Raw genomic sequence first — 47,331 nt, forward strand, 5'->3', positions numbered from 1 at the left:
AAGCCGCGATCAGGTCCGCCGACACCATCTCACCGCCGACCGCCAGCACCCGCACCGACGCGAAGTCCGCAGGTGCCATCGTCGCCAGCACGCTGGGTGTCAGGAACGCATGCGTCACCCGATGCGCACGAACAAGTGCGGCCAGATCCGGGCCGCCGTACACCTCCGGCGGCGACACGACCAGGCAAGCGCCGGCCGCACACGCCATCAACGCTTCGAGCAGCACCGCGTCGAAGGCGGGCGCCGCCACTTGCAGCACACGCGAGGTGGCGTCCACGCGATAACGCGCACGCTGCTCGGCCGCGAATCCGGCCAATCCCGCATGCGTCACCACGACACCCTTCGGTATCCCGGTCGAACCGGACGTGTAGATCACATACGCCGCATCCTGAATCTGCAGTGCCCGCGCGCGATCCGCATCCGTGACGGCCTGGCTCGGTTGCGCGGCGATCTCGGCGGCCGAATCCAGGTCGTCGAGCACCACCCATCCGACATCTCCCGGAAGCGAGGTGTGCGCGGCCGCGACTGTGATCCCCACGGTGACACCGGAATCGTTCACCATGTGCGCAATCCGCTCCACGGGATATCGCAGATCCACGGGGACGAACGTGGCACCGGTCTTCGCTATCGCCCACATGGCGACGTGGTAGTCGACCGACCTCGGCACGGCCAGCGCCGTGAATACCCCTGGTCCGACCCCTCGGGCGAGTAGGTGCGCGGCGAGCTGGTTGGACCGGCGATCGAGCTCGAGGTAGGTGAGGGTCTCAGTATCCCCGAGCAGGGCCATCGCCGCCGGATCTGTTGCCACGGCCTCGGCCAACAGTTCAGGCAGCAGACACGGCGACGTGGTCGCACCACCACGTGCCGGGACCAGCCGTTGGGCCTCCGCTGCACCGAGCAGATCGATATCGCCCACCGCGCGCCCCGGATCGACGGCGACCGCTTCGAGGACCCGGACGAACCTCTCGGCGAACGACTCCGCTGTCGATGCGACGAAAAGGTCCCTCGCATAGGTGATCTCGCCATCGATGCCAGCCGGCCGCTCACCGTCGACGCGTTCAGTCACCAGCACGGTGAGGTCGGTTTTGGCCTGCGCCAAGCCGGGGTCGAGCAGTTCGACATCGATACCGGGCAGGTCGAACCGGGCAGCGCGCATGTTCTGCAACCCGAACATCACCTGATACAGCGGCGTATACGCCGTGGACCGGGGACGGTCGAGGACATCGACCAGTCGTTCGTAGGGCACATCGGCGTGCGCGAGGGCCTCGAGGTCCACATCGCGCACCTGGGCCAGAAGTTCCCGGAACGACAGGTTCTCGCGGATACGCGTGCGCAACACCACGGTGTTGACGAACATGCCGACCAGATCGTCCAGCACCTGGTTGCCTCGACCGGCGACCGGGGTGCCGACCGTAATGTCCTCGCTGTGCGCGGTGCGCGCCAACAGGATCGCCAATGCCGTGTGCAGCACGACGAACACGGTGACGCCCTCACGGTGTGCCAGCCGCACGATGTCATCGTGCAGCCGCGCCGACATCGCGAAGCGGACGATGCCACCGGCCATCGACATGGTGGCGGGCCGTGGCCGATCGGTCGGCAGGTTGAGCAGTTCCGGGGCGTCACCGAGAACCTCGATCCAGTAGGCGATCTGGCGCGCTATCAGCGACGCCGGATCGTCCTCGGTGCCGAGTATCTCGCGCTGCCATATCGCGTAGTCGGCGTACTGGACTTCCAGTGGTTCCCATTGCGGCGCTTCGTGATTCACACGCGCTTGGTAGGCAGCGAAGACATCACGGGCCAGCGGGGCCATAGATGAGCCGTCGGCGGCGATGTGATGGACCACGACCACGATCACATGCTCGTCGGTGCCGGTGCGATACAGCCTGGCCCGTACGGGCGCCGATTCCGCGACATCGAAACCCGTCCCGACGGCATGCCGAATCCGGTCGGCCAGCTCCGCCTCGTCGGCGACCGACGCCGGCTCCAACACCAGGCCCCTGGCCACAGCCGCAATGTCCTGCACGACCTGGCACGGTTCGCCGTCGACAGCGGGGTACAGCGTGCGCAGGGGCTCGTGCCGGGATACCACATCGAGTAATGCCGCCCGCAATGCATCGACATTCAGCTGGCCTGTCAACCGCGCCGCGAAACAGATGTTGTATGCCGCCGAAGCGGTGTCGAACTGGTTGAGGAACCACATCCGCCGTTGCGCCGCCGCCAACGGGACCGCCGCCGGGCGTGGCCGGGCTGCAAGCGGAACCACCGTGGAACCGGTTCGCCTGCCGAGGCATTGGGCCAATCCGGCGATCGTCGGCTCCTCGAAGACATCGCGGATGCCGACATCGACACCGAGCGCCGCGGCGGCTCGCGCCGCGATGCGGGCAGCGGTAAGCGAGTTGACCCCGATCTCGAAAACGTTCGCCGTCACGCTCACTCGGTCGATATCCGTAAGCGCGGCAACGATTTCGGCGAGGGCCGCTTCGTATTCGGTGCGGGGCGGCACGAATTCCTCGCCATCGTCGAACACTGGCTGCGGCAGGGCAGCTCGATCGAGCTTGCCGTTCGGTGTCAGCGGCATCGCATCGAGCACCTGTACAGCGGCCGGAACCAGGTACGAAGGAAGTGAGCGGTTGAGCTGGTCGCGAATCGCGCGCCCATCGGTCACCGCACCGGATACGAGCGTCACGTATCCGACGATGCGTTCGGCCGTGGCAACGACGACGGCGCGTGCGACATCCGGGAGCGCGGACAGCGCCGCTTCGATATCACCTGGTTCCACCCGCTGACCACGGACCTTGACCTGAAAATCACTGCGGCCCAGGTAATCCAGCTCACCAGCTTTCGTCCACCGGACCAGGTCACCGGTCCGATAGAGCCGCTCACCTGCAGCACCGAACAGGTTCGCTACGAATACACTGCAGGTGAGGTCGGTGCGAGCGTGATAACCGCGCGCCAGCTGGATACCGGAGATGTACAGGTCGCCGACCACACCCACCGGCACCGGCCGCAACCGCGAGTCCAGGACGTAGATCCGCATTCCCGATACCGGCGTACCGATCGGAACCATCGCACGGGTCGTCACACCCGACAAGCAGCGTGCAGCCGTGACGACTTCCGCCTCGGCCGGGCCGTACCAGTTCACCACCTCGGCATTCGTGAACACCCGCGCCGCGGCGTCGACAGTGCGCTGCGCCAGCGCCTCACCGGCGACGAGTACTCGCCGGATCGATGGCAGCTCCGTGACAGCGGTGGTTTCGAGGAGAACGTCGAGCATCGAGGGTACGAAATGCACGGTAGTGACCCGGTGTCGCGCGATGACACCGGCAAGGTACGCCGGGTCGCGGTGCCCGTCGTGTTCGGCGACCACGATCTGCGCACCGGTCTGTAACGGCCAGAACAACTCCCATACCGCGATGTCGAACGTGATCGGTGTCTTGTACAGGATCATGTCGGAGGCGTCGTGCGGCCACTGCTGCTGTGCCCATGCCAACTGGCTCACGGTCGCGGCATGGGTCAGCGCGACGCCCTTGGGAACACCAGTGGAGCCGGAGGTGAACAGGACGTAGGCCACATTGGCTGGCCGCAGCGGCGCGCGGCGCTCCGAATCGGTGATCGGGGCATCGGGAAGACCGGCCACGTCCACTCGATCGATCCGCGCGGTCGCGAATCCATCCGGAAGTTCCTCGCCGTCGGCCGATGTGGTGAGCACCATCAGCGGCCGCGCCGCGTTCAGCACATCAGCGATTCGCGCGCTTGGATGATCCGGATCTAGCGGAAGGAACGCAGCGCCCGCCTTCACCACCGCGTACAGCGCCGTGATTTGCTCAATCGATCGCCGGATGCACACCGCCACAACACTTTCCGTGCCGGCACCGCGCGCGATGAGCCATCGGGCGACACGGTTGACGCGGGTATCGAAATCCCGGTAGGTCAACACGGTGCCGTCGGGGACGCGGATAGCCGGAGCGTCCGGAGTGCGAATGACCTGCTGGTCGAAGGCGTCAACCAGGGTCCGGCCTGCCGCGGCGGGAGCCGCGGTGTCGTTCCATCGCTCCAGCACCAGGTGCCGCTCGGCGGCATCGAGCAGCTCTATCGCGCCGACCGCCGTATCGGTATCGGTCGCGGCCGCGTCGAGTACCCGCACGAATTGTTCGGCGAAACGCCGTACGGAGTCCGCGTCGAAAAGGTCCGTGGCATAGGTCAGGCGCAGCGTCATGCCGGTCGGCTCGTTGTGGGCGCCGTGGCCCTCGGTCATCATCAGCAGCAGGTCGTAGATCGCGGCCCTGTCGCCCGGATCCACGTTCTCGACGGTGAGGCCCGGAAGTTCGACACGCGCCTGCACCATATTCTGGTAGGCGAGCATGACCTGGAACAACGGTGTATGGGCTGTCGACCGCGCGGGATTGACTGCCTCGACCAACTGCTCGAATGGGACGGCGGCATGGTCGAATGCCTCGATATCTGTGCGCCGCACCTGGTTCAGCAGGCTCGAGAACGATTGATCCACCGTGACCCGGGTGCGCATCACCAATGTGTTGACGAACATCCCGACAAGGTTGTCGAGTGATCGGTGACCGCGGCCCGCATATGGCACACCGATGGCGATGTCGTCGCTGCCCGAAAGCCTCGACAGCAATACTGCCAGCGCCGTGTGCACGACCATGAACGTCGTCGCCTCGGCTCGCCGCGCCAGCGCCTCCAATCGGCCCTGCAGCTCACCGGGGATCGTGACATGCTCGACCGCACCACGCTGTGTCTGCACAATCGGCCGCGGCCGATCGGTCGGCAATTCGATCACATCGGGGATACCCGCGAGTTGAGTCTGCCAATAGCCGATATCGCGGGCCACACACGAGTCCGGGTCGTCCGCCGAGCCGAGCACCTCCCGCTGCCAGAGGGCGTAATCGGCGAACTGTACGGCCAGCGGAGCCCAGTCCGGCGGGTTACCACTGGACCGCGCACGGTAGGCCGTCACGATATCGGCAGCCAATGGCGCTACCGAAAAGCCGTCGCAACTGATGTGGTGGATGGCTAACGCAACCACCCATGACTGGTCGGACAGCTGATACAACGCAATACGCAGTGGCGCGCCCTTCGACACGTCGAATCCGGCACCCGAGAACTCGGCCAACCGGTCCGACAGCGCGCGCTCACCGACCGGCTGCGGCGTGAGATCCCAGGTCCCGACAACGTCGGCCGCGTCGAGCACAACCTGCGTTGGCGTGCCATCAACAGCCGGATACACCGTGCGCAGGCTCTCATGCCGCTCGATCACATCACCGACGGCCGCCGTGAGGGCAGCTATGTCGAGCACACCGTCGAGTCGGATCGCCAGCGGCACAACGTATCCGGGTGAATCCGGATCGAACTGGTTGAGGAACCACATCCTTGCCTGTGCCTGCGACAGTGGAACACGGTCCGGACGCGGCTTCGGAGTCGGCTCGGGCAGGTTCGGTACCGCACGCAGCCGCGAGATACGTTCGGCGAGGTCGGCAACGGTGGGCGCCTCGAATATCACCCGCACCGGTACCGCCACGCCGACGACATCGCCTATCCGGCTCAGCGCGCGCGTCGCGATGAGCGAATTTCCGCCCACGGCGAAGAAGTTGTCGTCCGCGCCGATCTCCGGGCGATCGAGCAGCTCGGCGAAGATCCCGGCGACCGCCTGCTCGACGAGTCCCTGCGGCGCGCGATACCCGGCTTCCTGGTTTCTCGGATCCGGCACCGGCAACGCTCGGTAGTCGACCTTGCCGTTGGCCGTGAGCGGGATCGCGTCGATCCGGATCAGCGAGGTTGGCACCATATACGCTGGCAGCCGTTCGAGCAGAAAGCTGCGGACCCGCTTGATATCCAACGCCTCTGTGGCCACCACGTAGGCCACCAAGCGCTGCTCGCCGCGATCGGTGCGCACCTGCACGACGGTCGCGTTCACCTGCTCGTGGGCGATCAGCGCGGCTTCGATATCACCGAGTTCGATCCGCAGACCGCGCATCTTGACCTGGGTGTCGGCGCGGCCGACATAGCGCAGGCTGCCATCCGCGTCCCAGCGGACCAGGTCGCCGGTGCGGTACAGCCGAGAACCACTCGCACCGGAGCAGGGGTCGGCGACGAACGTCGCTGCCGTGAGACCAGGACGTTCGTGGTAACCGCGAGCCAGCTGGATCCCACCCAGGTAAAGCTCACCGGTAACCCCGACCGGAACTGGACGCAACCGCGAATCCAGAACGCGCACAACCACATTCGCCTCGGGGACGCCAATCGGCACTGCGACGCCGTCGAGTGCGTCGATGCGATGGTAGGTGACGCTGACCGCGGCCTCCGTCGGCCCGTACAGGTTGTCGATGCGCGCCGGGCTGAGATCCCGGAAGCGGCGAACGGTGTCAGCCGGCAGCGCCTCGCCGATGCACAGTACCCGCCGCAGGTCTGGGAACTCGCGCCCAGCAGCCTGCTCGAGGAATGCGGAGAGCAGTGACGGCACGAAATCCATAGTCGTGACTCGATAGTCGCCCATCAGTCGGGCCACGGCGTCCGGGTCGAGGTGCGCGTCGGGACCCGCGACAACCACCGCCGCGCCGCAGGTCAATGCGGAAAACAGCTCCCAGACCGACAGGTCGAAGGTGAACGGCGTGCGCAGCAGCATCACGTCGTCGCCGCCGAGCCCATACTGATCCCGCAGCCACCGCAGTTGATTCACCACCGCGGCATGCGTTACCGCCACACCCTTCGGCACGCCCGTCGAACCCGAGGTGTAAATGACATAGGCCAGATCGTCCGGACGCAAAGCACGGGTCCGGTCGGCGTCGGTCACCTTCGACGTATCCACGTGCTCGATACCGAACTGCTCTAACGTCCACACCGGCACGTCATCGGGCAAATTCGCCTCGTCGACCGGCCGAGTGAGGACAGCATTCGGCATCGCGTCGGTGAGGACCGCGCGCACCCGGTCGACTGGGTGTTCCGGATCCAGAGGCAGATAGGCCGCGCCCGCCGCATGGATCGCGTACAGCGTGGTCAGCAGATCAACGGAGCGACGCATCGCGACGGCAACAACGGTTCCCGGGCCAACGCCCCGTCCGATCAGCGCGCGTGCCAGCGAATTCACCCTCGCCGCGAATTGTCGGTAACTGAGTCGGCCGCCTCCCTCTGCATCAACCACCGCGGTGCTGTCCGGGGTCGCCGTCGCCTGCGTGGTGAACAGGTGCGCGATCGTCGCGGACGACGGAGGCGTCGTGTCACCGGTCGACCGCGCGGTCAGCTCGCGCACCTCTCTTGCGGTCAGTAGATCGATATCACCGACAACGCGGGCGGGATCGACGACGATTGCCTGCAGCAGGTGCAGGTAACGGTCGAAGATCGAGGAGATCGTCGCCTCATCGAACAGGTCTGTCGCATAACCGAATTCGACTGCCATATCGTCCGGTTCACCGTCCGGCCCCAGCGCGTCGACGAGATTCAGATGCAGGTCGTACTTGGCTACGCTCGGATCAACCATTCGGGCCGAAACCGTCAGGCCCTCGAACCCCATCGTCGGGATCTCGATGTTCTGGAACGAGAATCCGACTTGGGTCAACGGCGCATGTGCTGTCGTGCGCGGCGGATTCAGCACCTCGACGAGCCGCTCGAACGGGATGTCGGAGTTCTCGAAGGCGGCCAGATCGGTGGCCCGGACTTGATCGAGTACCTGCAGGAAGGACGCGGCAGGCTCGATGCGTGTCCGCAATACCAGCGTATTGACGAACATTCCGACCAGAGCATCGAGTCCAGGCTCGCCGCGGCCGGCGATCGGTGTGCCGACCGCGATGTCACCGGTTCCCGACAGCCGCGCCAGCAGCGCGGCGTAAGCCGCGTGCATCACCATGAAGACCGTCGCGTCGTGGCGGCGGGCCAGCGCGATTACCTCACGATGCAGATCTGCGGGCACCATCATCGACACCGTCGCACCACGGAACGACTGTTTCGCCGGACGCGCGCGATCGGTAGGCAGGTCGAGCACCTCGGGCAAATCGGCGAGAGCCGCACGCCAGTAGTCGATTTGGGCGACGGTCTGGCTGTGCGGGTCGCTCTCGGTGCCGAGCAATTTTCGTTGCCACAGAGCGTAGTCCGCGTATTGCACAGGTAACGGCGCCCACAGCGGTACCTGTTGCCGGATGCGGGCTTTGTATGCGGCCATCAGATCTGCGGCAAGCGGCGCGAGCGATGACCCGTCGAAGCTGATGTGATGGACGACGAGCACCAGGGTGTGGTCGTCAGGTGCGCTGCGCAGCAAGGTGGTCCGGAACGGAACCTCGGCTGTGATATCGAACCCGGCGCTCACCTCCGCGGCAATGCTTGCCTCGACCTCGCTCGCCGCGACCGGCAACGGCGCCAGCCTGGGCAGTGCCGTCTCCACCGAGACGACCACCTGGTGGGGTCCGCTGTCGCTGTCCGGGTAGACGGTGCGCAGGGATTCATGCCGGTCGAGCACATCCGCGATCGCCGCGTGCATGGCGGCCACGTCGAGGTCTCCCGACATGTGGACGACCATCGGAATGTTGTACAGCGCAGAGCTCGTGTCGAACTGATTGAGGAACCACATGCGCGCCTGCGCGGGCGACAGCGGGATTCGGACCGGGCGCTCCTGCGGCGCAAGGGGTTCCCGTCTCGCCGCGTCGCTGGTCCGGAGATTCTCCGCTAAAGCGGCGATGGTCGGCGCATCGAAGATCGCGCGCAACGAAACATCGACACCGAACGCAGCGCTCAGTTGTGCCGCTACCCGTGTAGCCGACAACGAGTTTCCGCCCAGATCGAAGAAACTGTCGAAGACGCCCACGCGCTCGATCCCCAGCACCGCGGCACACACGTCGGCGACGATCTGCTCGGCAGCATCGCGAGGTGCAACGAATTCGATTGTGGTGGCGGCGAATACCGGCTCGGGCAATGCCGCACGGTCGATCTTGCCCACCGACGACAGCGGCAGCGTGTCCAGCACCATCACCACATCCGGGACCATGTGCGACGGCAGGCGTTGGGCAGCGTAGCCCAGCAGCTCCGCGGTATCGACGGTGTCGATCGGCACGACGTAGGCGGCCAGTCTCGACCCGCCGTCGGTCGCGACGCCCACCGTCACCGCTACCGCCACGTCGGGGTGCGCGGCGAGGACGGCCTCGATTTCGCCGAGCTCGATGCGCTGGCCCCGGATCTTGACCTGGAAGTCGGTGCGACCGAGGTATTCCAGAGTTTCCTGCGGTGTCCAGCGGACCAGGTCGCCGGTCCGGTACATACGGGTACCGGGGGGACCGTACGGATTGGCCAAGAAGGTGGTGGCCGTAGCGACCGGCCGGTTGAGATATCCGCGGGCCAGCTGCGCTCCGGACACATAGAGCTGTCCTGTCACGCCGACCGGCACCGGCTGCAGGTCGGCATCCAGTACCACGGCCTCGACACCACGAATCGGGCCACCGATGGTGACGCGGTCTCCGACACCCAACGGGTCGCTGATCGCGACCATGATCGTGGTTTCGGTCGGCCCATACCCATTGAACAACTGCCGACCAGGTGCCCATACCGCGACCGTCTCCGCCGACACCGCCTCCCCACCGGCCACCAGCACCCGCAGCGAATCCAAACCGGCCGGCGACATCGTCGCCAGCACGCTCGGCGTCACGAATGCGTGAGACACCCGCTGCGCCCGAATCAATTCCGCCAAGTCCTGCCCTGCGAAGACTTCCGGCGGCGACACCACCAACGCCGCACCGTTCGCATGAGCCATCAGCAACTCCAGAACAACCGCGTCGAAACCCGGTGCCGCCAACTGCAACACCCGCGAGGAACTGTCGACCCAGTAACGCTCCCGCTGCTCGGCTGCGAAATTCGCCAATCCCTCGTGGGTGACTGCGACACCTTTCGGCGTCCCCGTCGAACCCGAGGTGTACAGCACATACGCCGTGTCCGAGATATGGCAGGACCGCACCCGATCTGCATCGGTCACCGCCGCCGAGGACTGCGAGGCGATGCAGACCGTGGTGTCTGGATCGTCGAGCACTAACTGCCGGACAGAATCCGGAAGCAGGTCTCGGGCGGCCTCGACGGTGATTCCCACCCGGACATCGGCATCGGCCACCATGAGCGCGACCCGATCGGCCGGATTTCTCGGATCAACCGGCACGAACGCCGCGCCCGCCTTGGTCACCGCCCATATCCCCACCACGAACTCCACCGACCGCGCCATCGCCAACGCGACCTGATCCCCCGGGCCTACCCCCGACCCGATCAACTGCCGCGCAAGACGGTTCGACCAGGCATCCAACTCCCCATACGACACCGTGCGCTCGCCGAAAACCACTGCCGCCGCGCCCAGGTCCCGTACCGACAACACCTCCGCCAACACCCTCGGTGCCTCGGCATGGCCACCCGACGCGGGCACCAACCCTGCTCGCTCGCCCCTCGAGAGCACATTCACACCACCCAACCGGGCCTGCGGGTTGGACACGACCGCATCAAGTACCCGATTCAGCCGCGCGGCCAGCTCCTCGACCGTCGCCCGATCGAACAGATCCGTGGCGTAATTGATCCGCAGTGCGACATCGCCTCCCGCGGCGGTGTTTTCGGCGACGGTGACGATGATGTCCACCTTGGCCGGCTGCGGCCCAGGATCCAGGACCTCGACTGCGAGGTCGGATAACTCCAGACGCGGGCGGTCCATGTTCTCGAACGCGAGATATACCTGACACAGCGGGGCATGGGCGGTCGACCGCGTGGGATCGATTTCATCCACTACGCGTTCGTAGGGCAGGTCGCTATTGGCAAAGGCATCGACATCGATCTCTTTGACCTGCGCCAGAAACGCGGTGAACGATTTGCCGGAACGTACCTGGGTGCGCAGCGGCACCGTGTTCACGAACATGCCGATGAGCGGTTCCAACGCCCGCTCGCCGCGGCCCGCGACGGGCGTCCCGATGGTGATGTCCTGCGAGCCCGAGAGCCGGGCCAGCACAACCGCCAGGGCGGCATGGACGACCATGAAAGTAGTGACGTTGGCTGTGCGAGCCAACCGCTCGATCCCGGCGAAGGTTTCGGCCGGTATCACGGTGTCGGCGACGTCGCCGCGCATGGACTGGTGAGCAGGGCGCGGACGGTCGGTGGGCAGCTCCAGCAACGGCGGCATCCCCGCCAACTGCGCTGCCCAGAAACGCAACTGACGTGCCGCCAAAGACTCCGGATCGTTCTCGTCACCGAGCAAGCGGCGGTGCCAGATGCTGTAGTCGGCATATTGCACCGTCAGGGGCTGCCAGTCCGGTGTCTTTCCTTCCGACCTCGCTTCATAGGCCGTCACGACATCGGCCGCGAGCGGTCGAAGCGACGATCCGTCGCAGCAGATATGGTGCAAGACGATAACCAGCACATGCCGACGCCGGTCCGCGGACGTGAGAAGCGTGACCTGGATCGGGGGACTCGTACGCACGTCGGACCCGGTCGACGCCAAGTCACGGAGCCGATGCGCGATGTCGGCGGAGTCGATCGGTTCCGGCGACAGATCGAGACCCGCGACAACGTGCTCGACCGGCAGAACGAGCTGTGTCCCTACTCCATTCACGACTGGATAGACGGTGCGCAGGGATTCATGCCGATCGATCACATCCGTCAGGGCCGCGTGCAGCGCAGCGACGTCGAGACGGCCGCTCAGCTGAACCACCACTGGAATGTTGTAGGCCGCCGAGGCGGGATCGACCTGATTGATCAGCCACATTCGGTTCTGCGCCGGCGACAACGGAATCGGCTCGACGCGTGGCTGCGCGCGCAACGCGAGCCGGCCGGGGCGGTGCTCGGCGTCGACGTGCGCGGCGAGTTCGATGACGGTCGGTTTGCCGAACAGATCCCGGACCGACACATCGGATCGGGTCAGCTCGGCGATCCGTACGGCAGCGCTGGTCGCGGTGAGCGAATTGCCACCCAGTTCGAAGAAACTGTCCCGCGCGCCTACCCGCTCCAAACCCAGCACCTCGGCGAAGACATCCGCGATCGTCTCCTCCATAACGGTGCTCGGCGCAACGTAGGCCGCGGCCGAATCGAAGACCGGCTCAGGCAGCGCCCGATAGTCGACCTTGCCGTTGACGGTCAGCGGCAACTCGGACAACTCCACCACGGCGGCTGGGACCATGTATTCCGGCAGCATCGCCGCGACATGCGCGCGCAGGGCGTCGGCCCCAGCGGCAATTTCGCCGGTGAGCACGACATAGGCGACGAGCCGGGCCGCCTCCGTGCCGGGCAGATGCACGATGACGACTGCCGCTGAGACCGCGCTGTGGGTCAGCAGTGCGTTACGGATCTCGTCGAGCTCGATGCGGAACCCGCGCAGCTGCACTTGCCGATCGCCACGGCCGCGGTATTCAAGCTCACCCTTGTGATTCCATCGTGCGATATCGCCGCTGCGATAGAGCCGCTCGCCCGGCTCGCCGAACGGGTTGGCCACGAACCGTCCGGCGGTAAGTGAAGGCCGGTTGAGATAGCCCCGAGCGAGTTGCGTTCCGGCGACGTAAATCTCCCCCCAGGCTCCCAGCGGCGCCGGGCGCAATCGTTCGTCCAGTACATATGTGCGCAGCCCCGGCAGCGCCGGGCCGATCGTGCTCGGCGCCCCCGGCATCGCGATCTGCGGTGTCAGGCCGAGGTAGGTGACGAAGACCGTGGTTTCGGTGATGCCGTAGCTGTTGGCCAGCACAGGAAGCTTCGGGTTGTGCCCGTACCAGTCCGCCAGCCCCGCCGGGTCGAGACGTTCGCCCGAGAGAATGACCAGTCGCACCGAAAGCTCACCGTCGGGCTCACCGGCGTCCGCGTAACGCTGCCGCGCCACGGCGAATTGGTGGAACGCGGATGGCGTCTGGTTGAAGATGGTCACCTTCTCGAGCGCCACCAAGCGCACGACATCGTCCGGTGAGCGTGTGGTGAGGCTGTCCACGACGACCACTCGGCCACCACTGACCAATGCGCCGAAGATCTCCCACACCGAGTAGTCGAACGCAAACGAATGGAACAATGTCCACACATCTTCAGTCCGGACACCGATCTCAGCGCACGCGTTCACCAGGTACGTCGCGACGGCGCGATGGGCGATCGCCACGCCTTTGGGCCGACCTGTCGATCCGGAGGTATAGATGACGTATGCGACGTTGTCGGGGCACAGTTGGCTCGGCCGATCGGCGTCCGTGATCGGCGCTGCTGACTCGTCGCCGACCGCGCCGTCGAATAGCACCACACGTCCGGGGTCACTGGGCAGGTATTCGCGCATACTGCCCGTAGTCACGACGGCGATCGGATCGGCGTCGTTCAGCACATATTCGAGCCGGTCAGCCGGATGCGCGGCGTCCAACGGCAAGTACCCCGCGCCCGACTTCAGGACGGCCAGCGTGACGACGATGAGATCGGCGTCCCGTGGCATCGCGATGGCTACCAGTGATTCCGGCCCGGCCCCGAGAGCGATGAGCGTGCGGGCGAACCGGTTGGATCGCTCGTCCAGCTCGCGATAGGTCAGGGCGGTCTCCCCCGAAGTGACGGCCACTGCCGATGGTGTGGCGGCGGCCTGCCGCGTCAGCAAATCTACGAGCGTCGCTGTGCCTGTTGCGCCGTCACGCCCGGCGAGCTGCCCAACGATGCGCGCCTCTTCGGCGGCGTCCACAATCGGGATCTCGACCAAAGAGGTTGCGATGGGCGAATCCATCAATCGCTGCAAGAAAGCGACGAACCGACCTGCGTGCGCATCGAGTTCATCCTGGCTGTACAAATTCGCATTGCCGTGAAGTTCGATCAGCAGTGGAGCGTCGGCTCCGGAACGGTACAGATTCAGCTGCAGATCATCCAGCGCACCCGACGTCAGTGCCCGATAGCGGCCGAGGGCCGACCCGAGGCGAATCTCCGAGTCGAAGAAGAGGATATTGACAATCGGACCGAACGAGTTCGCCGACGCGTCCAACGCATTCGAATCGCGACGCAGATCTTCGAACCTATAAAGCTGATGCCGCATCGCGGAGACGAGCTCAGATACGGACGCGTGGATTATTTGCTCCACAGTGGTCGTCGCGTCCATAGTGAACCGAATCGGCACCATGTTCGCCAACATCGCGGCAGCATTGCGCAGGCGCTTCGTCACACGAGCGCTTACTGGCATCGACAACACCACATCGTCGGTACCGGTCATCCGGGCGAGGAACGCAGCGAAGGCTGCGATGACCACTTGCGCGGGCGATGCGTGCAGGTTGTCGCAGAAACGGTCGAGCATGTCGGCCAATCGCGACGGAAGCTGCAGGCTCGCAACATTATCGACCTTGCTCCACCGGGCTGTGCGACCGGACAGACTTGTCGGCGTCGGCAGATCGGCAACCTTGTCGAGCCAGTATGCCTTGTCGGTGTCGAACCGCGAGCTAGCTCGATAGGCGCGCTCCGCCTCAATGATGTCGCGCAATCCGGCCGCCTTCAGCGGTACAACCGGCCGGCCTTCGAGCAAGGCGTTGTAGTGCTCGGCTATCCGGGTCACGACGTTGAACGCGGCGTAGCCATCAACGACGAGGTGATGGGCACGCGCGTACCACAGGTACCGATCTTCAGCGAGCTGGATCAGCCGCATCGCGGTGAGCCGGTCACGGCTCAAATCGACAGCCTTGGTGTTGTAGTCGCGCCGCATCCATTCCATTGCCGCTGCGAACGGATCGTCCTCGCCGCTGAGGTCGAGCACGGACTCGTCGTACGTAATGCTGCGGTCGACGAATTGATATGGGACGCCGTTCGATTCAACTACCCGAACACCAAGCGATTCGGTTTCCTGACCGGCGTCGTTCACCGCCTTGGTGAATGCGTCGACGTCGATCGGCCCCTCGATCTCGATGTAGTGTGCGATGTTCACCGCCGGCCTGCCCGAGAGGTTGTCCGCGAGCCACATGCCGTACTGCGCCCGCGATAGCGGAATCAGATCAAGCTGAGGATCAGCAGTTTCGGCTGACTCCAAATCCAGCTGAGGGTCAGCAGTCTCGGCTGACTTCAGATCCATCTAAACCTCTCACTCAGACTCGGAGGCACTGGAACACGGCAGACCACACCCCTACCCGTGCCCGAAATTTCCTGTATCTGCACTTCATCTAGGTCGAAGCAGCGCCCAAATCTCTGATCTGGAGCGCGCCGGTCAGCACAGCGTGCGGCTCTCCAAGTCCGCGCCTGGAATCAACTCGGGCGCCGACGTTCTAGTGCGACGGAACCCCAAAACTCCCATTTGTCGACGTCTCCCAGCATCTCGAAATCTGAAAAGTCGGACACTTCGAACATCTGGCAAAGCAACACAGGCTCACATGCAACAGCTATCTGACAGCTTCCTCGAGCAGTCTACCGACTTCATAGCCATGAGCTATGTCGGAGGTGGTGTTTCGGGCCCGGTTTCCTGGATGACATCCCCGATGGGGTCGCTCACCAGCCATATGCCAACACCAGCCAGCAATGCTAGATACGTTGATGCTCAGTAGAATTCGATCCAGCGCATCACACATCGAGCGCGGCCATTACAGTCCCGGGCATGCTCAGCTCTGAGCTGGAAGCGGCGACGCGTGAAGTTCTCTTTGAGGCAAGGGCAACGCTATACGAACCATCATTGCGCTGCGGGCACACTATAAGCTAATTGCATGTCGCGCAAGCGGTTGCATCCGGTGACGGGTGTGCGGAGGGGTGGCTGGCTCAATGATCGGAGTGTCGTTGTCACCAGCCACGGTGATGGGTTCTGGCGCAAACAGTGTGATCAACTCGGCCGCAGTTGTTCTCCGGCATGGGGTGCATGGGCAGATCCGCTTCGCAAGTCCAGCTTCGCCCTGCCGAAGCACTGGCGCTCGAGGTGCTTTCATTAATTGACGGTGCCGTCAGTTGGACGGTTGCTCCACGGCAGCATCAATCCGACCGTCACGGCCGCGAAGTCGTGTTGGAGGCCGGTGACGAACGAGTGTAGTACTGGGGCATCGGCACGGACTTCTGCGATCCACTCGGAGAGTTGCTCGCCGCGCAGGCCGCGCATCATGACCGTGAACGAGCCGATCTCGCGGCCGGTGGCCTCGAGTTCTCCTATCCGCGTCCGACACCCGTGTTCACTGCTTCGCAACCGACCGCGCTTCCATCGTCCCGCCCTCATGTCGACAGCGATCCGCCGGTGTTCAGGGCTGTCGATCCCCAGCTTCGGCTGCCCGGCAGCACATCCGGAAAAGCGAACCAAAGCGGATCACGAGATGTCTTGCGCCAGTGACGGTTCAGGGGCGTTACTGGATATTGCCGCACCGTGGCAAGAGTCGGCCGACCCCAGCGCAGAGCAACCCGTTGCACACTGCGCACCCTCTTGACCGACACGGAGGCACCATCATGCCTGCTATAACTGCCGTCTCACCGTCCTCGGGTCCGTGGCTCTCACCGGCACCGGATTCTCCGGCGCCACCGCGGTAACCTTCGGCACCACCCCGGCGACCCTGTATCTCGTGCTGTCCGACACGCTGATTCTCGCGGTCACTCCCCCTGGGACCGGCACGGTGCAAGTCACAGTCACCACAACGGTCGGCACAAGGGCCGGGATACCCTTCACCTACGCCTGACCGCACCATTCGGATCCGGCGGAGCCGAGCCTCGATCGTCCTTCCCGGACGTGTGCACGAGACTCGGCTCCGACCCCACATGGTTCCCGGGGCGGTTAGGTCGGTGTGGTAGCTCGACAGCTGGGTCAGCTCGGCGATCAGATCGTCGGCGCACGAACCCTTTTCCTGCCGCGAGCACGCGCTGCAGGTGCAGATCAGCTGATGGGCTGGTGGCTGCGGACGCGCGGACCGGTGTGTGCAGGAAGGTGCTGGTAACCGTGCAGGGTGAATAGCGGCCGCCGCGTAGGCGGATCGGTCAATCGCAGGTCCGGAAACGCCTCGAACAGGGCGCGCAGGGCGTGCGCTGCTTCCATACGGGCCAGACCGGCGCCCAGGCACGCATGGCTACCGTTGCTGAAGGACAGGTGATTCTTGGCGTTGTCCCGGGTGATGTCGAAACGTGCCGGGTCAGTGAACACGGCAGAGTCGCGGTTCGCACCGGCCAGCGACAGCACCACCGTCGACCCCGCGCGCAGCCGGACACCGCCGACCTCCAACGCTGTCCGGGTGGTGCGAGCGGTGGTCTGCACCGGCGGATCGATCCGGAGAATCTCCTCTACCGCATTGGGCCAGAGTTCCGGCTCAGCGCGCAACCGGTCCAGCTGATCGGGGTGGCGAAGCAGCCAGATGATGCCCTTGCCGATCAGGTTGACCGTGGTCTCGAAGCCTGCGGCCATCAGCAGGGTCGCCGACGCGCACAGTTCGTAGGTGGACAGATCGCCTGCGGTGACCAGGCTGCTGAGAATATCGTCGCCGGGTTCGGCGCGCAGGCGCTCGACGTGCTCGACGAGATACTGGTGCACCCGCTCCGAGGATTCCATCGCCCGCTGGTGCGTGCGCCAGGAGATTCCAAGGTCGAGCAACGGACTGATGTCATCGCCCCAGCGCAGAAACATCTCGCGGTCAGAGTCCGGGAAGCCGAGCATCTCGGAGATGATGGCGATGGGCACCTGCGCCGCGTATCGCGCCACCAGATCGGTGGGCCCGTCGTCGGGGAGCGTCGCGAGCAGTTCCTCGGTGACCGTCTCGATCCTGTCGCGCAGCCGAGCGACGGCACGCGGGTTAAAGGCCGCGCTGACCGGTTTGCGCATCCGCGTGTGCTCGGGTCGGTCGATCACCAGCATCGACGGCGGATCGACAGGGGTCGGCGGGAGGGGCCGACGCTCCAGCGCGCGCAGAACAGGCTGCGGTATACCGAACACGGTCGGTATACCGACACCGAAACGGTTGTCGCGCAGTATCTCCCGGACCATATCGTGATCGAAGGTGATCCATACCGGAACCGCACGGTGCAACCCACCCTCCCCGCGCATCTCCTCGATCAGAGCGTACGGATTCTCGATACCCTTCGCGCTGCCGATCAACTGAGCGAACAGATCACCACGGCGGAGCGGTATCTTCTTGAACAGGCGGATCAACCCATGATTGTTCACCCACCGATACACGTAATGCGGTTTCATCGAGCCCCTCGGTCGTCGAATCGCGTCCCTGTGGCCGTAACGAATATCACAGGCATCGCTGGCGGAGTGGGATCTCGAGACCTGCCGTGGCAGAAGAGGTGGCCTTCAGACCGTGCGGATCACCGTTCGGTGGTACGCGTGACAACGACTTTCGACGCACTGTCCGCGCTGATCCGCGCCGCCGCCACGCTATAGCCCGCCGTCCCCACCGCCCTCGCGATCCAGCGCAGCCAGCATCGCCACAGTCGCCAGCATCCGCACCAGCGCCTCGAACCGGTCCGACAGGTGCATCAGCGGATTCGTACTCCACACGGTCGCGCCCGCCACACACGGACCGCGACGGGCGCTCCGCCGATCCATTCCCGGAACCTCGAAACCGTCTGGTCACGCATCGCCGCCGCAGGCACACGCCCGCATCCTGCCTACTCCGCTGGCTTTCCCAGGGCCCCGTGTGTGTTCTGCGCATCTTCTCAGCGGGCTCGTGCGTGCCGCCCAACTCCAGCCGGAACTGGCGGCTCAGTACGCCACGGTCGAGCACAACATCGGCCACCGATTCCGTCTGGATGTGTCCATGGCCGAGGTCATCGCTGAAGCCAATGCCAGCACGACGATACCCGCGATCGCCGATTGGAACCCCTGACCCAGATTGGCCCTGCCCGCTGAAAGGAGTGGCCCAGATGTTCGACGACGTCGATGGGATGAGTGGTCGAGCACTTGCGATCTGGTCGCCGAGCATGTCCTGCCGTTGCTGGCTCAGCGTCGGGTGCGGCTGGTCGCGCGAGCGGGTCCGAGCATCGCGGACGGGATCGTGGTCTTGCAGGACACCCGCACACCGCTACGGCTGCATCCCGACCGGACGAAAACGGCTTCTACCCGCTCAGTGCCGAGCACCGCCGCAACGGTGTCATGCCGACACTGAGTGGGCAGTGCACGTGCTCAGCCAAGGCAAAGGGGCAACCGCTCGATGCTTGGCGCGCAACCCATTTGGGTCACCAACCCTACATCCACGCGGTCGGGTTCAATGTCGAGGAGACTGGGCGGATCGCCCGCGACACCTCGGTCACGATGGGTGGGCGCCGTCACCCGATCTATCCGCTTCACACCGCGAACTGGTCCCGCGCACGGTGTCAGGGCTATTTGTTCGGGTTGTTCGGGGTGTGGTGGCCGAAATCGTGTTGCCGCCAGTGTTGTTTCGTGTCGGTGCCGAGCTGGCCCGACCAGCTCGCCCGCTACCGGGCCGCGCCTGGGGAGGCGTACAAGCATTTGGTCGATGAATTCGTGACCGTCGCGTTGAACCCAGTATTGTTTGGACACGGATTACATAAGCGTTGGCGCCGTGCGGGTTCGGAGGCCAGGGCTACGTGGCGGCGATAGGATCGCCGGCTTGAAAACAAGCCGGTGGTCCGCGCCGACGGCGATCAGGTCGAGTTCCTCATCCAGCATCGTGAACGCCTGCCATGATTCTTGCTCGCCGACTGCTGCCTCACTGCAGGCTCGAGGACGACAAAGCGCACACTCACACACACCCGTGGAGCGGTTGTCCGCCAACCGATCTCGGACACTGCCAGAGCCAGCTCCGGCGACGCAGGCACATGCCGAATTGAGTATGTCCGTGTGGCGCTAGTACGCATCGGTGCTGCCGCCAGACCCCTGCGCACGAGCCCGTACCGGCCTGATATGAGCAGGTACGGGCACGTGCCGTTCAGCCGCAGTGCACTTTGAATACCTGCCACTCGTCATCACCGATGAGGCCGCCCCAGTCGATGCAATCGCCCTTTGCCTCGACCTTCACCGGACCCGCGAACTCGGTGTATTCAGCGTCGTCGACGACTACGGCGCGACTATCCCCTGACCGCCGGAGCCCGGCGCCCATCCGCACAGGTTTCCCCGGCCGGTCCCGGACGGTGACAACGCAATTGTTCTTACCGTTGAAGGTCAGAAAGGCGGTGCCACCGACGATGTCGTGCGAATCGATCACGTCATATCCCTTACCGCACTGACCACCGTAGGTGGCCGCGGATGCCGTCGCGGGGAGGAATACCGCCATCCCGGCAGTGATTCCGATTACGCTCGCACACACGGCAATTGTCTTCTTGGCGTTGATCACGTAGAAACCTCTTCTTCTTGATGTGCAGTCTCGCGTACGCGGGTAGCGCAAGATCTCCGAACAGCGCTCGACGCTATTGACACACCGTCGACGGCTTACCAGAAGAAACGCTGTGCACCACATGATGGTTCACTCTGTTTCGAAATCTTCCCGTTCCCCTCTGGCTGTCCGTGGAAGCATCGGACGACCGCAACCGACTCGCACCGCCCGAGAGTGATTCCATCTGCGTCAGTAGTTTGTCGTCGCGATCTGCGATCCCAGCAGGGATGCTGTCACCATCCGCCGTGCGGGCCGACCGACGATCTGTCTCGGCGCGGATCCGATCAAGGAGGGGCTGGACAGAGTGGGCAGGAGCAGAAGCCCAATACTTTTCGGGCACTGGTGCTACATCAACTGGCCCACGTCCACAACCCGGGAAGTCCTGATCGGATACGGTACGGGCGCCCTGTGGCTGACGTTCGTCATCGGTGTCGCCGTACCCGCCGCCGCAGTGCATGTCTGGTTGTCGACCGGCCTGGTCGCGGCAGGCACCTACTCCCGTTACCGGCCGACCGGGGCCGTGAATCCGTTGCGTGTTGGCTTTTGTCGGATCGCTGATCATGAGCTGCTGACGGTCGCGGTATGTGCCGCATAGGTTTTCGTGTCCTGGTGGTATCGCAGCCGGACGATGACGGCGGTGTGCAGGGCCTGGTTGGCCTGCCTGTCTCGGCCACGGTGGAGGCGGTGCCGGTTGGTCTTCCCCGAAGATGCCGGGATCGGCACGACGCCGCAAAGGCGGGCGAATGATGCCTCGGATTTGAGTCGATCCGGGTTGTCGCCAGTCGAAATAACAAGGGCGGCAGCGGTATCCGGTCCGAGGGCGAAGAGCTGCATGGTGTGGGGAGCTACCCGCTCGAGCAAGTCGCCGAGGTGCTTTTTCAGTTGGTCGGCGTGGACCTGGCAGTCGAGAACGCGTTGCGCGAGCGAGCGCAGGGCCATTTTGGTCGCCTGCACCGGATCGGTGAGGCAGGCAGTCAGGCCGGAACCCGGCGCAGGTCGCGATCAGTTTGGCGCGGGAGAGCGAACGCAATTGGTTACGAAAAATTTCCGGGCTGGTTGTGATCAATGATCGCAGTGTGTTGAGCGCGGCGGTAACGGCCTTGACGGCGTTATTGCGGGCCACGCGCAACGCACGGACGGCTTCGATGGCGCCATCGCGGTTCTTCGGCGGCGTGGCATCGGATCCGTCGAGCAGCCGGCGCGCGGCGGCGTAGGCATCGATCATGTCGATCTTGCCCTGCGTGCGGCGCAGCCGTCTATTCGGCCGCGGCACCTCGGCGACGTCGTAACCCGGTCGGCGAAGATCGCGGGTCAATTCCGCGCCATAGGAGCCGGTGCCCTCGACACCGACGCGAACAACCTCACCGCATGAGCGGAGCCAAGTTTCGATCCCTGCGTAACCGGCTGCGGTCGTGGGGAATTCGCGATCTGTCGGCTTCTTGCCGTGTTCGTCGACGATCGCTACATGATGGGTGTCGGCGTGGGTATCGACCCCCACGAAGATCGTTGCTGTGTGGCCGTCGCCAACTCGTTGCTGTCCTTCCGGTCGTCGACCTGCTCGAAGAGGGGTTGGACAGGCCAGTCAGGGGACGGCGGTATCGGCGCGACATGCTCCTATCAGGTCACAACCCCGTGCAGGCTGGTGGGCGCTGCCGCGGAACGGGCCGCACCACCGGCACGGACGGACCGACGGGTCCTTCGAAAGAAACACGTTGATCTACGCGTGTCGGCGGGGATTGCGATTCCTGTGATCACCCGCATCACGTCTGGAATTACAGCTACAAACCCGATCCGCGCTTCCACGGGAACGGGCCGCTGTATCTGGAGATGGAACTGGGAATCGTTGTCCCCGAATATCACTACCAGCGATGCGTCACACTCGCGGGGACACTCCCGGGGTGAGCCTCTTTCCCATGTCGATCTTGTCGCGAATGGAGACCATGGTGCCGACGGTTGTCTCGACGATGGCATCGTTGTTCTCTTGCCGGCCAACTGATGAATGGTGTCTTCGTCAGCGCGCAGATGCATTCGAACTTCAAGGAATCAGCAGCACAGGCGCGCACGACCGCAGAGGTACTGCTCGATGCCGCATTAGCCGCAGAGGCAAGCGCACACACCCCTTCGGCGTCTGTTGCCTCCTGATCTAGTTCTCCCTGCGGGGTGCAGCCGCACCTGCTACTGGTGTGCCTCGTGCTCGCTCGGGCCGCCGCGTTTTGGTGGGACCGGGATCAGCGATCCATCTGACTATTACTTGATATAGTCAGCATGCTATCGTCGAGCCCGACTTCGTTCCTCAGAAGTTCGAGCAAAGGAACACACCCGTGGTTGCAGAAATCGAGATTCTTGTCGAACGAAGGCGGGAGCGGCGATCGGGCCAGAACATCAGACGCTGGTTCACACTGGCGGTGCTCTGCCTGGGCTCGATGACGGCCTTCGTCAACGTATCCTCGACGATCACCGGCCTAGCCCGGATCCAGGACGAGCTGCACGCGTCACCGACTGAAACTGTATGGATCACAAGTACTTACAGCCTCATCGTCGCAAGCCTGATCCTGGCGGCCGGGACACTGGCCGATATCGTGGGCCGCAGCGTCATCTTCATGGTCGGCGCCGTGCTCTTCACCGGTGGGAGCGTCGTCGCCTTCGCTGCGAACGACACAGCATTGCTGATCGTCGGCCAGGCGATCATCGGTATCGGCGGTGCGGCCATCCTGCCCAGCAGCCTGGCGGTGCTGGCACATACGTTCGCCGACCCACGCGAGCGCACCGAGGCCGTCAGCATCTGGGCGGGCAGCTCGGGCCTCGGCTTAGCCGTCGGGCCGATCGTGACCGGCGTGCTGCTGGAGCACTATTCCTGGCACTCGATCTTTGTCACCAACATGGTGCTCGGAGTTATCGCCTTCCTCGGCGCCGTTCTCTTCGTGCCTGCGAGTCGCCAACCGGACCGCAAGCTCGACCCCGTGGGCCTCATGCTGGGCACGATCGCTGTCGCCTCATTGGCTTTCGCCATTATCGAGGGCAAGACACTCGGCTACTTCTCGACTGCAATCCTTTGCGCCTACACCACTTTCGCGGTCTCGCTGGTCATCTTCGCCTGGTACGAGTCTCGGCACCACGATCCGATGATCGACATCAAGCTCTTCCGATCGGGTTCATTCACCATGGTCATGGCCGTGGCCGCGACCACCATGTTCGGCTTCACCGGCACATCCCTGCTCGTGGTCCTCTACTGCCAGCACGTCCAGGGTGTCACCCCGCTCGGTGCGGGTGTCCGCGCGCTCGCCATGTTCGTGCCGTTCATCCTCATCAGCGCCCTCGCCGGCAAAATCGCGCACAGGATCGGTTTCAAGGTCATATTGACGGTCGGCTTGATCGTCATGGCCGCAGGGATCTTCGCGCTACGCGCGATCGAGGCAGGCCCGGATTCTTCCCGACTGTGGCCGGGTCTCATCATTGTCGGCATCGGGACCGGACTGCTCGTAGCCCCCTCCACCGCAGCCGCGGTCATCAGCGTCCACCGGTCCCAGGCAGGGATGGCCAGCGCGATGGTCAACATGTTCCGGCAACTCGGAAACGTGCTCGGCGCCAGCGTGACCGGAACCATCCTGACCACCAAATTTAGCGACGGACTCGGCGAGCGGCTGACCGAGCACCATCTCCCGCAGCAGACGATCGACTCCGTGGTCGACGCGGCACAGCGCGGCAACCACGATTCCGCCCGTCTCCCAACAGAACTCGCATCACTCGTCGCAGACAGCGCCCGACGGGCCTTCACCGACGCATCCCACCTGAGCGCCCTGGTCACCGCCACCATAATTGCCGCCATCGTGATACCCACCGTGTTGTTCATTCGCCACCGGCCGGCCGAACCAACGAACATTGATACCGCGAAGACTTCCCATCCTGGGACCGGAAAGTCTTTCGCGCCATAGGAGAGAAGCGACCCATGCGAATCCTTATCGTCGGCGTCGGCGCGGTAGGCGGATATTTCGGCGCTGAACTCGTCGCCGCTGGGCGCGACGTAAACTTTCTGGCACGCGGCCAGCGCGTCGCTCAGCTCCGAACGCATGGATTGACTCTCATGCGACCGCAAGGGGCCACGACCACGCGGGTTCGTGCGCTGACAGCCGCTGAACTCACCGAGCCCTACGATCTGGTGCTGCTGGCGGTGAAGGCAGGCGCACTGCTGCCGGCTCTGGACGACATCGCGCACGCCGTGGCGGAGCACACGAGGATCCTTCCGCTGCTCAACGGCATTCGTCACATCGAAACAATTCGCGAGCGCTTCGGTGAACGGGCAGCCCTTGGCGGCGTCGGTATCGTCGCAACTCAACTGGACGCGCGAGGGCGGATTCTGATGCTCGCCCCCGGTGCGCACATCACATACGGCGAGCTCGATGGAAGCCGAACTCCGGTTCTGGACCAGATCGCAGCGGAACTCTCGGCCGCCGAGATCGACTACGCCATCTCGTCGACGATCGAGCAGGACATGTGGGAGAAATGGTTCTTCATGGCCGCCGGCGCAATCACGACCGTCCTGCTCGGCGGACCGGTCGGCCGGATCGTCGCCGAAGACGATGGCTCGGCGGCGATCACCGCGATCATCGACGAAACCGCCGTAGTCTTCGAACGATCCGGCCACCCCGTCCGAGCCGAAGCAATCGCACGCGTGACCACGACGCTGACCACCCCCGGCTCACAATTCACGACCTCCCTCTACCGAGACTTCCTGGACGGGAGAGGCACCGAGGTCGAGACGATCCTCGGCGATCTTCTGACGACCGCTGGCCGGCTGGAGATCGAGACACCGCTCCTTCGTGCGGCGACGGTCAGGCTTCGTGTGCATGCCGCGACCCTGACCCCGAGAACGATAGTCGTAGGCACATAGACTGCCACCATGCCGTAGGAGACCTCGCAGAGCGTGGATGCGGTCGCGAGGCACGGTGCGCCGTGGATAGATCGCTGACTCCGAGAAACCCGGGGAACATCAAAATCTCCGGAAACGCCGGGATGATTCATCCCCCCAATCATTGCCGGCGTTCTCTGCAGCGATCAACTCTGTGGGTGAGCCTCAGAACGCCCCGTCGGAAAGCTCCATCAGATTGGATTGCACCGACGCCACCACTTGTCTGGCCGCGGCGAGGTCTGGGAGGACGGTTGTCGTGAAGAAGTCGGCCACGGCGACCTTGCCCTCATAGAATTCGCGATCAAGGTCGGAGGGTCGGCCGTCCAGGGCCGTGAGGGCTATTTCGGCTTGCTCGAGCAACCGCCACCCGATCAACAGGTCGCCGAACGCCATCAGGAATCGCACCGATGCGAGGCCGATTTTGTAGAGCTCCTCCGGTCGTTCCTGGGCAGCCATCAGGTAAGCGAAAAGGCTTTCGGTCATCGCCTGGACATGTCCGAGTGCCGTCGCCAAGCTGATGCGCAGGCCTGCCAGGCGTGGGTCCGCGCTGTCGGATTCGAGGAAGTCCGAGATCGCGGCCTGCAGATGGGCCAAGGCGACGCCCTGGTCGCGGGCGATCTTGCGGAAGAAGAAGTCCATGGCCTGGATCGCAGTGGTGCCCTCGTAGAGGGAATCGATCTTCGAGTCACGAATGTACTGTTCGATCGGGTAGTCCTGTAGGAACCCGGAACCACCGAAAGTCTGCAACGATTCGGTCAGGTACTGGTAGGCCCGCTCGGAGCCGACCCCCTTCACCACCGGCAGCAGCAGATCATTCACGCGCCGGGCCATGTCCGGTTTCGCGCCGGAAACCTGTGCCGCGCTGACCGGATCCTGGTGCGCGGCGGTGTACATGTACAGCGCGCGCAGTCCTTCGGCGTAGGCCTTCTGCATCATCAGGCTGCGGCGCACGTCGGGGTGTCGAATGATCGCCACTCGTGGCGCGGTCTTGTCGGTCATCCGGGTCAGATCCGGGCCCTGCACGCGGAACTTCGCGTAGTCGAGGGCGTTGAGGTATCCGGTGGACAGTGTCGAGATCGCTTTCGTGCCGACAGACATGCGTGCGTTCTCGATCACCTTGAACATCTGGGCGATTCCACTGTGCACGTCACCGACCAGCCAGCCTTTGGCGGGTATACCGTGAGCGCCGAAGGTCAGCTCGCAGGTCGCCGAAACCTTCAGGCCCATCTTGTGCTCGACGTTGGTGACGAACACCCCGTTACGGTCGCCGAGTTCTCCGGTTGCCGGGTCGAAATGGAACTTCGGCACGAAGAACAAACTCAATCCCTTGGTGCCCGGCCCAGCTCCCTCGGGACGCGCGAGGACCAGATGAAAGATGTTCTCCGCCAAGTCGTCCGACTCGGCGCCGGTGATGAAACGCTTGACACCGTCGATGTGCCAGCTGCCGTCGTCCTGCTGGTACGCCGTCGTGCGGCCGGCGCCGACATCGGAGCCCGCGTCCGGCTCGGTCAGCACCATCGTCCCGCCCCACCGGCGGTCGACCGCGAGCTTCGCCCACCGCTTCTGCTCGTCGTTGCCGACGCGGTAGAGTACATCGGCCATCACCGGCCCCAGCATGTAGAAGAACACGCCGGGATTGGCCCCGAGCAGAAGCTCGTTGAGCGCCCAGGTCACCGGCCACGGCGCCGCAGAACCCCCGAGGTCTTGATGCATTCCGAGCAGGAACCACTCCGAGTCCTGCCAGACCCGCACCGACTTCTTGAAGCTGTCCGGTATAGCGACCGTATGGGTCACCGGGTCGAAGACCGGAGGATGGCGGTCCGCGTCCGAGAACGATTCGGCCACCGGCCCTTCGGCCTGGCGCGCCGCTTCGGCGAGCATGGCGCGAACAGTGTCGGAGTCCAAGCCCGCGAAGTCACCGGATCGCAGGATCGCGTCGAGGCCGAGCACCTCGAACAGATTGAACTCGAGGTCGCGGACATTGCTTTTGTAGTGACCCATGGGAACCTTTCGTGGTGCACTGCGGCACCGAATAACTTTGTGAAACTGCTTGCCGACGGCTCGCGAAGGAGAAGCCTGGCAGCTCGACGGCCGTGCCGAGCGGCTGCGATCAGGTGAGCGAGATCGACGCCCGCCCTCGACTCAGACGTCGGTCGTCTCCTGCAGGAGCGATGCGGTGGCCTCAGCTTTGATGTCGAACTTTTGCCCCATGCGCATTGCCAGCGCCTGCGCCGCCGAGAGCGGACGCACCATCACCATGAAGTCATCGATCTTGCCGTCGTCATCGAAATGCAAGAAGTCGCAACCGGTGATTTGTTTGCCGTCGACGGCGGCCTCGAAAGGCGTGCTCGTGGCCGTCTTCGGACTCGATCTGACGCACGTAGACGAAGTCCTCGAAGACTTCGATCACCGCGCGCAGAATCCCCGCGGTGAGCGTCTTACCGGTACGGCCTGTGAGCCACCGGGCTCGTGAACACGACGTCGTCGGCCAGCAGCGCCTCGTTGGCCGCGGTATCGCGGGCCTCGACCCCTTCACGGAACGGATGCATGAACACCTCCTATAGACAATTAGTTGAGTATTGAGAGGAACCGTAGCCCCGCATTGCCTCCATGTCCAGACCATTAATAGACAACTAATTGATTAGACAAGCTTCGTGATAGCCTGACCCGATGCCGCTACGCAACGCGGTGCTGGCCGCACTTCTCGAGGGAGAGGCGTCTGGATACGACCTGGCCAAAGGCTTCGATGCCTCGGTCGCAAACTTCTGGATGTCGACGCCACAGCAGCTGTACAAGGAACTCGAGAAGATGGCCGCCGACGGGCTCATCGAGACGCGGGTCGAACAGGAGCGCCGCCCCACAAGCGCCTGCACGCGATCACCGCGGCAGGGCGAGCAGCTCTACAACGGTGATCAGTCCAGGCCTTGCGTATTCGGGGCAGGACTGCGGTGCCGAGGAGCCATCACCGCCGCCTCCGACGAGCTCGGTCGCCTCGCCGTGCTCGCTTTCCTCGACCGCGGCACCATGGTCTGTTCGTAGTCGCGCAAGGCGGCGTGCAGCGGGCGGCGGGCGGCTGCACCGGTCAATGTCGTGGTGAGGGCGGCGGCGTCGCGTAGGGCGATGTTGGCGCCGTCGCCTGCGGCCGGGCTCATGGCGTGGATCGCGTCGTCGAGCAAGGAAGTAGGACCAGATGGTGAAGTACGCGACCGCGATCCGCACCGGCACCGCCTCGACGGAGGCGATCCTGCGCAGGTTCATGAAGGCCAACGCCAACCATCCGACATATCAGGCGATGATCGAGCTCGGCCGTGCCCAGAAGACGGTCTTTCTATGTCGCGTTCACAGGGCGGCGTCGATGGCGTCCAGGAAAGCAGTGAAGTTGGCTTCGAGCGTGAGTCGGGACCAGCCTATGAGTCCCGCGAGCAGGGGTGCGCGCGCCTCGACTTGATCGAGGGTGGTGACGGTGCCGTCGGGCGGTGCTTCCACTGGCCGATGCGCCGGTTGGGAGTGCTGAGCAGTCGGAAAGAGCCCAGGCAGCAACTTGTCCCGAGCGGGCCGTAAAGCAGCAGACTGCGGTCGAGATGATTGGGCGGCAGCCAGCCGCCGATCGGACTGGCTTCGGCGGTCTCGGTCCCTGTACCCGGAACCTACGCTGAGCCCGTTGCCACGGCACTCACCACGACGGCGGCAGTGAGCGCCGCGTCGACCGCCTGCACCGCGTCCCTGGCCGCCTTCGAGGCCCAGTTCCCGGCGGCGATCTCCTTGGCCCGCTGCGTCACCACTCGGCGGTCGCGGTCGGGGAAGATCTTCGGCACCGCGTCGGCCGCCGACAACAGCGAGATCAAGGCGGCGGCGCGAGGCTCGACAGGGGCGTCAGGGTGTGCGAACGGCGGTGTCAGCCGGTCCCGGAGTTCCTTGCGGTGTCCCCTCGGCATCCAGGCGGTCCGGGGAAAGATGCCCAGTGCCCGGTGGTGTTCGACGCGTACCAGGCCCTCGTCCGCTAGCCGGTGCAACACCTTCGGCTGCAACCCCTTCGACAGTTTCTCAATCGCAGCTCGGGGTTTCATCGAACGAGCCGCCTCGATCCTGGCGAGCGCGTCGCCCAGTATCGGATCGGCACTCTTGTTCGTGCTCACCACGATCCGGCCCGGTTTCGCCTCGTTGCCCGGCCCGGCCAGCCGGATTGCCCCGGCGTCGATCAGGTCCAGCAGCACTGCTCCGGCGAGAATCCTTGGGGTACGGGTGCTGTCGGCCATCGAGTGCCCAGTACGTTCGTCGAGAAGCAGCAGCATCACGTCTCCGGTGAGCAGGTTCATCACTCGTCCTCCGGTTCCGGGTCGGGCCGGGTCCAGGCCAGGATCATGGTCGGGGTGCAGGCGCCGACGAGCAGCGCGGTCAGCAGCATTACCCCGCCCGCGTAGGCCGCCTGGATATTGTCGAGGTCGGTGAATCCGCCCACGACGATCAGCCAGATCGCAGGAATCATCGCCAGCGTCTGTGTGAGGGTGAGCCCCACCGAGCGAGCCGCGTTGCGCTGCTCGATCTCCCATTCGTCCAGAGCGCCGAGGGGCGCGTCGGCTTGGCGTCCCGAGACGAGCTGCAGCGATATCCACAGCGGAAAGAACAGCAGACAGACCGGCGCCCACAGCAGAGGTCCCCGCTCCAGACCGCACGCGATCAGCACCGCGACGACCGCCAGAGCCAGGAACATCGTCGCGAGGACCACCACTAGCAGCCGGCGGCGGCGACGCGTCCGCCACCGCGGCAACATATGGGCCCAGCGCTCGGCGTAGAACTCGAACCGGCGTGTCCGGCGAGCCTGGTAGCGCTCCAGCAGATTCGGGTGCGTCATCGAATATCCCCTCCGTCGTTCCGGTAGACCGCCGTGGACAGCGGCGCGAATTCCTTCCGCGAGAACACCGCCTCGACCGGCAAGCCGAACACATCGCAGATCCGCAGCGCCAGATCGAGGCTCGGATAGTGATCGCCCCGTTCCAGCGCCCCGACCGTCTGCGGATTCACCTCGATCGCCTCGGCAAGCTGGGCCCGGCTCATTCTCCGCTCGGCACGTAATACCCCGATGCGGTTGTAAATGGGAAGATTTTTCCCACGCCTCATGGGAGTCACACAACAAACTGTTGCATAAACCCAACATTTCGTCAATGGTGGAAGCAGCCCGGTGACGCTGAACTGCGAAGGCGTCGATAGCCGCGAGGGCCTTGCGAGATGCTCACGAATGTTCTCTGACCAGCATTTCGCTGTCTTGTCGATACTGCGGCTACCCCCGGTGCTCAGATGCAGCACCGCAGCAGGGCTTCGCGCAGGATGTCCGGGAGCCGGGAGGTACGCGAAATGCGGAGAGCCGTAACGGGATCGGACATCCAGCGCAGCTTCGGCTGCGATGGTTGCCGGAGAGCCGGATGCCGGGAAACTGGCACGTCCGGTTCGGGAACGCGGCATGAGGAAACGGACCCGATGAAATACCGGCACCGCGCCTCATGCCGACGTTCATCAGTTCCGGCAGGCGGGCGGCTGCCCGGAAGATTCCTGCCCGTCAATTTCCGTCGAGCGGTGCGAGGGAACGATCAGAGGTGGCCCAAACCCAAGCCCAGTAGGTTGACCCAGTCTGAGTACCTGCAGGTCGTGGAGTATTCGATCTGGTTCAACTCCAGCCCGTAGGCGCGCAAGGTGGTGGTGATGAGATCGGCCAGGTACTGCACATCCTCGTGGCTCGGTGCTTCACGAACCGCGAACCAGGCGTCGCTGTTCCCCGTCTGCCACCCGAGGGAGCCAAGGATCTCCCGGTCCATGTAGTGCGGTTGAGACGCGACGGCATGGATCCTCCCGGGTTCGATGAAGACTTGAATACTCCTCGCGTCACCATGTACCGGGGTCATGAGGAACGACAGATCCATATCGAGGATCGTGAGGTCGGACTCGAGAGTGCGGAGCGTATCGGTTGCCCACTCCTGGAAGGTATCCCAGTCCGGAGCCAGCTTGCCTCCGGGAGAATATCCGTTCCACATGCCACCGTTGTCGAATTCGGCGACCCAAACACCGACCTCGGCGGCGACGTAGTCGCGATCGCCCCACTCGCAGGCGCGGTGCTCGGCCCTCTCGGTTTCTTCCTTGGGCACCAACGACATCCGAACACTCCAGCTGTGGTGTTCGAGCTGAAGCAAGACATCCGATATCTGCCACCGGTACCACGGACCGGAGCCGCCGAACAAGTGCTCGGGCCCCAGCTCATCGAAGGCGATGCCACGGGCAGTCCGGAACACCTCCACGAGTTGGTCGGCTTCCAGCCGATCCGCAAGCTCGACGGAGCGACTTACCCCTTCACTTCCGGACCGACGCGCCAGATCACTGAATTCCGCTACAAGACTTCTGATTTCCCCATCGCCGAGACGCACGGTCACACTCTATCCACCACACTTTCCGCCGAGCGATGCGAACACACTCGGCGCAGTGCGACGACTACACGTGCGAGCGCCGCGTTGACGCCCCTGCACTACAGCGCGAAACCCTCTGTCGGTTCCGGAATGGGGTTCTCCTGGACAGCGAGAACAAGTTTGATAGTTCAGTCAAATAAGAAAGCGAACCCTGTTGAGCCACTGAGCAACACAGCGCCAGATCGCTGAGTAGGCCCGGGGCGCGGTGGCGGGATTGCTCCTGCTCCGTTTCCCCGAACCTCTCGCCGAACCCGCCGTGCGCCTCTCGACGCAACGGGCTCTCCACGGTTTCTGCCGTCAGTCCGCGCCAGCAATAACGGCTGACCGTCACGCTGTTCAGGTCGAACAACACGGTCCCGTCCGCCGCCGTGATGGGCAGCCACCGCCCAGTGCGGGTGGTGTAGCGGCGGCGGATATCGGTCCAGTTCCAGCGGTGCCGGGTCTGCAACATTACGATCATCGCCGCAGCGTCGTACTCGGTCCCGTGGACCAGCACGACAAAGTCGTCGGCGTAGCGGACGATCCGCCACGTCGGCAACCCTTTCCGGCGACGGTAGGCCCGCTTGGCCTCGCTGGCCATCGTCCCGCCCCGCTTCCACGGCGCCATCACCTGCTCATCGAGCACGCTCAGCGCGACGTTGGCCAACAGCGGCGAGACTATGCCGCCCTGCGGGGTGCCGGTCATCGTGTCCTGATGCTCGCCGAGCTCGGTGAAGATCCCGGCTTTCAGGAACGCCTTGACCAGCATCAGGACGCGTTTGTCCCTGACCCGCAATCGAACTCGGTCCATCAGGGCCGTGTGGTCGATCCGGTCGAAGCACGCCTCGATATCCGCATCCAGCACCCGGCGGTAACCACGGGTGCCGTAGTAGTGGATCTCGGCGATCGCGTCCTGGGCCCGCCGGTTGGGCCGGAACCCGTAGGAGACCGGCTCGAAGTCGGCCTCGAAAATCGGTTCGGTCTCCTCAGTGGTTGATCGCACTCGACGTCTGGCCTAGCGATTGTCGCTCACCACCCGACGGCCGATGGGTGAAACTCAAACTTGCCGTTAGCGGTTGGCACCCTGGTGAGCATCGAAACGCGCTCTGACGACTCGGGGTCTGCCCACCTTGAGCGCGTACCCGCTGGATGCGCGCTTCTCGGCATGAGCGGATGTTCGGTCGGGTAGCTCGCCGCGACGGTCGAACGCGCGCCGCGCAGCAGCTCAGATGGACGCGGGCAGGTGCTCGGCTCCGACCCAAGGTCAACCCGCCCTACCTGCGGCATTCGTGTCTGTGAATCGTCAATCCTCGGATACGCCGGCACCAAATCAACGGTGCTACTCGCGGACTCGCGCCGGGATCGGAGGCGGTCCGTTCCAAAGATCTCGACACCGCTGAATTGGAGATGTGTATGCGCGAACTCCTGAAATTCCTCACCCTTCGCCGACTCGAGCGACCGAGCCTTCGCAGACGGGGGACTCCGGTGCGGAACTCCTGCGCCGCGATCGTTGTCGCCGTGGCTGCCGTGATCGGCGGATCGATCGCGAATGCCGTTCCGGCGCAGGCGGCGGGCCCGACCCCCGCCTTCAAAAACGAAGTTCTGACCGCACACAACAAGGTGCGGGCCCAGTACGGTGCGCCGCCACTGACCTGGAGCGATGCCCTGTACCCGGGCACCCTCCAGTGGGCCAGCACATGCAAGTTCCAGCACTCCAATTCCGGTGGGAAGTACGGGGAGAACCTCTACTTCTACAACGGCCAGGACACCGCTGGCGCCATCAAGAAAGCGCTCGCGTCCTGGATGGCGGAATCCTCCAAGGACAACTACAACAACCCGGTCTTTTCCGGCGCGACCGGGCACTTCACCCAGGTGGTGTGGAAGTCCACCAAACAGGTCACCGCAGCTGCGGTCAACTGTCGATAAGGCACCATCTCTGGTACCTCGGCCACCGTATATGTAGTGGCCCGATACAGCACGGCGGGGAATTTCCAGGGGCAGTTCGAGCAGAACGTCGGTCGCCCGGTATAGCTGCGGGCCGAGACGAACCGGCACAAGGGATTGCGGATCCGGCCGTCGGGCGTGGTGCCCGGCGGATAGAGCTCGGTCGCTGGGCCCTCGGGTAGTCGAGGGCAGGCGGGCCTGGCCCATCGGCTGTGAGCCCGGGCGCGCGATCGTGCGGGTTGTGGCATAGTTGTCGGTTGAGACTGGGTGGATCGAAGTGGTCTGCACGGCTCACCTACAGAAAAGAAGTAGTAAACAACATGGCTCAAGGCAGTGTGAAGTGGTTCAACGGTGAAAAAGGCTTCGGCTTTATCGCTCAAGACGGAGGCGGCCCTGACGTCTTCGTGCATTACTCGGCTATCGGCGGGGCGGGTTTCAAGTCCCTCGACGAGGGCCAGCGCGTGGAGTTCGAGGTAGGCCAGGGCCAGAAGGGTCCGCAGGCGCAGGACGTCCGCGCTATCTGATCAGCGTGACTTGGTAGAGGCTCCGTACCATTGAGGTGCGGAGCCTTTTCTCGTTCGTGTGGCGGCGGCCGACTCCGGGATTGGTTCGGAAGTGACAGTTGGGCTACTCCGCTAGAGCGGAAGCCCGCATGAGAGCGGCGCACAACGCCCGATGTTCCGCTGATGTCGCGAACTGAGGAGAGCATTGTGGAGTCTGCCGAGCAAGGTAAACCGTCCTTACGTCCTGAGCGCGACGAAGCACCGCGCACACCGTCGCCTCCGACCAGCCCCCGCTGCCGCCGCCGACCAGGGTTTCCCGCACCAGAGCGGGCAGCATCTGGGTGAGCCTGGCCGCTGGCGGCGCATTCCTGATCGTGCTCTTGATTTTCGTAGTTCAGAACACGACCAGCGTTCGTCCGGCTCGGCTTCCTTGGGTGGCATTTCACTGCCGATCGGGGTCGCGATCCTGGTCGCCGCCGTGTCGGGCTACTGGTCATGGCCGTGGCAGGAGGAATCCGAATCATCCAGCTCCGCCAAGCATTCAACAAGCTGGTCCGGTCCCGGAAAAGCGGCGCACGCCTGCAAAAATGGAACGCGAACACGCCGTGAACGACTGCTCGTCACGCGGCGGCGTCTCCTGGTTCGGGTTCGTCGCGCGCCGGTAGGAACGGCGTCGCATCCGGTGACCGTCCTTGCTCGATGCCGCGCCCACGCGCTAGTTCGGCATCGAACGCCGCTCCCATCAGCACAGCGAGATTCGTGATCCACACCCACACCAGGAAGACCACCGCAGCGGCCAATGAGCCATAAACCTTGTTGAAGGAGCCGAAATTCGCGACATAGACCGCGAATCCGGCTGAGGCAATGGCCCAGAGAATTACCGCGAGCACACTTCCCGGTGTCAGCCAACGAAACCCAGGGTGTCGAACATTCGGTGCGGCCCAATAGAGCAGCGCACACACCAAACTCACCAGCACAGCCAACACAGGCCACTTGAGCACATCCCACACGCGGACACCCGCCGAGCCGATACCGAGCCACCCGCCGACCTCGCGAGCCACCGCTCCGGTAGCGACCACCCCCACCGTGCATGCCGCGACAACGACCAGCATCACCACGGTCATTCCCAGCCGCAATAGCGACGTCTTCCACATCGCACGACCCTCATCGATCTCATAGATCGAGTTCGCAGCGCGAATGAAAGCGCCGAGGTAGGCGGAGGCCGTCCACACCGCGACAGCCAACCCCGCCACCGCCAAGGGCCCCGACAGCGAACGCGCACTCTGCAGATTCTTGATCGCATCGACCAAAAGTGCTGTACCACTACCGGGTCCGACCTGCTCAACGGTGTCGATCAGCGAATCCGTCGAGCTGGAGCCCAGCATGCCGAGAACCGCAATGAGCAGCATCAGCCCCGGAAAAAGCGACAGCACACTGTAATAGGTCAGCGCCGCAGCCCAATCCGTGAGCTTGTCCGACCAGACCGCACCGATCGTGCGCCACAGCGCACCACGCCAAGACCTCCATCGAAGATCCATCGGGCCCGACACCCGCTCAACAGCCATCCACCCACCTCCCGGCCAGCACCGGATACCCAGACACCCTCACCGAAAACACACGGCCGCTTGCTGATACACCCGCTGCACTTCGATCCATCCCCGGTGGCGCAGACGTGTACGGGCTCGGCCGCGAACCTTCGAGCCGATCGATCACCACGTTTCTACACAGCTCGCTACCGCGCAGGAGTGTCTGCGACGATCGCGTCTTGACCAATACCATTGTCCGGCAAGGAATTATCGACGCCTGCGACATCGAGGAGTGTGGTGGCGGTGGCGACGGCGAGGCCGTCGAGGGCATGGGGTTAGACAACCGATCGAGCACTGGCTCCATCGAAAATGAGGGTCAGCTGCCGGGCGAGCAGGCCGGGGTCGGGTGCACCACCGCGTTCGGCCTCGTGTTGGAAGAACGAGGTCAGACCGTCCTTCTGTCGGCGAGCGACCCGGCTGGCGGGATGCTGGGGCGATTTGAGTTGAACCGCCGCCGCGACATAGGGGCAGCCCCGAAAGTCTTGGACCGGTTCCAGGTATTCCAACCGTTCGAAAACATGCAGGATCCGCTCACGCGGCGACCCGACGCCCTCGGCAGGCAGCAGGGCGCCCTGAGTAGTCCGGGGCGATACGTTCCAATCTCGCGGCCACCAGCTCGTCGACAACCGCGAAATCTGCTTCAACAGCCAATTCGCCGCCGAGGACGCGCTCGTCGTCTGCGTTCCGATGTTCGCCGCGCCCTGCCGGGGGCACGAACCTGCGACAACCGGACCAGAACCGTCACGCCACCTGCTATTTGCCGATGACCAGCAATTTTCGGTGTTGCAGGAGGTTGGCGTACTGGTCAATACCCCCTCCGGACACCGGTGCTAACCCCACAGGGGCTGTGCCCCGTCAAGATGGGCTCAGCTGCGCCGCTACCCGCAGGTGTCGCGCACTGCCGGAAAGCTCGCGGCGGCTGTGAAAGTGCTCCTCGACATGGCCGAGGTTGATGCGCAGATTCACTATCTGCGGTAGATCGTAGGCGCCGGATTCCGCGTGGATGCTCCTCGCCTCCTGGTTGCTCTACCCGCTGATGGAAGCCGGCCCAGGGCCCTGAGAGGTGGTAGTGCAGCAGGTGTGGTCAGCGGCGGAACTCGCCGTGGCGGCCGCTCAGCTCGACAGGCTGTTCGGGAAGTCCTCGACCTTATTCTGCCAGGATTGGAACAACTCGGGCAGGCTGGGATAGAGGCCCGAGAACCGGCTGCCCTTCAACCCGTCGAACACAGCGGCGACCTCGCTCCAGATGCCCATAGCGAAGCCCACGAAATCGCGCAACAGGTTCAGGCTGACGCCCTGCAACTCCGGATGCGCTATAGCGATCTGTAACAACGCCGATTTCAGCTGGTCGGTCGCGCTGTCGAACTGGACCTCGTCGTCCGCCAGTTGTTTGTCCAGCAGGTCGGCGAAGTCGTCTGGGCTCATCTGGTCGTTCGCGCGTTGCTGGGCGGCCGGGAAGACGCCGTCGAGAGCGGTCTCGAGCTGGGCCTGCATGGGCTTGGTGCCGGATGCGACGAGGGCATCCAGAAGCAGGCCGGGAATCTGGTCCAGCTGGGTGCTGGGCAGCTGAGCAGGCAACTGGTAGGGCTGTTGTGCGTCGTGGCCGGCCGCGATGGATTCCATCCGCGCTCGCTCGTGAGCATGAACGGCGGCGAGGATAGCCTGGAACTCCTCCGGCGAGAGCAGACCGGACGTGGTGGGTTTTGCCATCGTTTTCCCCTTCCTAGGGGCGTATGTGAGACCTACCCTGACTCCGCGTATCCCCCGAACTCGACTCCCCCTGAACCGATCATCCCCTCACCGCAGGCAAATATCTAGCAAATGGCGGTTGGGAGTTCCGACCGGGCTGAACATTGCCGTTAACAGCTATTAATTAGCAAACTTTTGGGTCTTGAAACCGGGCCGCTGACCTTCGAGACTCGTCACCGCTGGGCATCGCTACCCACCTCGGCCGAATCCACCCGTCCGACGAAGCCATCTCACACACTCCACCGAGCACCTGCCAGGGCCGCCTAGGTCCACGACTCGACAACGCGCAACACCCCAAGAATCCACATACCGAGTACCGAAGGAGGAAAGCAGAATTGGGCGGCAGAATCCCCAAGCCCGTAGGAACCTTCGGCACACCGACGAAGCCGAAGAAGCAGAAGAACGGACGCTGGCGCACCACGGTGTACTTCTACGGCGCCGCTGGTCGGGTGCAGCTCGAACGCGTCGGGGAAAGTGCCGACGAAGCGCGCAATCGCCTGGCCGAGGCGATGCGAGATCATCGGGAACAGATCGGCTACGGACGGATCACCCGAACGACCAAGCTGATCGATCTGGCCGCGGAACTACTGCTCGAGTTGAGCAACGACGACGCCTATACCGAGGGCAACATCGAGGATTATCGACGCGAGGTCTATGTGTCCAGGGATCGTCGCGCCAACCGGGCGACGATCAAGATCGAGAACTCGGTCGGGAACCTGCAGGTATGGCAGGCCACTTCCGGGGAGATCGATCGGCACCTCAAACGGCTGGTCGCGCTCGGGCTGCGTCGGAAGGCCAAGCAGCACAAGATCATTCTGCGGGCAATGATGCAGATCGCAGTCCGTCACGGCGCACTGGAGACAAACCCTGTGGATGGGGTCGGCGCTTTCGTACGCCGTCGGAACCCGGCCCGAGGCAAGGTACAAGACCACACCGCGCTGCCGCAGTTCCGAGCCCAGGTACGGGCGTGGGCACGCGGTGAGGCCATCCCCGGCACACCTGCCTATACACGCGGACCGGCGCGGGATTGGACGGTGGTCTGGGTGGTGGATGTGATCACCGGAACCGGGATGCGCCCGCACGAGGTATTCGCGCTACTGCTCGATGACATAGACCTCGATGCCAGCGACCCCTACCTCGATGTCACTGGCACCTTAGTGGAGGTCAAGGGTGCCGGCGCGGGCGGCTGGGTGCGAAAACCCGCACCGAAGTCCGACAACGGGTGGCGGCGGATCCTGTTGCCCGAGCACACCGTCGAAGCCGTGCGCGAGGCGATCAAGGACCTCGAGGTCACCGATTGCCCCAACCCTGACCGGCTGTTGTTTCCCGCGCGCAACGGGTCGGTACGCAATCCCAACAACTTCGGCCGCATTTGGCGCGCCGCACGCGGCAGCGAATTCGCCTGGGTGACCCCTCGCACCTTCCGCAAAGGCGTGGCCACCGCGGTCGATCACGCTTCCGGAGATCCCGAACGCGCGGCCCGCCAGTTGGGCAACACCCGTGAGGTCGCCAAGACCCACTACATCGACGTGCCCGAGACCGTGCCCGACAACAGGGCCGTGCTCGAGGCCTGGGCACGTGGGCGAGCCGAAAGTATGAGATTTTGACTGGCTCGGTTCGAATCCCACGGCGTGTCGCGGAACGAGAAAACCCCTTCCGATGCTGGTCGGAAGGGGTTTCGTGTGTCGGGCTGACAGGATTTGAACCTGCGACCACCTGACCCCCAGTCAGGTGCGCTACCAAGCTGCGCCACAGCCCGTTGCGCCTGGTGTTCGGGCGCTCGGAAAGATTACCTCAGGGGACGGTCAGACGCCGAATCGCCTGGTTATCGGTGTGGCGGGTGGGGCGGGAGTCAGCGGGGGGTGACGCGGGCGGCGGCTCGTGGGTCGTCGGCTACGGCGAACCAGGCGTCTAGTGTGCTGCCGGTGCGGCGGCCGACTACGCGGACCTGCTCGCCTGCTGTCAACGGTTTGCTGTATTCGATGACGGTGCGGTGGGGGCCGGAGGTGAGGTCGGTGTGGGTGGCGAGGAGTTCTTCCAGGGCGCTGAGGTAGATGGCGTTGTTGACGTGATCGAGCCAGTCGAAATCGGCGACGCGCAGGGGGAAGGGCACTTCTTCGATGTCGGGCCCGGTGGGTAGCGGGTCGGTGAGTGCGGCATTCCAGCGCAGGCGGTGTTCGGTGGTGCTGGCCAACATGGGCGCCATGAAGCGGTCGCTCATGCGGGCGGGGACACCGGATTCGGTGCCGAAATGAATGAGGAATCCTTCGGTTTCGACCAGACCGCCCTTGCTGCCGCAGATTTGCACGCGCATATTGCACCAGCGGTTGGATAGGGCCGAACACCAGCGGCGCAGGGTGACGTGCTCACCGAACTCGATTGGCTCGAGGACGTCGATGACGGTGCGGCGGACGACCCAGCCGCGGTGGATGTCGCCGTCTTGGACGGCGTCGAGGTGTTCGAAGCCGATGTCCTACAGGTAGCGGGCGATGGCGTCGAGGCGCAGACGCTGGTCCCGGTCGGTATCGGCCAGGCGGACCGGCCAGCCGGTTTCGAACGGGGTTCCAACGGTAGGGCGTTCCGGCAGCACGCTGGGAATGACCATGCACGGATAATGCCAGGTACCGCCGCTTCGGCCGCACCCCGACCCGCTTGGCGTGTCAACGGTGTCGAAGTGCTCCCGCCAGTGGTGATAGGTATTCGCAGTCGGTTAAATAACGTTGAAGCTATGAGTCCCCCGGCCACGCCGTGGTCGAACCAGCCCAAGGGCCTCCCGAGCAAGGAGTCCAGCGGCGGCGCGGAGCTGGCCATCGACCCGGTGATACTCACTGCCATCACAATCCCGTCGAAGCGAGGGCAGCACTATCCCGATCTCGGCATGCTCATCGGCACCAGCTTCGCGGTCCTGCTTTCCTTGGTGGTGTATTTCTTCATCGCGTCCATGGGTTCGGCACCCGATTCGGCACCGACCGCCGGGTCGGCGGCCACCAATGCCACCGCAGTCCCGGCGAACGCGGTCCAGGTCAATCGCGGGCTGACCATCGGCAAGGTCACTGCCAACGATGGCAAAACGCTTGCGGTGGAAGGGATTCTGGGTGCCACGACGAACGTTCATGTCAACGCAGCTACCCAGGTGCTGGTCGTCACCGGCCGCAGCGTGTCGGATGTGACGGTCGGTGCCGCGGTCGTCGTCTACGGCAATAAGGAAGCCGACGGCACCATCACCGCGAACCTGATCGTCGGCGGCTCGGTGAGTTAGGGCGCTACCGGCTCGGCGATGAGGCCGCCGGTGAGTTCGACGGACCGGAGCCGGTCATCGATTTCGGTGGCGTGGTGAGCGACGATGAGTTCGTCCGCATCAATTGAGCCCGCGAACTCCGCCAGGTACGAACGGACTTCGGCAGGTGTGCCGACAGCGGTGTACCTGGTCATCGCGCTGAGCTGGCTGCCGTTCGGTGAGGCGAGGAACGCATCGATCTCCTCATCTGTGAAGTCCGCGCCCGCCGCTCCCCGTCGAATCATGGCTCGCGCGCGGGCACGATAGGAAATCGTCTTCTGCGCCACCGCCGCATCGTGGTCCTCGGCCGCGAACACGTTGACACCGGCCATCACATACGGCTCGGCCAACTGCTCCGAGGGCCGGAAACTGTCGCGGTAGACGGCGACCGCCTGGTGCAGCGCGTCCGGCGCGAAATGGGATGCGAAGGCATACGGCAGGCCGAGCTGAGCGGCGAGCTGCGCACCGAATAGCGACGACCCCAGAATGTAAAGCGGCACAATGCCTTCCGCGCGCGGCACGGCCTGCACACCGGGGACCCGCGAGTTGCCCGACAGGTAGCCCTGCAACTCCAGCACATCCTGCGGAAAGGAGTCCGCCGAGGAAGGGTTGCGGCGCAGCGCAAACATGGTCTTCTGGTCACTGCCCGGCGCGCGGCCGAGTCCGAGATCGATCCGCCCCGGGAACAGCGTCTCCAGGGTGCCGAACTGCTCCGCGATCACCAGCGGCGAGTGGTTGGGCAGCATGATGCCGCCCGCGCCGAGTCGAATCGTCTCGGTGTGCGCGGCGACGTAACCGATGAGCACGCTGGTGGCGCTGGAGGCGATCGAGCGCATGTTGTGGTGTTCGGCATACCAGACGCGTCGATAGCCGTTGCGCTCGGCGGCCCTGGCCAGTGCGACGCTGTTTTCGAAGCTGTCGCGTGCGCTGCGGCCGGGTGCGACCGACGCCAAATCGAGGATCGACAGTGCGGTGGGCATAAAACTTCCTTCGTAGCTCAGAGAACGCGGTGGAGTTCTTCGGTGAAGGCCAGGATGCGGGCTTCGTCGCGGCGGTAGTAGGTCCACTGGCCGCGGCGAGTGGCGCTGAGGAATCCGGCGCGCTGCAGGATCGCGAGGTGCGCCGATATGGTCGAGGCCGAGGTCCCCGCCTTCTGCTGGATGAGACCGACGCACACCCCTAGCTCGGCGGTGTCCTCGCCCCGCTGCGGGAAGTTCGCGTCCGGTTCCTTGAGCCACGCGAGGATGCGCAAGCGGGTCTCATTCGCCAACGCTTTGCACTCGTCGAGCACATCCACCTCCCTTCGGTATTTCGCTAATTAACGAACTTACGCCGGATGCGGCGGCTCAGCATCGTGACGCAGCACACGTCAGAGAAGCAGCGAACCCGCGCGTTTGAGGGTGCGAATGATCGGAGCGGTTTCGAGCGTGGCGATGCCGGGGACTTCGGCGATGCGTTCGGTCAAGTAGCGACCGAGATCTCGAGGATCACGGCAGTTAACGGCCGCGACCAGATTGGTAGCGCCGGTGGTGACGGCGGCGAAGGAGACTTCGCGGTGACGGGCCAGCGCCTCGCCGACGCTGACGGTGGCGGCAGGTTGTGCGGCGATCCAGAGCCGCGCCTCGGTCCGGAATCCCAGTGCAGCGGAGGGGATATCGAGCTGGAACTGCAGTATTCCGTTGCGGCGCAATGCTGCCATGCGGCGGCGGACTTTGGCTTCGGCCCACTGGGTGGCAGTGGCGAGGTCCGAGTAGGAGGTGCGGCCGTCGTGGTTGAGGGCGCGCAGCAGGGACTTATCACCTTCGTCGAGGTGGAGGGGTCCGTCCTCGGGGTCGATGGGGGCGGACCTGAGATGGTCGACCTGGTCGGGTGTCAGCGCGGCCAAACCCCGCCAACCGTCGGGCAGCACGAATCCGCGCAGCAGCAAGTGCGCGGACATTGCGACGATTCGACTCGTGCGTGGAAGTTTGTGCAGCAGTAAGGCTTCCTGCTCTTCGCTACTGCGGGTCTGCACCGTGCAGGAAACCTCGGTGCCAGCGGAGAGCAGGTATACGAAGGATGTATCGTCCCGTGCCGCAAGGGCTTTCGCGACGGAACCGGCGGCTTCGGGGGTGCAGCGCAACCGAATCGTCCATTGGAGGTAACCGAGCCGCTGACCGTTCACCAGTCCGATCACCCTGAGCCCATGCGTATTCCGCAGCTGACGATACCGACGTGCCACGGTGTTCTCGGAAACGTCGAGAACTTCGGCGATGGTTCGGAAGGATGCCCTGCCGTCGAGCTGCAGCGCGTGAATGAGCCCTCTTTCGACGGTATCCATCACCGAACCCTCCAAGTTCGACAGTTTTCAGCAATATCAGGCCTGATTCTGGTTGAAGCCGCTCCCCGCCACCAGGATCGAGGCATGAGAATCCTCGTCCTCGCCGCCACCGGAAACGTCGGCAGCCAGCTCGTCCCGCACCTGCGCGCTGCAGGCCACACCGTGCGCGCGGGCACCCGCAACCCAGCGTCTGCCGATTTCCCGCCCGACGTGCAGGTCGTACACACCGAACTATCCGAACCCGAAACCCTCGTCGACTGTCTCGATGACATCGACGCTGTCTTCCTGCTGTGGCCGCTGCACACCGGCGCACAACTGCCCAACGCACTCGATCTCATCACCGAGCACGCCCGCCGCATCGTATTCCTCGGTACCGGGGGCATCTCGGACCTCAGCTTCGAAGATCAGGAAAAGCTGGTGCACGGCTGTGGAATCGAATCTGTGGTCCTGCGTCCGAGCACCTTCGCCGTCAATACGCTCTGGTGGGCCGACGAGATCCGAACCGGCGATATCGTGCACGGCATTCACGGCGAGTTGCCGATGTGCCTGATCCACGAGACCGATATCGCGGCCGTCGCGGCCCGAGTACTCACCGAAAATGCCCATGCCGGAGTCACATACACGCTGACCGGACCCGAGTTACTCACCCAGGCCGAGCAGGTACGTGTCATCGGCGAAGTACTCGGGCGCCCCCTGCGCTGGGCCGAACTCACAAGCGCACAGGCCAGACAGCGCCTACTCGACGACGCCACCTTCCCCGACTCCTTCGTCGATGTCCTGCTCGACGGCTACACCAAGATGCTGGCCGCTCCCCGCCCCGAAATCACCACCACCGTCGCCGATATCACCGGTCGCCCGGCACGTTCCCTGGCCGAGTGGGTAACCGACCACCTCGCCGACTTCTACTGATGGCGTATCCGGAACGGACGCCGTTGCTGGACAACGACGTCCGTTCCGAGGACTACTTCCTGCGTTCCCGCTTCTCGCGTACGCGAACCGAAATGCGAACCGGTGAACCGTCGAAGCCGAACTCCTCACGCAGGCGACGCTCCAGGAACCGGCGGTAACCCGCCTCCAAGAACCCGGTCGTGAAGAGCACGAAGGTCGGCGGCCGGGTGGTGGCCTGCGTGGCGAACAGCACGCGCGGCAACCGACCACCGCGCATCGGCGGCGGCGTCGCCGCGATGACTTCCTTGAGCCAGTTGTTCAGCCGACCGGTAGGGATGCGCTTATCCCACGATTCGAGCGCGGTTTCCATTGCGGGCACGAGCTTTTGGACGGCACGTCCGGTATGCGCGGAAATATTGACGCGCTGAGCCCACGGCACCCGGACCATATCCCGGTCGACTTCCTTGTCGAGCTGCAGACGTCGGTCCTCGTCGACCAGATCCCATTTGTTGAAGGCCAACACGAGCGCGCGACCGGAGTCGGCGACCATGCTGATCACCCGCAGATCCTGTTCGGTGATCGGTTCGGAGGCATCGATCAGCATGATCGCGACCTCGGAGGCCTCCAGCGCCGCCTTGGTCCGCAGCGATGCGTAGAACTCCATACCGCTGGCATGGGAGACCTTGCGACGCAGACCAGCCGTATCGACGAATTTCCAGATCTTGCCGCCCAATTCGACCAGCGAATCGACCGGGTCGACGGTTGTGCCCGCGACATCGTGCACGACCGAACGCTCATCACCGGAAAGCTTGTTGAGCAGGCTGGACTTGCCGACGTTGGGCTTGCCGACCAGCGAGACCCGGCGCGGGCCGGTGCCGCCGGTGCCCTCACGTGGGGTCTCCGGGAGGACTTCCAGGACATCGTCGAGCAGGTCACCGGTGCCGCGACCATGCGCGGCGCTGACCATGCGCGGCTCACCGAGACCGAGCGACCACAGCGCGGCGGCTTCGGCCTCGACGCGTTCGTCGTCGACCTTATTGGCGACCAGGATCACCGGAATCTTGGAGCGACGCAGCTTCTTCACCGCGGCCTCGTCGGTGGCCGTCGCGCCGACCACGGCATCGACCACGAGCAGGATCGCATCGGCGGTCTCCATCGCCAGTTCGGCCTGGCGGGCGACCGACTGCTGCAGGCCCTTGGCGTCGGGCTCCCAACCACCGGTGTCCTGCACCAGGAAACGGCGCCCCGCCCAGTTCGCCTCATAGGAAATGCGGTCGCGGGTCACGCCGGGAATATCCTCGACGACGGCTTCACGGCGACCGAGGATCCGGTTCACCAGCGTCGATTTGCCGACATTCGGGCGGCCGACGACCGCGACCGTCGGCATCGCGAGGTGTTCGTCCTCGCCGAACTCACCATCGAGGTCGGCTATCTCCCAATCGGATTCGTCACTCCAGACGCCGTCGCCCGCGAGAACGTCTTCACTCATGACTGCGCCTCGCCGGCGCTCGGCTCCGTCACGAGTGACACTGCCGTGTCTTTGGTTCGCTCGCTCACAATGTCCTACCTGTCCGGCCGATCGAAACCTGTCGCACCACAACGCGATACAGCTCGTCGATGACCTCATCCATATTCAGTTCGCTGGTGTCGACCTGCACCGCGTCGTCGGCCGGACGCAGTGGGGACACCGTGCGAGTGGAGTCGAGGGTGTCGCGACGCTGCACGTCGGCGAGTACGCCCTCGTAGTCATCGCCGCGACCTTCGGCGATGTTCTGCTGGTTGCGCCGCTGCGCGCGGGCCTCAGCCGAGGCGGTGAGGTAGATCTTGGCGTCGGCATCCGGCAGCACGACGGTGCCGATATCGCGCCCCTCGACCACGATTCGCTGTGCGGCGGAAGCGATTTCACGCTGCAGGGCAACGAGCAGCTCGCGCACCTCGGCAACGGCCGACACCGCGGACACCGCCTTGGTGACGGCATTGCCGCGAATCTCGGAGGAGACGTCCTCACCATCGAGCAGGATCAGCTCGCGGCTGGGATCGGTGCCGATGGTCAGCGGCAGTTCCTTCACCGCGGCACCGATCGCCGCCGAATCGGTCAACTCGACACCGGCGCGCAGCACCCGCAGCGTCGCGACGCGGTACATCGCACCGGTGTCCAGGTAACTGGCGTCGAGCCGGGTTGCCAGTCGCCGCGACACACTGGACTTGCCGGTACCCGAAGGCCCGTCCATGGCAACGACCAGCGGCGTGGTGCCTTCAACCATCGCAGGGACCTCCACGGGAATCTCTACACCGTTCACAACGACACCGCCTCGTAAAGTTTGCCGACTTCATCGCGGCCGATCACGCGCAGCGTGCCGGGCCGTTGATCGCCCAAGGCGACCGGACCGATATTGGTGCGCACCAACCGGGTCACCGGATGGCCGACCGCATCGAGCAGTCGGCGCACGATGTGCTTGCGTCCTTCATGCAACACGATCTTGACCAGCGAACGTCCCTCGCCCAGCTCGAGCACCTGGAACTTGTCGACCTTGGCCGGACCGTCGTCGAGTTCGACACCATCGCGCAGGCGCTTGCCGATCGACTTGTGCACCTCACCGTTCACCGTCGCCAGATAGGTCTTGGGCACCTGGAACGACGGGTGCATGAGCCGGTGCGCGAGGTCACCGTCATTGGTGAGCAGCAACAGCCCCTCGGTGTCTGCGTCCAGCCTGCCGACGTGGAACAGGCGCTGACCGGCCGCGATGCGTTCGGCGACGATATCGCCGACGCACGGGCGGCCCAGATCGTCGGACATGGTGGACTGCCAGCCCTTGGGCTTGTTCAGCGCGATATGGACCAGTTCCTCACGCACCATCACGCGGGTGCCGTCGACGCGGACCACGGCATGCTGCGGATCGATCCGCAGGCCCTGTTCGGTGACGATCGCGCCGTCGACCTCGACCCGGCCCTGGGCGATCATCTCCTCGGCGGCGCGGCGCGAGGCGACACCGGCCTTGGCGAGAACCTTCTGCAGCCGCTCGCCTTCGCCCCACGGCAACTTCTCGTGGCCGCCCTCGGCGGGTTGGTCGACGTGCTGTTTCTTGGCCGGCTTGGCGTTGCTCAGCAGCGGCGCGGAGACGACCTTCTTCTGCGGCTTCGGATTCTTGGGCTTCTTCCCGACAGGCGCGGACAGCGCGGCCGACGTTGTGCGGCGCGACGGATTACCTTGCTGCGCAGGGCTTCCCGGTGCATAGCCGCGCGAACCGGAGGCACGCGGGCCCGAACCGCCTTGCGCGGCACCACGATTGGCCTCGCCGCGCGAACCACGATGATCGGAGCCGCCCTGCGACGAACCGCGATAACCCGAGCCACCCTGCGACGAACCCCGATAACCGCTCTCGCCCTGCGACGAACCGCGATAACCCGAGCCACCCTGCGACGAACCCCGATAACCGCTCTCGCCCTGCGACGAACCGCGATAACCCGAGCCACCCTGCGACGAACCCCGATAACCGCT

At 64.5% G+C, this 47,331-nt stretch carries 33 protein-coding genes, 1 tRNA gene and 5 pseudogenes (1 of these 39 cut by a window edge); 11 read left to right on the forward strand and 28 right to left on the reverse strand.

Annotated elements, in window-relative coordinates:
* On the reverse strand, positions 1-15,013 hold the 5' portion of the coding sequence (locus AB0J47_RS31765) for a non-ribosomal peptide synthase/polyketide synthase (protein WP_364354447.1). 9,488 nt of this gene lie to the left of the window's left edge; 15,013 of the gene's 24,501 nt are visible here — the first part of the coding sequence; its start codon is at positions 15,011-15,013; the stop codon falls past the left edge of the window.
* 837 nt (positions 15,014-15,850) lie between these two features.
* On the reverse strand, positions 15,851-16,102 hold the full coding sequence (locus AB0J47_RS31770; protein ID WP_364354450.1) for a hypothetical protein: 252 nt from the start codon (positions 16,100-16,102) through the stop codon (positions 15,851-15,853).
* A 292-nt stretch (positions 16,103-16,394) separates the two neighbouring features.
* On the opposite strand from AB0J47_RS31770, the gene AB0J47_RS31775 reads away from it, so the two are divergent.
* Positions 16,395-16,583 carry an IPT/TIG domain-containing protein gene (locus AB0J47_RS31775; RefSeq protein WP_364354453.1) on the forward strand — a complete coding sequence of 63 codons (189 nt, stop codon included), beginning with the start codon at positions 16,395-16,397 and terminating at the stop codon, positions 16,581-16,583.
* 194 nt (positions 16,584-16,777) lie between these two features.
* On the opposite strand, the gene AB0J47_RS31780 is transcribed toward AB0J47_RS31775, so the two are convergent.
* Positions 16,778-18,082: a cytochrome P450 gene (locus AB0J47_RS31780; RefSeq protein WP_364354456.1), complete on the reverse strand. Its 1,305-nt coding sequence runs from the start codon at positions 18,080-18,082 to the stop codon at positions 16,778-16,780.
* A gap of 189 nt (positions 18,083-18,271) precedes the next feature.
* Entirely contained in the window at positions 18,272-18,442 is a 171-nt protein-coding gene (locus tag AB0J47_RS31785; protein WP_364354459.1) for a hypothetical protein, read from the reverse strand.
* 91 nt (positions 18,443-18,533) lie between these two features.
* On the opposite strand from AB0J47_RS31785, the gene AB0J47_RS31790 reads away from it, so the two are divergent.
* Complete coding sequence (locus tag AB0J47_RS31790) at positions 18,534-18,722, forward strand: hypothetical protein (RefSeq protein ID WP_364354462.1); 189 nt, start codon at positions 18,534-18,536, stop codon at positions 18,720-18,722.
* A gap of 1,062 nt (positions 18,723-19,784) precedes the next feature.
* Here the strand turns inward: AB0J47_RS31790 and AB0J47_RS31795 are convergent.
* From AB0J47_RS31795 to AB0J47_RS31805, 3 genes and pseudogenes are all read right to left on the reverse strand, one after another.
* On the reverse strand, positions 19,785-20,189 hold the full coding sequence (locus tag AB0J47_RS31795; RefSeq protein ID WP_364354465.1) for a spore-associated protein A: 405 nt from the start codon (positions 20,187-20,189) through the stop codon (positions 19,785-19,787).
* A 597-nt stretch (positions 20,190-20,786) separates the two neighbouring features.
* Positions 20,787-21,167: an IS110 family transposase gene (locus AB0J47_RS31800; protein ID WP_364354468.1), complete on the reverse strand. Its 381-nt coding sequence runs from the start codon at positions 21,165-21,167 to the stop codon at positions 20,787-20,789.
* A gap of 130 nt (positions 21,168-21,297) precedes the next feature.
* Positions 21,298-21,726 (reverse strand): annotated as a pseudogene (locus AB0J47_RS31805) (transposase); the annotation flags it as partial.
* Between the two features lie 823 nt (positions 21,727-22,549).
* On the opposite strand from AB0J47_RS31805, the gene AB0J47_RS31810 reads away from it, so the two are divergent.
* Positions 22,550-24,160 (forward strand): MFS transporter, encoded by a 1,611-nt coding sequence (locus AB0J47_RS31810; protein WP_364354471.1) that lies wholly within the window; start codon positions 22,550-22,552, stop codon positions 24,158-24,160.
* Positions 24,161-24,174: 14 nt separating this feature from the next.
* Positions 24,175-25,116 carry a 2-dehydropantoate 2-reductase gene (locus AB0J47_RS31815; protein ID WP_364354474.1) on the forward strand — a complete coding sequence of 314 codons (942 nt, stop codon included), beginning with the start codon at positions 24,175-24,177 and terminating at the stop codon, positions 25,114-25,116.
* A gap of 183 nt (positions 25,117-25,299) precedes the next feature.
* On the opposite strand, the gene AB0J47_RS31820 is transcribed toward AB0J47_RS31815, so the two are convergent.
* Together AB0J47_RS31820 and AB0J47_RS31825 are read right to left on the reverse strand one after the other, a co-directional pair.
* Positions 25,300-27,135, reverse strand: a complete 1,836-nt coding sequence (locus tag AB0J47_RS31820; protein WP_364354477.1) for an acyl-CoA dehydrogenase — start codon at positions 27,133-27,135, stop codon at positions 25,300-25,302.
* Between the two features lie 141 nt (positions 27,136-27,276).
* Positions 27,277-27,683, reverse strand: a pseudogene (locus tag AB0J47_RS31825) (nuclear transport factor 2 family protein).
* A 121-nt stretch (positions 27,684-27,804) separates the two neighbouring features.
* Between AB0J47_RS31825 and AB0J47_RS31830 the strand changes: the two are divergent.
* Positions 27,805-28,043, forward strand: a pseudogene (locus tag AB0J47_RS31830) (PadR family transcriptional regulator); the annotation flags it as partial.
* Positions 28,044-28,046: 3 nt separating this feature from the next.
* Here the strand turns inward: AB0J47_RS31830 and AB0J47_RS31835 are convergent.
* Entirely contained in the window at positions 28,047-28,286 is a 240-nt protein-coding gene (locus AB0J47_RS31835; protein ID WP_364354480.1) for a hypothetical protein, read from the reverse strand.
* A gap of 32 nt (positions 28,287-28,318) precedes the next feature.
* On the opposite strand from AB0J47_RS31835, the pseudogene AB0J47_RS31840 reads away from it, so the two are divergent.
* Positions 28,319-28,471, forward strand: a pseudogene (locus tag AB0J47_RS31840) (Tn3 family transposase); the annotation flags it as partial.
* A 2-nt stretch (positions 28,472-28,473) separates the two neighbouring features.
* On the opposite strand, the gene AB0J47_RS31845 reads toward AB0J47_RS31840, so the two are convergent.
* The 6 genes and pseudogenes from AB0J47_RS31845 to AB0J47_RS31870 all read right to left on the reverse strand — a co-directional run.
* Positions 28,474-28,620, reverse strand: coding sequence for a hypothetical protein (locus tag AB0J47_RS31845; RefSeq protein WP_364354483.1), 147 nt, complete (start codon positions 28,618-28,620; stop codon positions 28,474-28,476).
* 161 nt (positions 28,621-28,781) lie between these two features.
* Positions 28,782-29,450 (reverse strand): GPP34 family phosphoprotein, encoded by a 669-nt coding sequence (locus AB0J47_RS31850; protein WP_364354486.1) that lies wholly within the window; start codon positions 29,448-29,450, stop codon positions 28,782-28,784.
* Positions 29,450-29,986 (reverse strand): hypothetical protein, encoded by a 537-nt coding sequence (locus AB0J47_RS31855; protein WP_364354489.1) that lies wholly within the window; start codon positions 29,984-29,986, stop codon positions 29,450-29,452. The genes AB0J47_RS31850 and AB0J47_RS31855 overlap by 1 nt, the downstream gene beginning before the upstream one ends.
* Positions 29,983-30,261 carry a helix-turn-helix transcriptional regulator gene (locus AB0J47_RS31860; protein ID WP_364354586.1) on the reverse strand — a complete coding sequence of 93 codons (279 nt, stop codon included), beginning with the start codon at positions 30,259-30,261 and terminating at the stop codon, positions 29,983-29,985. The genes AB0J47_RS31855 and AB0J47_RS31860 overlap by 4 nt, the downstream gene beginning before the upstream one ends.
* A 458-nt stretch (positions 30,262-30,719) precedes the next feature.
* Complete coding sequence (locus AB0J47_RS31865; protein WP_364354492.1) at positions 30,720-31,553, reverse strand: hypothetical protein; 834 nt, start codon at positions 31,551-31,553, stop codon at positions 30,720-30,722.
* Positions 31,554-31,611: 58 nt separating this feature from the next.
* A pseudogene (locus AB0J47_RS31870) lies at positions 31,612-32,544 on the reverse strand (reverse transcriptase/maturase family protein); the annotation flags it as partial.
* A gap of 539 nt (positions 32,545-33,083) precedes the next feature.
* Between AB0J47_RS31870 and AB0J47_RS31875 the strand changes: the two are divergent.
* Both AB0J47_RS31875 and AB0J47_RS31880 read left to right on the forward strand, forming a co-directional pair.
* Entirely contained in the window at positions 33,084-33,491 is a 408-nt protein-coding gene (locus AB0J47_RS31875) for a CAP domain-containing protein (protein ID WP_364354495.1), read from the forward strand.
* 338 nt (positions 33,492-33,829) lie between these two features.
* Complete coding sequence (locus tag AB0J47_RS31880; RefSeq protein ID WP_194815528.1) at positions 33,830-34,033, forward strand: cold-shock protein; 204 nt, start codon at positions 33,830-33,832, stop codon at positions 34,031-34,033.
* 599 nt (positions 34,034-34,632) lie between these two features.
* Here AB0J47_RS31880 and AB0J47_RS31885 read toward each other — a convergent pair.
* From AB0J47_RS31885 to AB0J47_RS31895, 3 genes are all read right to left on the reverse strand, one after another.
* A complete protein-coding gene (locus AB0J47_RS31885) occupies positions 34,633-35,577 on the reverse strand; it encodes a YihY/virulence factor BrkB family protein (RefSeq protein WP_364354499.1) in 945 nt (314 codons plus the stop codon).
* 296 nt (positions 35,578-35,873) lie between these two features.
* On the reverse strand, positions 35,874-36,242 hold the full coding sequence (locus AB0J47_RS31890) for a hypothetical protein (RefSeq protein WP_364354502.1): 369 nt from the start codon (positions 36,240-36,242) through the stop codon (positions 35,874-35,876).
* 469 nt (positions 36,243-36,711) lie between these two features.
* Positions 36,712-37,308 (reverse strand): hypothetical protein, encoded by a 597-nt coding sequence (locus tag AB0J47_RS31895; RefSeq protein WP_364354505.1) that lies wholly within the window; start codon positions 37,306-37,308, stop codon positions 36,712-36,714.
* A gap of 374 nt (positions 37,309-37,682) precedes the next feature.
* Here AB0J47_RS31895 and AB0J47_RS31900 point away from each other — a divergent pair, with 374 nt between their 5' ends.
* The gene (locus tag AB0J47_RS31900) at positions 37,683-38,954 is read left to right on the forward strand and encodes a hypothetical protein (RefSeq protein WP_364354508.1); all 1,272 of its coding nucleotides are present in this window, start codon (positions 37,683-37,685) and stop codon (positions 38,952-38,954) included.
* Between the two features lie 78 nt (positions 38,955-39,032).
* Here AB0J47_RS31900 and AB0J47_RS31905 read toward each other — a convergent pair.
* The 3 genes from AB0J47_RS31905 to AB0J47_RS31915 form a co-directional block, all read right to left on the reverse strand.
* Positions 39,033-39,106: transfer RNA gene (locus AB0J47_RS31905), tRNA-Pro, on the reverse strand.
* Positions 39,107-39,199: 93 nt separating this feature from the next.
* Positions 39,200-39,817, reverse strand: coding sequence for an acyl-ACP thioesterase domain-containing protein (locus tag AB0J47_RS31910; protein WP_364354589.1), 618 nt, complete (start codon positions 39,815-39,817; stop codon positions 39,200-39,202).
* A gap of 3 nt (positions 39,818-39,820) precedes the next feature.
* On the reverse strand, positions 39,821-39,952 hold the full coding sequence (locus AB0J47_RS31915; protein WP_364354511.1) for a hypothetical protein: 132 nt from the start codon (positions 39,950-39,952) through the stop codon (positions 39,821-39,823).
* 123 nt (positions 39,953-40,075) lie between these two features.
* Here AB0J47_RS31915 and AB0J47_RS31920 point away from each other — a divergent pair, with 123 nt between their 5' ends.
* Positions 40,076-40,606: a hypothetical protein gene (locus AB0J47_RS31920; RefSeq protein ID WP_364354514.1), complete on the forward strand. Its 531-nt coding sequence runs from the start codon at positions 40,076-40,078 to the stop codon at positions 40,604-40,606.
* Here the strand turns inward: AB0J47_RS31920 and AB0J47_RS31925 are convergent.
* From AB0J47_RS31925 to AB0J47_RS31935, 3 genes are all read right to left on the reverse strand, one after another.
* Positions 40,603-41,604, reverse strand: coding sequence for an LLM class flavin-dependent oxidoreductase (locus AB0J47_RS31925; protein ID WP_364354517.1), 1,002 nt, complete (start codon positions 41,602-41,604; stop codon positions 40,603-40,605). The genes AB0J47_RS31920 and AB0J47_RS31925 overlap by 4 nt on opposite strands.
* 17 nt (positions 41,605-41,621) lie before the next feature.
* Positions 41,622-41,915, reverse strand: a complete 294-nt coding sequence (locus tag AB0J47_RS31930; protein ID WP_364354520.1) for a metalloregulator ArsR/SmtB family transcription factor — start codon at positions 41,913-41,915, stop codon at positions 41,622-41,624.
* A 78-nt stretch (positions 41,916-41,993) separates the two neighbouring features.
* Positions 41,994-42,944 carry an Lrp/AsnC family transcriptional regulator gene (locus AB0J47_RS31935; RefSeq protein ID WP_364354523.1) on the reverse strand — a complete coding sequence of 317 codons (951 nt, stop codon included), beginning with the start codon at positions 42,942-42,944 and terminating at the stop codon, positions 41,994-41,996.
* A gap of 84 nt (positions 42,945-43,028) precedes the next feature.
* On the opposite strand from AB0J47_RS31935, the gene AB0J47_RS31940 reads away from it, so the two are divergent.
* Positions 43,029-43,853 carry an NAD(P)H-binding protein gene (locus AB0J47_RS31940; protein ID WP_364354526.1) on the forward strand — a complete coding sequence of 275 codons (825 nt, stop codon included), beginning with the start codon at positions 43,029-43,031 and terminating at the stop codon, positions 43,851-43,853.
* 52 nt (positions 43,854-43,905) lie between these two features.
* On the opposite strand, the gene der is transcribed toward AB0J47_RS31940, so the two are convergent.
* The 3 genes from der to AB0J47_RS31955 form a co-directional block, all read right to left on the reverse strand.
* Positions 43,906-45,321 carry a ribosome biogenesis GTPase Der gene (gene der / locus AB0J47_RS31945; RefSeq protein WP_364354529.1) on the reverse strand — a complete coding sequence of 472 codons (1,416 nt, stop codon included), beginning with the start codon at positions 45,319-45,321 and terminating at the stop codon, positions 43,906-43,908.
* Between the two features lie 64 nt (positions 45,322-45,385).
* Positions 45,386-46,096 (reverse strand): (d)CMP kinase, encoded by a 711-nt coding sequence (gene cmk / locus AB0J47_RS31950; protein WP_364354532.1) that lies wholly within the window; start codon positions 46,094-46,096, stop codon positions 45,386-45,388.
* 32 nt (positions 46,097-46,128) lie between these two features.
* Positions 46,129-47,331 (reverse strand): pseudouridine synthase (locus AB0J47_RS31955; protein WP_364354535.1); only part of this gene is annotated, 1,203 nt, incomplete at its 5' end.

The organism is Nocardia sp. NPDC049737, assembly GCF_040674755.1.
GTDB lineage: Bacteria > Actinomycetota > Actinomycetes > Mycobacteriales > Mycobacteriaceae > Nocardia.

Excerpts from the sequence above, each read along its gene's own strand:
- AB0J47_RS31780 (WP_364354456.1), bottom strand. The coding sequence starts at position 18,082 with ATGAAACCGCATTACGTGTATCGGTGGGTGAACAATCATGGGTTGATC.
- AB0J47_RS31785 (WP_364354459.1), bottom strand. The coding sequence starts at position 18,442 with ATGGATCGGCGGAGCGCCCGTCGCGGTCCGTGTGTGGCGGGCGCGACC.
- AB0J47_RS31800 (WP_364354468.1), bottom strand. The coding sequence starts at position 21,167 with ATGGCCCTGCGCTCGCTCGCGCAACGCGTTCTCGACTGCCAGGTCCAC.
- AB0J47_RS31815 (WP_364354474.1), top strand. The coding sequence starts at position 24,175 with ATGCGAATCCTTATCGTCGGCGTCGGCGCGGTAGGCGGATATTTCGGC.
- AB0J47_RS31820 (WP_364354477.1), bottom strand. The coding sequence starts at position 27,135 with ATGGGTCACTACAAAAGCAATGTCCGCGACCTCGAGTTCAATCTGTTC.
- AB0J47_RS31835 (WP_364354480.1), bottom strand. The coding sequence starts at position 28,286 with ATGAGCCCGGCCGCAGGCGACGGCGCCAACATCGCCCTACGCGACGCC.
- AB0J47_RS31850 (WP_364354486.1), bottom strand. The coding sequence starts at position 29,450 with ATGAACCTGCTCACCGGAGACGTGATGCTGCTGCTTCTCGACGAACGT.
- AB0J47_RS31855 (WP_364354489.1), bottom strand. The coding sequence starts at position 29,986 with ATGACGCACCCGAATCTGCTGGAGCGCTACCAGGCTCGCCGGACACGC.
- AB0J47_RS31880 (WP_194815528.1), top strand. The coding sequence starts at position 33,830 with ATGGCTCAAGGCAGTGTGAAGTGGTTCAACGGTGAAAAAGGCTTCGGC.
- AB0J47_RS31885 (WP_364354499.1), bottom strand. The coding sequence starts at position 35,577 with ATGGCTGTTGAGCGGGTGTCGGGCCCGATGGATCTTCGATGGAGGTCT.
- AB0J47_RS31895 (WP_364354505.1), bottom strand. The coding sequence starts at position 37,308 with ATGGCAAAACCCACCACGTCCGGTCTGCTCTCGCCGGAGGAGTTCCAG.
- AB0J47_RS31915 (WP_364354511.1), bottom strand. The coding sequence starts at position 39,952 with ATGGTCATTCCCAGCGTGCTGCCGGAACGCCCTACCGTTGGAACCCCG.
- AB0J47_RS31920 (WP_364354514.1), top strand. The coding sequence starts at position 40,076 with ATGAGTCCCCCGGCCACGCCGTGGTCGAACCAGCCCAAGGGCCTCCCG.
- AB0J47_RS31925 (WP_364354517.1), bottom strand. The coding sequence starts at position 41,604 with ATGCCCACCGCACTGTCGATCCTCGATTTGGCGTCGGTCGCACCCGGC.
- AB0J47_RS31935 (WP_364354523.1), bottom strand. The coding sequence starts at position 42,944 with ATGGATACCGTCGAAAGAGGGCTCATTCACGCGCTGCAGCTCGACGGC.
- AB0J47_RS31940 (WP_364354526.1), top strand. The coding sequence starts at position 43,029 with ATGAGAATCCTCGTCCTCGCCGCCACCGGAAACGTCGGCAGCCAGCTC.
- der (WP_364354529.1), bottom strand. The coding sequence starts at position 45,321 with ATGAGTGAAGACGTTCTCGCGGGCGACGGCGTCTGGAGTGACGAATCC.
- cmk (WP_364354532.1), bottom strand. The coding sequence starts at position 46,096 with ATGGTTGAAGGCACCACGCCGCTGGTCGTTGCCATGGACGGGCCTTCG.